This window comes from Spirosoma lituiforme (genome assembly GCF_054776635.1).
The window spans coordinates 1-57671 of the sequence record NZ_BAAHBO010000012.1; the positions used below are offsets into that span (position 1 = coordinate 1).

At 47.9% G+C, this 57671-nt stretch carries 51 protein-coding genes (1 of these 51 running past the window's edge); 30 read left to right on the plus strand and 21 right to left on the minus strand.

Annotated features, from left to right (window positions below; all coding sequences use genetic code 11):
* Window positions 1-691 precede the first annotated feature (691 nt).
* Window positions 692-1276 carry an outer membrane beta-barrel protein gene (locus tag ACYU87_RS25775; protein WP_461136883.1) on the plus strand — a complete coding sequence of 195 codons (585 nt, stop codon included), beginning with the start codon at window positions 692-694 and terminating at the stop codon, window positions 1274-1276.
* 586 nt (window positions 1277-1862) lie between these two features.
* On the opposite strand, the gene ACYU87_RS25780 is transcribed toward ACYU87_RS25775, so the two are convergent.
* A complete protein-coding gene (locus ACYU87_RS25780) occupies window positions 1863-2024 on the minus strand; it encodes a hypothetical protein (protein WP_461136884.1) in 162 nt (53 codons plus the stop codon).
* A gap of 261 nt (window positions 2025-2285) precedes the next feature.
* Here ACYU87_RS25780 and ACYU87_RS25785 point away from each other — a divergent pair, with 261 nt between their 5' ends.
* The 8 genes from ACYU87_RS25785 (at window position 2286) to ACYU87_RS25820 (ending at window position 13725) form a co-directional block, all read left to right on the plus strand.
* Window positions 2286-2708 carry a hypothetical protein gene (locus ACYU87_RS25785; protein ID WP_461136885.1) on the plus strand — a complete coding sequence of 141 codons (423 nt, stop codon included), beginning with the start codon at window positions 2286-2288 and terminating at the stop codon, window positions 2706-2708.
* A 132-nt stretch (window positions 2709-2840) separates the two neighbouring features.
* Entirely contained in the window at window positions 2841-3998 is a 1158-nt protein-coding gene (locus tag ACYU87_RS25790; protein WP_461136886.1) for an efflux RND transporter periplasmic adaptor subunit, read from the plus strand.
* A 36-nt stretch (window positions 3999-4034) separates the two neighbouring features.
* Complete coding sequence (locus tag ACYU87_RS25795) at window positions 4035-7235, plus strand: efflux RND transporter permease subunit (RefSeq protein ID WP_461136887.1); 3201 nt, start codon at window positions 4035-4037, stop codon at window positions 7233-7235.
* Complete coding sequence (locus ACYU87_RS25800; protein ID WP_461136888.1) at window positions 7222-8661, plus strand: efflux transporter outer membrane subunit; 1440 nt, start codon at window positions 7222-7224, stop codon at window positions 8659-8661. Before ACYU87_RS25795 ends, ACYU87_RS25800 begins: the two co-directional genes overlap by 14 nt.
* Window positions 8662-8732: 71 nt before the next feature.
* The gene (locus ACYU87_RS25805) at window positions 8733-10055 is read left to right on the plus strand and encodes a hemolysin family protein (protein WP_461136889.1); all 1323 of its coding nucleotides are present in this window, start codon (window positions 8733-8735) and stop codon (window positions 10053-10055) included.
* Window positions 10056-10463: 408 nt separating this feature from the next.
* A complete protein-coding gene (locus ACYU87_RS25810) occupies window positions 10464-11363 on the plus strand; it encodes a bestrophin family protein (RefSeq protein WP_461136890.1) in 900 nt (299 codons plus the stop codon).
* A gap of 67 nt (window positions 11364-11430) precedes the next feature.
* A complete protein-coding gene (locus ACYU87_RS25815) occupies window positions 11431-11988 on the plus strand; it encodes a helix-turn-helix domain-containing protein (RefSeq protein WP_461136891.1) in 558 nt (185 codons plus the stop codon).
* A gap of 474 nt (window positions 11989-12462) precedes the next feature.
* On the plus strand, window positions 12463-13725 hold the full coding sequence (locus ACYU87_RS25820) for a phosphoadenosine phosphosulfate reductase domain-containing protein (protein ID WP_461136892.1): 1263 nt from the start codon (window positions 12463-12465) through the stop codon (window positions 13723-13725).
* Window positions 13726-13819: 94 nt separating this feature from the next.
* On the opposite strand, the gene ACYU87_RS25825 is transcribed toward ACYU87_RS25820, so the two are convergent.
* From ACYU87_RS25825 to ACYU87_RS25850, 6 genes are all read right to left on the minus strand, one after another.
* Complete coding sequence (locus ACYU87_RS25825) at window positions 13820-14293, minus strand: hypothetical protein (protein ID WP_461136893.1); 474 nt, start codon at window positions 14291-14293, stop codon at window positions 13820-13822.
* A gap of 290 nt (window positions 14294-14583) precedes the next feature.
* On the minus strand, window positions 14584-17700 hold the full coding sequence (locus ACYU87_RS25830; protein ID WP_461136894.1) for a lantibiotic dehydratase: 3117 nt from the start codon (window positions 17698-17700) through the stop codon (window positions 14584-14586).
* Between the two features lie 80 nt (window positions 17701-17780).
* Window positions 17781-17921: a hypothetical protein gene (locus ACYU87_RS25835; protein WP_157627111.1), complete on the minus strand. Its 141-nt coding sequence runs from the start codon at window positions 17919-17921 to the stop codon at window positions 17781-17783.
* 148 nt (window positions 17922-18069) lie between these two features.
* On the minus strand, window positions 18070-18201 hold the full coding sequence (locus ACYU87_RS25840; protein ID WP_461136895.1) for a hypothetical protein: 132 nt from the start codon (window positions 18199-18201) through the stop codon (window positions 18070-18072).
* A gap of 104 nt (window positions 18202-18305) precedes the next feature.
* Entirely contained in the window at window positions 18306-19073 is a 768-nt protein-coding gene (locus ACYU87_RS25845) for a LytR/AlgR family response regulator transcription factor (protein ID WP_461136896.1), read from the minus strand.
* 4 nt (window positions 19074-19077) lie between these two features.
* Window positions 19078-20376, minus strand: a complete 1299-nt coding sequence (locus tag ACYU87_RS25850; protein ID WP_461136897.1) for a sensor histidine kinase — start codon at window positions 20374-20376, stop codon at window positions 19078-19080.
* An 8-nt stretch (window positions 20377-20384) separates the two neighbouring features.
* On the opposite strand from ACYU87_RS25850, the gene ACYU87_RS25855 reads away from it, so the two are divergent.
* Window positions 20385-22871, plus strand: coding sequence for an outer membrane beta-barrel protein (locus ACYU87_RS25855; RefSeq protein WP_461136898.1), 2487 nt, complete (start codon window positions 20385-20387; stop codon window positions 22869-22871).
* Window positions 22872-22954: 83 nt separating this feature from the next.
* Window positions 22955-24496 carry a serine hydrolase gene (locus tag ACYU87_RS25860; protein WP_461136899.1) on the plus strand — a complete coding sequence of 514 codons (1542 nt, stop codon included), beginning with the start codon at window positions 22955-22957 and terminating at the stop codon, window positions 24494-24496.
* Between the two features lie 190 nt (window positions 24497-24686).
* On the opposite strand, the gene ACYU87_RS25865 is transcribed toward ACYU87_RS25860, so the two are convergent.
* Together ACYU87_RS25865 and ACYU87_RS25870 are read right to left on the minus strand one after the other, a co-directional pair.
* On the minus strand, window positions 24687-25007 hold the full coding sequence (locus tag ACYU87_RS25865) for a hypothetical protein (RefSeq protein WP_461136900.1): 321 nt from the start codon (window positions 25005-25007) through the stop codon (window positions 24687-24689).
* 78 nt (window positions 25008-25085) lie between these two features.
* Window positions 25086-26237, minus strand: a complete 1152-nt coding sequence (locus ACYU87_RS25870) for an acyltransferase family protein (RefSeq protein ID WP_461136901.1) — start codon at window positions 26235-26237, stop codon at window positions 25086-25088.
* Window positions 26238-26456: 219 nt separating this feature from the next.
* Here ACYU87_RS25870 and ACYU87_RS25875 point away from each other — a divergent pair, with 219 nt between their 5' ends.
* From ACYU87_RS25875 to ACYU87_RS25890, 4 genes are all read left to right on the plus strand, one after another.
* The gene (locus tag ACYU87_RS25875; protein WP_461136902.1) at window positions 26457-26939 is read left to right on the plus strand and encodes a hypothetical protein; all 483 of its coding nucleotides are present in this window, start codon (window positions 26457-26459) and stop codon (window positions 26937-26939) included.
* A gap of 393 nt (window positions 26940-27332) precedes the next feature.
* A complete protein-coding gene (locus tag ACYU87_RS25880; RefSeq protein ID WP_461136903.1) occupies window positions 27333-27506 on the plus strand; it encodes a hypothetical protein in 174 nt (57 codons plus the stop codon).
* Between the two features lie 178 nt (window positions 27507-27684).
* Window positions 27685-28035: a DUF2306 domain-containing protein gene (locus tag ACYU87_RS25885; RefSeq protein ID WP_461136904.1), complete on the plus strand. Its 351-nt coding sequence runs from the start codon at window positions 27685-27687 to the stop codon at window positions 28033-28035.
* Between the two features lie 63 nt (window positions 28036-28098).
* The gene (locus ACYU87_RS25890) at window positions 28099-28329 is read left to right on the plus strand and encodes a hypothetical protein (protein WP_461136905.1); all 231 of its coding nucleotides are present in this window, start codon (window positions 28099-28101) and stop codon (window positions 28327-28329) included.
* Window positions 28330-28775: 446 nt separating this feature from the next.
* Here the strand turns inward: ACYU87_RS25890 and ACYU87_RS25895 are convergent, their stop codons facing one another.
* Both ACYU87_RS25895 and ACYU87_RS25900 read right to left on the minus strand, forming a co-directional pair.
* A complete protein-coding gene (locus ACYU87_RS25895) occupies window positions 28776-29549 on the minus strand; it encodes a Fic family protein (RefSeq protein ID WP_461136906.1) in 774 nt (257 codons plus the stop codon).
* A gap of 98 nt (window positions 29550-29647) precedes the next feature.
* Complete coding sequence (locus ACYU87_RS25900; RefSeq protein ID WP_461136907.1) at window positions 29648-29944, minus strand: type II toxin-antitoxin system Phd/YefM family antitoxin; 297 nt, start codon at window positions 29942-29944, stop codon at window positions 29648-29650.
* 261 nt (window positions 29945-30205) lie between these two features.
* Here ACYU87_RS25900 and ACYU87_RS25905 point away from each other — a divergent pair, with 261 nt between their 5' ends.
* Window positions 30206-30883: a recombinase family protein gene (locus tag ACYU87_RS25905; RefSeq protein ID WP_461136908.1), complete on the plus strand. Its 678-nt coding sequence runs from the start codon at window positions 30206-30208 to the stop codon at window positions 30881-30883.
* Between the two features lie 245 nt (window positions 30884-31128).
* Here ACYU87_RS25905 and ACYU87_RS25910 read toward each other — a convergent pair whose 3' ends face one another.
* On the minus strand, window positions 31129-32256 hold the full coding sequence (locus tag ACYU87_RS25910) for a RepB family plasmid replication initiator protein (RefSeq protein WP_461136909.1): 1128 nt from the start codon (window positions 32254-32256) through the stop codon (window positions 31129-31131).
* 1218 nt (window positions 32257-33474) lie between these two features.
* Here ACYU87_RS25910 and ACYU87_RS25915 point away from each other — a divergent pair.
* The 3 genes from ACYU87_RS25915 (at window position 33475) to ACYU87_RS25925 (ending at window position 35022) form a co-directional block, all read left to right on the plus strand.
* The gene (locus ACYU87_RS25915) at window positions 33475-33666 is read left to right on the plus strand and encodes a hypothetical protein (RefSeq protein ID WP_461136910.1); all 192 of its coding nucleotides are present in this window, start codon (window positions 33475-33477) and stop codon (window positions 33664-33666) included.
* A gap of 184 nt (window positions 33667-33850) precedes the next feature.
* Window positions 33851-34714 (plus strand): hypothetical protein, encoded by an 864-nt coding sequence (locus ACYU87_RS25920; protein WP_461136911.1) that lies wholly within the window; start codon window positions 33851-33853, stop codon window positions 34712-34714.
* Between the two features lie 101 nt (window positions 34715-34815).
* Entirely contained in the window at window positions 34816-35022 is a 207-nt protein-coding gene (locus tag ACYU87_RS25925; protein WP_461136912.1) for a hypothetical protein, read from the plus strand.
* 875 nt (window positions 35023-35897) lie between these two features.
* Here the strand turns inward: ACYU87_RS25925 and ACYU87_RS25930 are convergent.
* From ACYU87_RS25930 to ACYU87_RS25950, 5 genes are all read right to left on the minus strand, one after another.
* Entirely contained in the window at window positions 35898-37727 is a 1830-nt protein-coding gene (locus ACYU87_RS25930; protein WP_461136913.1) for a glycoside hydrolase family 2 protein, read from the minus strand.
* A gap of 211 nt (window positions 37728-37938) precedes the next feature.
* Window positions 37939-38409, minus strand: coding sequence for a recombinase family protein (locus tag ACYU87_RS25935; RefSeq protein WP_461136914.1), 471 nt, complete (start codon window positions 38407-38409; stop codon window positions 37939-37941).
* A gap of 9 nt (window positions 38410-38418) precedes the next feature.
* Window positions 38419-41502 carry a Tn3 family transposase gene (locus ACYU87_RS25940; RefSeq protein WP_461136915.1) on the minus strand — a complete coding sequence of 1028 codons (3084 nt, stop codon included), beginning with the start codon at window positions 41500-41502 and terminating at the stop codon, window positions 38419-38421.
* 470 nt (window positions 41503-41972) lie between these two features.
* On the minus strand, window positions 41973-43064 hold the full coding sequence (locus tag ACYU87_RS25945) for a response regulator (RefSeq protein ID WP_461136916.1): 1092 nt from the start codon (window positions 43062-43064) through the stop codon (window positions 41973-41975).
* Entirely contained in the window at window positions 43042-44691 is a 1650-nt protein-coding gene (locus tag ACYU87_RS25950) for a sensor histidine kinase (RefSeq protein ID WP_461136917.1), read from the minus strand. Before ACYU87_RS25950 ends, ACYU87_RS25945 begins: the two co-directional genes overlap by 23 nt.
* Window positions 44692-44850: 159 nt before the next feature.
* On the opposite strand from ACYU87_RS25950, the gene ACYU87_RS25955 reads away from it, so the two are divergent.
* The 5 genes from ACYU87_RS25955 to ACYU87_RS25975 all read left to right on the plus strand — a co-directional run bounded on the left by ACYU87_RS25955 (window position 44851) and on the right by ACYU87_RS25975 (window position 50717).
* Window positions 44851-45174 carry a thioredoxin domain-containing protein gene (locus ACYU87_RS25955; protein ID WP_461136918.1) on the plus strand — a complete coding sequence of 108 codons (324 nt, stop codon included), beginning with the start codon at window positions 44851-44853 and terminating at the stop codon, window positions 45172-45174.
* Window positions 45175-45539: 365 nt separating this feature from the next.
* Entirely contained in the window at window positions 45540-46565 is a 1026-nt protein-coding gene (gene adhP, locus ACYU87_RS25960; RefSeq protein WP_461136919.1) for an alcohol dehydrogenase AdhP, read from the plus strand.
* Between the two features lie 17 nt (window positions 46566-46582).
* Complete coding sequence (locus ACYU87_RS25965; protein WP_461136920.1) at window positions 46583-47416, plus strand: universal stress protein; 834 nt, start codon at window positions 46583-46585, stop codon at window positions 47414-47416.
* 20 nt (window positions 47417-47436) lie between these two features.
* Window positions 47437-50061, plus strand: coding sequence for a cation-translocating P-type ATPase (locus tag ACYU87_RS25970; RefSeq protein WP_461136921.1), 2625 nt, complete (start codon window positions 47437-47439; stop codon window positions 50059-50061).
* Between the two features lie 23 nt (window positions 50062-50084).
* On the plus strand, window positions 50085-50717 hold the full coding sequence (locus tag ACYU87_RS25975) for a DedA family protein (RefSeq protein ID WP_461136922.1): 633 nt from the start codon (window positions 50085-50087) through the stop codon (window positions 50715-50717).
* A gap of 126 nt (window positions 50718-50843) precedes the next feature.
* Here the strand turns inward: ACYU87_RS25975 and ACYU87_RS25980 are convergent, their stop codons facing one another.
* The 3 genes from ACYU87_RS25980 to ACYU87_RS25990 form a co-directional block, all read right to left on the minus strand.
* On the minus strand, window positions 50844-51980 hold the full coding sequence (locus ACYU87_RS25980; RefSeq protein ID WP_461136923.1) for a L,D-transpeptidase family protein: 1137 nt from the start codon (window positions 51978-51980) through the stop codon (window positions 50844-50846).
* 48 nt (window positions 51981-52028) lie between these two features.
* Window positions 52029-52577: a DUF1003 domain-containing protein gene (locus ACYU87_RS25985; protein ID WP_461136924.1), complete on the minus strand. Its 549-nt coding sequence runs from the start codon at window positions 52575-52577 to the stop codon at window positions 52029-52031.
* A 67-nt stretch (window positions 52578-52644) separates the two neighbouring features.
* On the minus strand, window positions 52645-53088 hold the full coding sequence (locus ACYU87_RS25990) for a hypothetical protein (protein ID WP_461136925.1): 444 nt from the start codon (window positions 53086-53088) through the stop codon (window positions 52645-52647).
* Between the two features lie 163 nt (window positions 53089-53251).
* Between ACYU87_RS25990 and ACYU87_RS25995 the strand changes: the two genes are divergently transcribed.
* On the plus strand, window positions 53252-53596 hold the full coding sequence (locus ACYU87_RS25995; protein ID WP_461136926.1) for a hypothetical protein: 345 nt from the start codon (window positions 53252-53254) through the stop codon (window positions 53594-53596).
* A 3-nt stretch (window positions 53597-53599) separates the two neighbouring features.
* On the opposite strand, the gene ACYU87_RS26000 is transcribed toward ACYU87_RS25995, so the two are convergent.
* A complete protein-coding gene (locus tag ACYU87_RS26000; protein WP_461136927.1) occupies window positions 53600-54427 on the minus strand; it encodes a DUF6544 family protein in 828 nt (275 codons plus the stop codon).
* Window positions 54428-55050: 623 nt separating this feature from the next.
* Between ACYU87_RS26000 and ACYU87_RS26005 the strand changes: the two genes are divergently transcribed.
* From ACYU87_RS26005 to ACYU87_RS26025, 5 genes are all read left to right on the plus strand, one after another.
* A complete protein-coding gene (locus ACYU87_RS26005) occupies window positions 55051-55860 on the plus strand; it encodes a universal stress protein (protein WP_461136928.1) in 810 nt (269 codons plus the stop codon).
* 35 nt (window positions 55861-55895) lie between these two features.
* Window positions 55896-56768: a universal stress protein gene (locus ACYU87_RS26010; RefSeq protein ID WP_461136929.1), complete on the plus strand. Its 873-nt coding sequence runs from the start codon at window positions 55896-55898 to the stop codon at window positions 56766-56768.
* A 31-nt stretch (window positions 56769-56799) separates the two neighbouring features.
* Window positions 56800-56982, plus strand: coding sequence for a hypothetical protein (locus ACYU87_RS26015; protein WP_461136930.1), 183 nt, complete (start codon window positions 56800-56802; stop codon window positions 56980-56982).
* Between the two features lie 229 nt (window positions 56983-57211).
* On the plus strand, window positions 57212-57355 hold the full coding sequence (locus ACYU87_RS26020; RefSeq protein WP_461136931.1) for a hypothetical protein: 144 nt from the start codon (window positions 57212-57214) through the stop codon (window positions 57353-57355).
* Between the two features lie 28 nt (window positions 57356-57383).
* On the plus strand, window positions 57384-57671 hold the start of the coding sequence (locus tag ACYU87_RS26025; protein ID WP_461136932.1) for an SDR family NAD(P)-dependent oxidoreductase. The gene runs 465 nt beyond the window's last position; the window shows 288 of its 753 coding nt (coding positions 1-288); the start codon lies at window positions 57384-57386; its stop codon lies off the right edge, out of view.

Consider the following 57671-nt stretch of genomic DNA (forward strand, 5'->3'; position numbering starts at 1 on the left):
TTCGGCCCGATAGGCTTCGACAACCTTCCATCGGAATAGGTGTCGAGTTTTCTTTTTCTTATAGCCTAACAAATCATTAAGATACGTATTCATACTGGATTTTGACTAGATTTTCCAGTAGCATACGTTTTGTTGTATAAGTGCCATTATGTAAAGTAGAGCCTCCTAAAAGCCTACCCTGAAAAGGTGGAAAGCCTGCCAGAAGCCTCCTTAAAGCCATCCGAAAGCCTATAGTACCCCTTTTGAATGGGATAAAAATAGTGCAAATCAACAGAGAGCCTTTAGTTGGCAAAATGACTTGTAAACTAGTTTACAAATCCCTGAGCGAAAACAGACCCCATTTTACTTTAGCAAGATGTGTTTTTGTCGGACAAAACCTTCCCGTAGCCTTCAGCTAACGGACTCAATTGGCCTTCGAAGTCGGCCAATTTCAACACAAAGCCAAAAAGCAAATCTAGTTTTTATCCCCTTTCCAACTCTTTTCTTATTTGGCCAGTTAGCCCATGCCGGGCTGGATTTTCTACCACAGCCCCCACTCAAAGAGGCAGGGCTGGGCACGCAAGATCTATCTTTCCCAAGACTCTTCAAGGGTAGATGAAAAATTAAATTGTGTTAAATATTTCCTTAGACACTAGCTCATCCACAACTCTTTAAGAGATTTGAGTGTCTTTGCTCAAAACTAAATCCAATTATGAAAACTATTCTCCTGTTTTTGATCTCAACAACTTCTCTATTCGCACAGGGTAAATTCTCAGTTGCGCCAAGCTACTGGTTCAACTATGGTAACTATTCTTACAAAGTACGTTCTGTTTACGATGGATCAGTGGCCAACCCATCCGGTCATAGTACAGCTTCATCAGTTGGATTGACAGCTCATTATAACTTTAATCAGAAATGGGACTTATCAGTAGGTGCACTCTACAACAAGACCATATCCCATCTAAAAACCTCTATAAATGAAGATGTTAGATTAACCACGGAATACATTCAGTTTCCTGTCTTGGTTAACTACAGGTTATCAGAACGCCGTCTATCACCTTATTTCTCGGCAGGGGCTATTTTTGAGAAGAACAAAACGGCTACTAGCGATCCGTTAAAAGCCAACGCAGCTATAGGAGTAGGGATAGACTATAAGATTAACTCTAGATTTTCTTGGCTCATTCAGCCAACTGCAAGCTATCTACTTAACAAGCCCGATAATACGACGCTTTTCCAATTTGATAACTATAATTCATACAGGATCGGCATACAGACTCAACTACTAATTCATTTTTAGAGGTGTCTGCGACGCTGCATAAGGGTTTTGGGCTGCCCCCTAAACCATCCGGGGTGGTCGTACGACTGTTCGTGCTATTGCCTATCCCTGGCAAGTTACATCCCTGCCTTGCTCGCGTTGTTTAAGCAGATATTTGAGCAAGTTCATTAAAACTTTCTAATGGATTCTATAGATATTCCATTAACATAACACTGCCCCTTCTTCTTCCCTTTCCAAAGGACAATCTGTGCTTGTTTTCAGGGCTCACATAGAGGGGTCAATCTTGGAATAATTGATTAACATAATCTCCCTTATGTAACTTGGCTTGGAAAAATACAACTTTTAGTAAATAAGAGCAATAGACTTTATCAAGTAAATCACGTTTATTTATTCTCTAAAAACGCTCTATTCGCGTTACATGGCCTCTAAAGACGCAAGTGACCGCAGCCCGCGGACGGTGGATTTTAAGGCCCGCCGCTGCGGTACGAAACGGCAAAGGCACACTAAGTAGATGGTAAAGGCTCAACGTTCACCGTCTATCTGCCGGGCTGATGGTGTCTTGTTCTAAAAAAGGATGTTTTCTGAACGATTTCCTGGGTGACCCGTCTTAAAAAAGTGTTAACCATTGTCCGATCCTGAAAATAAACGGTCCCGATCCGCTAAGCGTGGTTCCCCACAACAGCCGGTACCGGCTCCCCGGACGGGCCGGAACGGGACCGTTCCGGTACCAGCGGCTGAACCGGCCGTGGCGGTTGTCAATTTTATTCAAAATTCGTTGATCAAACTCTCCAGAATCTCCATCCTACTGTCGGATTTTCTAGCAGGACGTTTCCTGATAAATTTTCAATACAATAAGTATAAAAACTCTTTAAGGCATATATCACCCTGGCAATAAAGGCAAGAAAAGATCAGAGAATTTAACTATACAAGCATAAATTATCAGGATTCAAATAAATACTTCCAATTAAAAATGAATTAAAGCAATAGGCCTTACTTCGTGTTATATTTGTTACGATCCATTCCCGTGATCATGCAAAAGAAGCGTATACACAACCCAATCTGGCACCGACTGTTCTGCCTGCTGATGGCTTTTTATGTCATCAACGTCAGTATCGATGCGCCCGATGGGTATGTATCGCCGAACAGCCAAGGCGAATACCGGGAAGACTTGTCCTTCAATGAAATTGAAAGTTTTTTTGAACTGGTGCTTGAAGTCGGCTTTGGTCTAAACGACGCCGTTCCTGAACACGATGAGTCGGACGAAGAAGAAGATCAACTCACCAAAATCTTCATGGACTGGTCAATTCCTGGGCCGGTTATATTTTATCAGTTGAATCCCGTAGCGGGCTATCTGCCCCCTGTCCTGATGGCTTATATCGGTATTATCTACCTGTCTAACCCGTCAGAGATCAATACCCCACCCCCCCAACGGCGACCCGGCCAAATCGCGTAATAACGTAACGGCAGTCATGGTTACGCTGGTCAATCCGGGCCACGCGTAGGATGCCGTTTATCCGGGCGAATTCGGCTTGCCCATTCAGGCACGTCTTTCTTTTCAATCCATTTTTATTTTTTCCAAACGAACATGCTTGTTCAAGCAGTGGCCCGCATCAGCCGGGCCCGATTGACTACGCTTGTCCTGCCGTTTTGTGTGTCTATTTCATTACTGACAGCGTGCACAACCGAGAAAAAGCAGGAGACAGCGAAAACCGAAAAATACCCCGTCGTACAGCCCATCGTGACGGATACCCTCTACGCCAAAGATTACGTTGCTGACATTCAGGCAGTACAGAACGTAGAGATTCGATCCCGAATTGAAGGCTATCTGGACCACATCTACGTCGATGAAGGCGCTTTCGTCCACAAAGGTCAGCTGCTCTTTACGGTCAATAATCCCGAATACCGCGAAGAATTATTGCGGGCAACGGCTAGTCTCAACAATGCGACGGCGGAAGCTAAAACCGCCGAGGTCGAGGTGAAGAGCGTTTCATTATTAACGGCTAAAAAGGTTATTTCTGAGATTGAACTGGAAAAAGCCCAGGCGAAACTGTCGGCTTTACGAGCGAAAATCGATGAGGCTAAAACCGCCCAAACCGGTGCGCGACTCAAGTTGACGCTGACCCAGCTACGGGCGCCCTTTGACGGTGTTGTGGACCGGATTCCCAACAAGGTGGGCAGTCTGGTGGAAGGGGGAACCCTGCTGACGACGCTATCGGACAGTCGACAGGTGTTTGCTTACTTCAACGTGCCCGAAGGGGAATACCTGGATTTTGTTACGGCCAATGATGCGGTACAAAAACGGGATGTATCGTTGCTGTTGGCCAACAATCAACTTCACACCAGTAAGGGCAGTATTGAGAAAATCGATGGGCAGATCGACCGGAATACGGGCAACATCGCCTTCCGGGCCCGCTTCGCTAATCCTAAAAACTTGCTTAAACACGGGTCGAGCGGGAAGGTCAGGATGAATCAGGCCGTGACGGGCGCTATGCTTATTCCTCAGAAAGCAGCTTTTGAGTTGCAGGACAAGCTGTTTGTGTTTGTCGTGGGAACGGATAATAAAGTACATATGCAACGTTTCGTATCCAAACTTCGCCTGCCTCAGCTCTATGTCGTCCAATCGGGCCTGACCGCTACAGATCGTATCCTATATGAAGGAATTCAGACGGTGAAAGAAGGCGATCAGATCGAACCGCAATTGGTTTCAGCCCCCCAACTTAGGTCTCAACTGGCCAAGCAGTAATTCTCAACCGTTCAACGACCGCCATGGCGGACCACTATGTTTTCAAAATTCATTGAACGCCCGGTACTGGCTATTGTCATCTCGGTGATCATTACGCTATTGGGTTTGCTGGCCATGACGCAGCTGCCGATGACGCAATTCCCGTCGGTAGCCCCGCCGGAAGTTAACGTCACCACCGAATACACGGGCGCTAACGCCGAAACGTCGGTTAAAGCGGTTATCACCCCCCTCGAGCGGGCTATTAATGGCGTACCGGGTATGAAGTACATGTCATCCGACGCCACCAACGATGGCGTAAGCGTCGTACAGGTCATCTTCGATGTGGGTACTGACCCCGATGTAGCCGCCGTAAACGTACAGAATCGGGTTGCCGCCGTTATGGCCGAACTGCCCTCGGAGGTCATTAAAAACGGGGTCAAGATTGCCAAGGAAGAAAATTCGATGCTTATGTATCTGAACGTCTTCAGCAGCAATGATGCCCTGGATGAGAAGTTCCTCTACAACTTCGCCGATATCAACATACTGGTGGAGCTAAAACGCATAAAGGGCGTTGGGTATGCCGATATTATGGGGGCCCGCGAATATGCCATGCGCGTCTGGCTCAAACCGGATCGCATGATGGCCTACAACATATCGGCCGAAGAAGTGGTCGCACGGCTGCAGGAGCAGAACGTCGAAGCGGCTCCCGGTAAGCTGGGCGAAAGTTCCGATAAGCAGGGACAGGCCCTTCAGTACGTGCTTAAATACACGGGCAAATACACCACCGAGGAGCAGTACGGCAATATTCCCCTCAAAGCGAACGTCGATGGGGAACTGCTGCGGCTTAAAGACCTGGCTGACATTGAGTTCAGCACGACCTATTATGACGTTGTATCCAAGCACAATGGCCGGCCATCGGCAGCGATTATGCTTAAACAGCTGCCTGGTTCGAACGCTAGCGAGGTCATTGCCGGCATCAAAACCCGAATGGCGGAACTGAAACAGACCCGTTTTGCTCCCGGTATGGATTACGAAATTACCTACGACGTGTCACGCTTTCTGGATGCATCGGTGCACGAAGTAATCAAAACACTTATTGAAGCTTTCTTCCTGGTAGCCCTGGTCGTATTTCTGTTTTTGCAAGACTGGCGGTCGACACTCATTCCCGCCATTGCCGTGCCGGTAGCCCTGATTGGTACGTTCTTTTTCATGCAGCTCTTTGGCTTCTCCATCAACCTCATCACGCTCTTCGCCCTGGTGTTGGCTATCGGCGTAGTGGTCGATGACTCTATTGTAGTCGTCGAAGCGGTTCACGCCAAGATGGAACGGGATGGGTTAAGTCCCTGGGAAGCCGCCAAGGCAGCGATTAGCGAGATTGGTGGGGCGGTGATGGCCATTACCCTGGTGATGATTGCCGTGTTTGTGCCCGTCATGTTTTTGACGGGTCCCGTGGGGATTTTCTTTCGGCAGTTTGCCGTGACAATGACCGTTGCCATTCTGATCTCAGCAATCAACGCCCTTACTCTTAGCCCGGCGTTGTGCGCGCTCATTCTGAAAAATACACCGGGGCACGATGGGCATAATATACCTAAAACCGGCATTTTATCTGGCTTCTTTACCCGCTTTAACGCAGCGTACGACAACCTGGCTCACCGTTACGGATCGCTGTTGCGGGTTATTGTCAATCGGCGGGTGGTGACTTTTGGGCTATTGCTCGCTTTCTGCGCGGGCGTTTGGGGCACGAGTTCGCTTGTCGCACCCGGCTTTATTCCCAATGACGACCAGGGTACGTTCTACGCCAGCATTACAACGCCGGCGGGGGCCACCCTGGAACGTACTGGTCTGGTAGTTGATGAGATACAGCAACTAGCCAAAGGAATTCCAGCCATAAAGTCCGTTTCGACGCTGGCCGGGAACAATATCCTCTCCGATGGTACGGGGGCCACGTTCGGTACCTGCCTGATCAACCTGAAAACCTGGGATGAACGAACGGAATCGGTCGATGAGGTGATCGAATCGCTGGCCGAAAAGACGCACGGCATTAAAGGGGCTAAGATTGAATTTTTCCCACCCCCTGCCGTGCCGGGCTACGGGAATGCCAGTGGTTTGGAGCTACGGCTGCTCGATCAGACCGGTACGAGTGATTATAAGAAGATGGAAGGCGTGGTTCAGCAGTTTGTGAAGGATTTGGAAGATCGTCCCGAGATTGAGAATACGTTTACCATCTTCGATGCCAGCTTTCCGCAGTACATGCTCTACGTTGATCCCGACAAGGCGGCCCAAAAGGGGGTGTCGGTTGGCCGGGCGATGCAGACATTGCAAACCCTGATCGGTTCGGAGTACGCGACCAACTTTATTCGGTTCGGACAGATGTACAAAGTAATGGTGCAGGCGCTTCCCAGCTACCGGGCCCAACTGGACGATCTGCTGAAGTTGTATGTGAAAAATGAAAACGGCGAAATGGTCCCTTACTCGGCGTTTATGCGGGTGGAACGGGTGTATGGTCTGGAGCAGGCCACCCGGTACAATATGTACCCCTCCGCTGAAATCAATGGGCAGGCGGCCCCCGAATTTAGCAGCGGTAGTGCCATTCGGGCCGTGCAGGAAGTGGCGGCCACCAAGCTACCCAAAGGCTACAGCATCGACTGGGCCGGTATCTCGCGGGATGAAGTGCAGTCGGGTAATCAGGCGATCTATATTTTTGCGATCTGTCTGGTGTTTGTGTACCTGATTCTGGCCGCCCAGTACGAAAGCTTTCTGCTGCCACTGCCCGTGATTCTCTCGCTGCCGACGGGCGTTTTTGGGGCGTTTTTCTTTCTGTGGGTTACGGGCCTGGAAAACAACATCTACGCCCAGATCGCGATGGTCATGTTGATCGGACTACTCGGTAAAAATGCCATTCTGATCGTGGAGTTTGCCAATCAACGCCGGGCCGATGGACTGTCAATCATCCAGGCAACCATTGAAGGAGCATTAGCCCGGTTACGGCCTATCCTGATGACTTCCTTTGCCTTCATTGCGGGGCTGATTCCGCTTTGCATCGCTACGGGCGCGGGGGCAGTCGGTAACCGCACCATTGGCACCGCTGCCGCAGGGGGCATGCTGGTAGGAACTCTGTTCGGACTCCTCATTATACCGGGGCTGTACCTCGTGTTTGCCAGCCTGGCGAACCGGTTCAGTAAACCGCGGCCAGTGCCTAACCCGCCGTCAATTCCTACGAAATCCCATACCAACGCTACCCTACATGAAACAGTGTAAACGTAATTTGCTATTGATTGGCCTGGTGCTCGGTAGCCTTGGCGGGTGTCGGAGTCTCCATCAGCCCGCGTCCACGCCCGTGGTGTCAATCCCTCAATCCTTTGCGGGGAATGTCGATTCATCGGGCATTGGCGAGCAGCCGTTCCGATTGCTGTTTACCGACCCCAACCTGGTAGCCCTCATTGATACGGCATTGGTTAGTAACCTGGATCAGAAAATAGCGCTGCAGCGCATCAACGTAGCCCGCGCTACTTTCGGCATTAGTCAAGGGGCCCTGCTGCCACAGGTTGATGCGGTGGCAACGGCTGGCCTGGACCGCTTTGGCCGCTACACCATGAACGGGGTCGGGAACTTTGACACCAACCTATCCGATAATGTCAATGGGTCTCGCCTGATTCCCAATCCCACGCCCGACTTTTTCACGGGCTTTCGAGCCTCGTGGGAAGCGGACCTATGGGGTAAACTTCGCAACCGGCGACGAGCGGCCTACAACCGGGTACTGGCTTCCGTAGAAGGCCGCAATCTGGTTCTTACCGCCCTCACCGCTGAAATCGCCCGGCTGTATTATACCCTTTTAGCCGACGACGCCGAAGTGGAAATTATCCGCGACAACATCAAACTGCAACAGCAGGCGGTCACGCTGGTCGACGTACAGAAGCAGGCGGGTCGCGTGACCGAACTGGCCGTGCAGCAGTTCAAAGCACAATTACTGAACACACGCGGCCTGGAAGGGCAGGTACGCCAGCGACTCATTGAGACCGAAAATCAGATCAATGTGCTACTGGGTCGTTATCCTGGGCCTATCAAGCGGGGCCCTTCCATTCGGGAGCAGCCACTACCCGCGTCGGTGCTGGCCGGTATTCCCTCGCAGTTAGTCCGTCGCCGGCCCGACATCCGGCAGGCCGAGCGCGAACTGGAAGCCGCCAATGTGGACATAGCCGTGGCCCGTGCTGATTTTCTGCCAAGCCTGAATCTAACCCCTTACGTAGGTCTTAACGCGTTTCGACCCTCGGTACTGCTCAATCCCGCGTCGCTGGTCGCAGGCGTACTGGGCAGTCTGGCCGCACCGGTCTTTAACCGACGCTTGCTGAAAGGAAATCTGGCTATTTCGCAGGCCCAAAGCCGCGAAGCTTATTTTGCCTACCAACGAGCGATCTTGACCGGGGTGAGTGAAGTGGTCAGCAATATGAATGGGCTGGAGAACTACCGTGCCGTGGCTAATTTACAAACGCAGGAAGTAGCGGTACTCAGGCAGGCGGCTACCACGTCCAACGATCTATTTGCGGCTAATTACGCCACTTATCTGGAAGTGATCACGGCGCAACGGTCGGTGCTGGATGCGGAACGGGCGCTGATCAATACCAAACAATCCCAGTTTCTGTCCCTGGTTGACTTGTACCGAGCGCTGGGGGGCGGCCGGGAGTAACCAAATACCCTTATTAACCAGTAGCCTCACGCAGATAAAACGGTGTAAGGCTATTTTTCACTGACACACGAATGATTCTCAATTTCCTGTTTACCCTGCTGCTGGTAGCCCTGAATGGTTTTTTTGTGGCGGCCGAATTTGCCATTGTTAAGGTGCGGGCTTCCCAACTTGAACTGAAGGCTCAAGCGGGCAATGCGTCGGCCCGGCTGGCTACCCATATGCTTTCGCACCTAGACGGGTATTTGGCCGCTACTCAGTTTGGCATTACCCTGGCCAGCCTGGGACTAGGCTGGATTGGCGAACCGGTCGTGGGCGCACTATTGACGGCCGGGTTTGACCTGGTCGGCCTATCGCTGAGCGCGGAGATGGCCCACCAGATTTCGTTACCCATTGCGTTTGCCCTCATCACGATGCTGCATATTGTTTTTGGCGAACTAGCCCCGAAATCACTCGCCATTCAGCGTTCGGAAAGCACCACACTGCTCATCGCTTATCCGTTGCAGGGATTTTATCTGCTCTTTCGTCCCTTTATCTGGGTGTTGAACGGATTCGCCAACGCGGTTCTGAAAGGGTTTGGCATCCAGGCCACTCATGGGAATGAAGTGCATAGTCCGGACGAGTTAAAGTTTTTGGTGCGCCAGAGTCAGGAGGACGCCGAGGAATCGGATCACCCGATTCCGGCCTCCGATCTGACCATCGTAGGCCGGGCTTTTGATTTTTCGGATCGAACCGTTCGGCAAATTATGGTGCCCAGGACGCACATCTTTGGGGTCAACGTGAATGAGTTCGATCAGCTTGTGCTGGATCGGATCATGGCCGAAAAATACTCCCGAATCCTGTGTTACGATGACGACCTGGATCATGTGCTGGGAGTCATCCACCTGCGCGACCTGCTGATCACCCTGCGCCAGCATCCATCTGTCGATCTGCGTTCCCTGACTAAACCGTTGCTGGTGGTGCCCGAAAATAAATCGATTCGCCTGCTGCTGCGCGATTTGCAGCGGCAGCGTAAGGTCATGGCGTTAGTAATCAATGAATACGGGGGTACCGAGGGCCTGGTGACCATGGAAGATATTCTGGAGGAACTGGTAGGTGAAATTCAGGACGACTCCGATGAAGAACGCCCAATGGTGGAACAGATCAATGAGACGACTTATTCGGTGCTAGCCACCCAGTCGCTCGAAGATCTTAACGCACTATTGCCTCACCCGTTGCACCGACAGGGGGATTATGAATCGCTGGCCGGGCTCCTGCTGGGTCGATTTGGCCGGTTGCCCAGTGAAGGCGAAAAAACCCGGGTCGATGCTTACGAAGCGACCGTAACGGCGCGGATCGGCAACTCCATTGAACGGGTGCAATTGCGCGATTTGACCGCCGATCAGGCGGCTAACTAAGCATTTGTTCTTAACAACACCCCATATAACTTTATTGACTATGAGCTTAAGGGCATCAAAATTAGCCCGTTCCGGCACGGTCATGGTACGCCATCGCGGGCCGTTACGTTACCGGCTTTTACACGCACGTTAACCGCAAAATTATTTGCTCTCTGAAACGAACGTTAATAGTATAAACTTTCCAGCAATTTGCTAATGAACAGACTGTTAACTACCCTTAGTGGCGGGTATACCGCACCGGCACGGTTCGTCTTGGATCGGCATCCCGATTGCGGGCCCAGTCTGAATGTGTTAGCTATCCATATAACTGGCACAAGTTTACCTTAACTGTAGAACAAATGGATGATGTAAAGATCGTATGGTTGCGGAAGCATCGAACTAACTATTATATTTGAAAATTTCAACATTATGCTGCTCAATAAGCCAATTCCAATTCTTTTCTTCATTCGAGAAATACGCCGAGAAGCCTCGTTGGTTTTTTTGTTTGCTAATCTGGTTGTGGTCATTAAATTGGCTTTCAATCTGTGGTTTCTCACTGTCCCCGTGGCCATACCGGCCCTGTTAGGTACCTGTATATCCTTGTTACTGGCTTTTCGCACAAATCAATCGTATGAACGATGGTGGGAGGCCCGGATTGCTTGGGGAGCCATTGTCAATGACAGCCGCTCGTTTGTTCGTCAGCTTCAGATGTTTCTGCCAAATTCACCGGACCGGAATACTTTACTTCACGCGTTTGTAAATCGGCAATGCGCTTGGTGTTATGTGCTGGGTGATTCCCTACGGGGGGTAGATCCTACTGGAAGGCTTCGAGAATTTTTGCCCGGCTCAGAGATTGAGCTTATAGCAAAAGCCGATAATAAGGCCAATGTCCTGTTACTCAATCATGGCATTGCCATTCGTCAACTTTACCTATCGGGTCAGCTCACGGACTACCAGATGGTCCAACTCAGTAACTCGCTAACTTCATTTACTGATTCGATGGGCCGGTGCGAACGTATTAAAAACACGGTTTTTCCCCGTACTTACACCTTCAACATGCAAGTATTTATCTACTTATTTGCGGCTGTTTTGCCCTTCTGCTTTGACTACGATCTTTATTATCTGGATGTACCCATCGTAACCTTGATTGCATCAGCGTTTATTTTAATCGAAAAAAGTGGCATTCAATTGCAGGACCCCTTCGAGAACAAACCAACCGATACACCAATGACGACCATTGCCCGGACCATTGAGGTCAATTTGAAGACGATGACAGGTTTTGAGCTGATTCCAGAAAAACTGGCTACCAACGAGTATTACGCCCTATAAGCCATATTGCTGAACCTCATCGTTTGGATTAATAGTTGGCATCAACGCAGCCCCGCTAAGGCAACTCATGGGGCAACAAACCCAAAAGCCGCTGGTTCAAATCCTGCTGGGTGGTCGTCAATCGTACCTCTACGAAGAAATCGGGTCACTACTCGTTCAGCAGGTTGCGGCCGACATGTTAGCCCAACACTCCACCGACCCGCTGTTATCCTTTTACCTAACCGTAAAAGGGCAGGAGTTAATCTATCAGTTCATGAGCGATTTACTGAAGCGCGAGACTAAAGCGGTCTATCCACTTCGGGACGATGATGGCAAGACACTGTTTGTCGTGCGGGACCAGTTGGTGCAGGACCTAAGTCGGGCTCCGAGCATGCCCCATCTGGCCTTGGTGGCGGGGATGAGCGAAAGCAAACTCCGTAGATTATTTCGGCAGGTTTTCGGCATGAGCCTCTATGACTACTACCAGACGGTACGCATGCACGAAGCGGCCAGACTGTTGCGGGAGGCTAAACTATCCGTGTCCGAAACGGGCTATCAGCTGGGCTTTGCCAACCTAAGTCATTTTACTCGTGTCTTCAAGCAGCATCTGGGCCAAAAGCCCAAACAGTATGCAAAATCAATGTAGTGGCTGTGGGCTACTATTCGTAACCGTGGTGGAGTGGTATCGAAGTTTGGGAACAATTACAGACAGCGGCCATTCTATTGGCTGTCGGTAGGCCACTTACCGGATGACCTGAGTAATCGTTTGTTCCCTTAATCTCACAAATCGCTCAATTCCTGCTACAGCTTTCTTAAAGGCGGGTCGTGAATTATCCGCTAAAAAGGCAAAAAACCAAGTGACGAATCTATTGACTACCCTGGTTTTTGTAGATAAAACTCCTTATCCGTAACGGGCCAGGTAGCTGAACTGATTAGGCTTGACCGAACGCATAGCTGAAAACTCAGCACCCACACGGCACGTAACAGGCACTAAACACCACCAACACATTCAAAGCGATAAAGGGGAAAAGGCGGGGGCTATAGTGCTCATTAACATCAGCTAAAGCCAGAAAATTCGGGGGGTTATGCGCGTAAATTGATACAAGTAGCAAGCCCACTTATGAAAGTTAAATTACTTAGTTCAGGTCAGACCCAGCTATTTGAGAACTTTGAGTTTTCTTCATCCCAAATCGGTCCAAAAGGTGGTGATATATCGGGATATGTCTTTCCTGGTATTGCCTGCACTGACGAGGTTAGAGGGCTGATTACTCAGGATGCACCCGTTGCCATTGGCGTAAGCGGAGGAAAAGATTCAGGGGCGGCCGCACTTGCAACAGTTCAGTATCTGGATCAGATGGGACACAAAGGGCCCCGGCTGTTAATTCATTCGGATTTAGGCCGCGTGGAATGGGAACAGTCAATCCAAATCTGTGAAAAGCTGGCTCAGCAACTGGGCTTGGAGTTAGTGGTTGTGCAATGGAAACAGGGTGATATGGTTGATCGCTGGCAAAAACGTTGGCAGGATAATACACTCCGGTATGCGAATCTTGACTTAGTGAAGGTGCTACTACCCTGGTCCACTTCCGGAATGCGATTTTGTACAAGTGAGCTTAAAACATCAATAATCAGTCAGTACTTAACTACGCGTTTTCCGGGTCAGACCATCTTATCCGTAACGGGTATACGCCGTCAGGAGTCGAGAGAGCGACAAAAAAAACCAGTTGCCTCCTGGAGTAATGATTTAAGCCGTACCCCTCGAAATAGTCCGCCCACCGCTGGAATGAATTGGAATCCAATAATTGAGTGGAAGCATACGGACGTCTGGGCACTGCATCATTACTATAACCTCCCAATCCATGAGGCATACACGGAGTATAGTATGAGCCGGGTTTCCTGCGCTTTCTGTATTCTGGCGAGTCAGACGGATCTTCTCAACGCAGCGACGTATACCGGTAATCGGTTAGCTTACTCGTTACTGGTAGATTTAGAAATTGAATCGTCATTCAGTTTTAGAGAGGGGCACTGGCTTGCCGATATTAAACCCGCCTGGCTAACGGAGCCTCAAAGGGCTGGTTTGGTTGAAGCAAAACGGAAAAGTCGAGAGCGTCAACGAATCGAGGCGGCAATACCTGGTCATCTGCTTTACGAAAAAGGTTGGCCCGTGGTGATGCCCACGCCAGCTGAGGCCTGTTTATTAGCCTCAGTACGAAACCGGATAGCTGATCTACTGGAGTTAGCCATTCACTACAACGAGCAGGCTACCATTCTTGATCGATACCAATTTCTAATGGCGGAGAAAGAGCGTAAGAAGGTGCAACAAAATGTATCCGGTGAAGCAATCAGCCACCATGGGCCTGAACTGCTAACCCCTTACATTTTCTAATTTTAGTAAACTTGTTTGCCAGTAAAACCAAAAAATATACCCGCGCTCTAGTAGTGCGCGGGTATATTCAGTCTAGGGAATATTAATTAAGTTCTTATTGTTCCTGTACGCTACCAAGTCTACCATCTCCGAACTTTTCCAGTTGAGCACCTAGTAATTCTAAAGCACAAAGTAGTATTGTGACTTCGTAGCTAGCCAGTAGTTTTTCCTGGCCACACTGATTCACAATGTGTTTAGCGCTACTGATTTCAGTTGCTATTGTTTCCAGGACTAAATCATCGCAACATTCTAAATTGATTAAGTCATAGCCAGGAAGAGCCTCGCCAGAATCATCCTGGCTGGCCAGTTCCATCTCAATACGAAAAATCTGCAAGCCGCTTCGAAGCAGGATGGCATGAAGCGAACTCAACCGATTTGTTAGTCGTAACCCATTCAGACGTTCTTGCGCGTATTCAAACAGAATTTGCAGCTGTGAATCAGCAATGACAGAAGACAGGCGCTGATACGTCAAAAATTGTTCATGAAGCTGTGATTCACTTTTAGGGCTAACGGAAGGATAAAGAGACATGGCTCGGGTCATTTATAGGTTACCGAAAGTAAGTTTTACAGCCCTAAGTTGCTATGAAAAAAGAAATAGGAGAAATAAAGTGGGCCAACTACGATTAAAGTTGGCCGGGGGGTGAATTTCGGTTCAAAACGGGGTTTTGCGGGGGTGAAATTGATTCTGTCACGTACAAAATACTGGTAAAAGCCAAATGTTCTAGACTGAATAAGCTGATCTTTAGCCTATTTTAGATGACATGTGCAGACCACAATCAATTGATTGCCAATTCATTGACTACTAAATATGGCAATGAATTACTTCGCAAAAACCAATTTTTGTTTCGCTAACGTAGCGGCATAATACCGAGCTAAGAAATGATAGGTCACCATTTCATGCTGCCGGTTTTGACCCGTAAATATTCGGGTTAAACTCATGTGATTATGGTGCATTAACCAGTCCCACAGCGCATTAGGATTCGGTCGACTCTCAAAATAGGTCTGAACGTAAGTTACCTGATTGTGAATGCTGCCGCTCCGCGTATGAAACAGAGGTGCCAAATCGCGCATCCCCTCAATCAGCGAAGCTTCCCAGGATCGGTAGGTATCATTAAGCTTACGTTTAACTTCTTTGACTGAGCCGTGTTCCTGCCAAAATGCCTGTTGCAGTTTAGTGCTTAGAAATCCCCGAAGTTCCATCGACAGGCCAAAATCGGCGTACAACTGATCGATACTACTCATCGCCAACGTGTAGCGTTCGAGTTCATCGGGTTGTTCTGTTTGCTGCAGAAACTGGAACATCAGTTGACTATCTGCCGCAAAAATGGCCTCGCTGTAGGTTATCAAATCCGGGTTATACCGTTCAAGTTCTCGTTGATAGGTATCAATCTGGTACCGTTCAATTAGCCCAGAATCCAAAAAGGGTGAAAGACAGCCGGGGAGAAGCTTAAAGATCGCATCCGTCTTAGCCGGATCACATAAAAGCCGAATCCGGAGATGGTACCCAGGATCGGTATAGCGGATAAAAAACAATTGTGAACTCCAACCCTGCCGTTGAACCTGTTCCCAAAAGGGCAAGATCGCTTTCAAAAGCACTTCATCACTGGCTAGTTCCTGACAGTATACTTTGACATAGAACCATTCCTGCCCAGGAAAGTAAGTGCGTCTAATGGCCGTAAGCTGGGGTAATTTGCTAGAGTTGACAGGACTATTTGCCGTTCGAAAAGGAATAATAAATTCAGATTCATACCGGTTATTCCCCTCACTTACCCACTGTTCCAATTGATCACCCAGCCATTCGTAGAGAAGCACAATTCGTTTGTGTAATGCGTCGAGTAAAATGGTTTGAGCGGGTACAAACTCCAGATCGAGTAGCAGTTTATTATCGCCCTCAATCAATAGAACATAACGAGGTAGTTTATAAAGCGTTCGCAGATCATCAATAGTAGCGGATTGACCCTTCGAGGAGGCAATCCGGTCAAGCGTCCACTGAGCGGGAGCAATAATTAGATTTTTATACACTAGTCTGGGTAAAAAGGGCATCTGTTCAAAATGCCCCCAACTCCAGAAATGCACGTTACTTTCTGCCTGCTGCAGGTGAGCCATAAACTGGTAAACTTCATCACCGCGTAGGGAGTTATGAGCGGTACTATGGCGAGGACGTACGCGCTTTCCGGTCGGTTTGTGCGTCAGAATAACCTGATCATCAACCCCTACGCTTACGTACAAATCCGCTAGCAACAGGGTGTGCGGGCCATTCACCGAGGAAGGGTTAAGGTAGGGTATTTCATAAGGCCGAAGCACTGGCCGGATAATTAAATTACCCGTACTGGTTGATTTAGTCGGTAAATGGACAAATTCAGCCAGTATATCCTTCGGAAACTGCGCCTGTTCCCAGACGCACATACGGTGCACCTGGTCTGAGAGTTCGGGATCTCCCAAACAGAATCGACCCAGGAGCGAAGAAGGGCTATTGCCTATACTGGGATTGACCAGAAACGACCAATTGGACGATGGGTCCGCTTCGGCAGCTTTGATGGTTTTTTCCTTGCTCCGGTACATTTCACCGTGTACAAACCAGCAGGGTGGTAACGGCAACTGGGCTTTACGTTCCCGAAGCCGATCTATATCCGTCTCGGTAAGGCGTAGTTCATGGTTTTTCCCTAATAGATATCGTTTATACAGACTTTTTCTGAATTCATCCAGATCAGCAGGTAATGTGCTTACCAAAGTCGATTTCTTGTTAACATGCGCCAGTTCGGTTAGTAGAGGATACTTGGCTAATTCGTCAGAATTGTATCCGATGCCAATCTCGGGATCCAGGACTTCGAGCAACGCAACACTTTGGTGACCGTACCGTTCTTTAAACTGAGACTGAAATTGTTGAAAAGGTGGGTTTATAGTCGATTGAATTAAGGGAAGAACCTCGTTAAACTGGTGAGCAATCGATTGAACCAGTGACTTATCCAAGGATAATATCGCTGGTTTAAAATAAAGATCAGTCTGAATCAATGATTTTGGCGCTGTGGCGCCTGGATTCGTTTGAATCGCTAGCTGAGCCAACATATGCTGAGCGCTGAACAGGTTTTGAAGAGTCAGCGCCGGAGTAAGCCGCTGAAGGGCTGCCTGAAGCTGCTTGGTCCACTGGTCAACCTGTTCCAGGTGCTCTAATGGAATCAACTGCTCCAGAAGCGATTCATGCAGATTACGCCCCGTAACAGCCAACTGTAAATTACTAGTCAATACCTGGGCCTCGATCAACGCATCGATAATATCGGAAGATAGTTCTACACCTTGAGCCAGTTTAAGGAGTTGATCGTACGTATCAAATCGGGTTGGTGAGAGCTTGGTTAATAGGCCTTCCAACTGAGGACTGCTTTCGACGGAAGATAAAACAATCCTGGTATCATCTCCATCGTAAACAGCCTCCGCGTACCTGAAAGAATCGACCGCTTTATAAACACTATTGTTGAGTCGATAGGTCAGGTAGGGACGAAGTAGAGGTTGCACGTCTAAAGCGTGAACAATACCGATTAAAACCGATGCATCCGGCCGGCTGTAAGGTTGCCAGGGGGTCGGGCCAAAGCTGATCACTGATTCAGTAGTGAGCATGCCCACTGCAGTACCCGCAAATAAACCAAAGGGCGTTGATCGACTGAAGAGTCTAAATACGTACCGCCAAAGGGCTTGTGCTACCGCCTGCCCCGGTTGCTTACCTGATTCCAGGGCTGAGAACCAACTGGTGTATAAGTTAGGAGATGCCAAATATAAGGCTTTTTTAACCCAGGGTAGCTGCAAAATAGGCTCAAGCAGGACGTAGCTATCAGGCGTTGGTGACGTTGCCAGGAGTTCATCAATCTTCTCGCTTAGGTAGGTGATTGGCTTCTGAGCTACCCGCAGGCAAAAAAAGTCAAAGTGAGTAAATACAGGGTCCATAAGTAGCAAAAGGTCTACAAAAAATCCCGCTTAATCGAGGACTAAGCGGGATTTTTTGTAGGTAAAAAAGCTAAGCAAATTTAATCGTAGGTATTAACACTACCCGTTGAATTACCGCCAACTGCTTTTGGATTATTGCAGCCCTTAATGCGGGTCATCCTTGAATTAAGCTTCTTTTTACCAAGAAGTTGTTGAGCTGAAAAGGGCATTACTTTTTCCATAGGATCAATACGAATTAGGTTTCAACAGTAGTAAAAGTAATAAATTTCAAATTTTGTTACTAAACTATCTGCTGGTAATCATACGAAAAGTAATTATACCATCCTGAAACCCCATATTCCTCTGTTATCAGCCAACAACCTTACGTCCTCAGGCAATTGTGTTGACAATCGTTGAGCCTGAAATAATTCGCCCATCGCCTTTTCGCATGGTTTGGCGGCTGGCAATCTGACGCTTCATCAGTCTGAAGCCTACTTCCGGTTGAGTTTGACTTTTTTTCATAATCACTTTGCTTTTTTTGATTGCAAGTAGAAGAAAAATCATGCTGCACACCTTAAAATGTTGGCGAATTTGAAGAATAGTTGGTTAGTTGGCGAATTTAAGGTTCAAATCGAACTAGTCAGGTACGCAAAGAAATCTTTAATGTACGATTTGTAACTAGAACCTATTGGTAAATCATGACCTGAAGCCAATCTGACACTAGTTGAGGTAACTTTTTTAACTTGGTTGATTTTGACTACGTAACTACGATTGATTTGCACAAACTCTGTATTACCAAGCAAGGAGGCAAGCTCCTTCATCGTGACTTTAGTTATAAGGCTATTCTTGGCTGCATTCAGGAGGTGAATTTTTACGTAATTATCGGCTGATTCTAAATAAATGATCGATTCAATGGGAATGTCTTTATCAACCCGATCCACTTTGACGGTTAAAATCCGCGAAGACTTCTCAATGTGGGATTCCTGGATGCCGGTTTCAAAATCGGATCGTTTAACACCCAACTGCAGCTCTACCTTTTGAACCGCATCCGAAAACTCTTTGTAATCGAACGGTTTAGTTAGGTAATCGACAACGGCGAATTTAATGCCTTTGATTGCATACTCGTACTTTTTATAGGCCGTCGTTATAATTACCAGCGGAACGGGCTTGGGAAGCATTTCCAGTAAGTCAAAACCTGAAAACCGGGGCATTTGTACATCAAGCAGCAGTAAGTCAGGCTTCTTTGTCACGCATAACTGATTCGCTTCCTGAGCGTTCGACGCTACACCAACCAGCGTCAGGCTTGGCGTTGACTCAACAAAATCCAGCATCAATTCCTGGGCAGACGGCTCATTTTCTACTATCAGACATTTAATCTTAGGGACGATGTTCATATACTTAAGCCCGGTTTAAAGGGATACTTAATTGAAGATGATACTCATTTTGCGGCTCACTAACCAGTAATGTGTATTTATCCTTAAAAAGATAATCCATGCGCTTTCTGGCATTCTTCAAACCGAGCCCTCCTACTTTAGGTGGTTGTTTAACTGCCGGCAACCCATCCGCCGGCTCATCGCTGGCGACGTAATTTGTTACTTCCGCTTCAAGGCAATCCTTATTTTCGTTAATGCTTATCTTAATGCGCACCCAACCTTCCGAATAGCTGTTATCGATGCCGTGTTTAAACGCATTTTCAATAAAGGTGATCAACAACAGGGGGGGCACTAAATAATTGCTTGGATTGCCTTCGAGGGTAAGTTCTATGCGCTCTGGTGAGAAAATACGCGTTTTTTCAATATCTATGTAATTACTAATAAACGTTAACTCGCCTGAAAGGGGCACAAAAAGATCACTTGTTTCGTAGAGCGTATAGCGCATTAACTTCGATAAATTTCCTAGTAACGAAGCCGCACGCTTATTGGTTGAGTGAATCTGTGCGTATATATTATTAAAGACGTTAAACAGAAAATGAGGATTGATTTGCTCCTTGAGCGTTTTGAACTGATCTTCCAGCAATTGCTGATTGACCTCCAATACCTGTAGTTGGTCCGCGATCAGCATCTTATTTTTTTCTGTTGCTGAAATTCCATCATAGCCATAAGCTATGGATAAACGAATGATACGGAGCAACAGCGGTAACAACACGTAAGACACGTTAAAGCCCGAAACAAACGTATAAATAAAAAATTCGCCCTTGACGATTTCTGTCAGCCAGCCGATTGGTCCCGTCTTCTCCAAAAACGTCCATACACGCGTTACGTAGGGGGGAGGGGGCGTGAAATGATGAAAAGCGTAGTCAAATGACCAGTAATCTATTACGTTGAACAGGCATAGCATGGTAAACCAGCAACCTGCCACATAGACCACATTGGCGAGTAAAATTTCATTTTTCCACCGTAAAGCCAGCAAGGACCTCATAAATGACGGAACAACTCTATAACCCACTATGTAAAAAGCTAACAGCGTAGTAATCATGTGGACGCCCGCAACAAACACAAACAGGTTTGTCGATGCAGGCTCGTCCGGTGAAGGCTGTAACTGTTTTTTAAAGGCAAAAAAGGATGTTGAAAAATTGTAACCCCAGAAGATGATATGGCAGACAATTCGCAGCCAGTTCCAGGCTCTTCTGGGCAGATAAACCTGAGGCCCATCCGAAAATAACAATTTTGTAGTAGTTTTAAAGTTGAAATGCAGCATAAATTAATATGATAAATTTTAAATTAAGCCGAACACGCCAATTAGACCTCATCATCTTAATTCTGCTGATGAGTGTGTCGGTTTGTCGTGTTAATGCACAAAAAACAGGGGATGCAACGGATACTACTATTGTGCCAGTAAAGATACTATATGGCACTTTAAAAAGCATGCAGGGTGAGTTCGTATCGAATGCGTTAGTGACCCTTTTAAAAAAAGATTCCAGCCTGGTTAAAGCAACGTTCTCGGACGAGAGAGGGGCCTTTAGTATTCGTTACAGCACACGGGACACGCTCCAGCTCATCATTTCACACATCAGTTTTTTACCCCTGCAGCAACTCCTTATAAGGTCCGATTCGGTAGCCCCCGTTCCGATGAATGTAACGTTACAACCCAAATCTGTTTCGCTAAGTGAAGTTACCATCAAAGATAAAAAGCCACTATTTGAATTAAACGGAGACCGTATACTCGTAAATCTGGAAGATAATCCCGCTTATGCCGGTCGGAACACATTTGATGCGCTGGGAGCAGCTCCCCGTCTGACGATAGACCCTATTTCCAAGTCCATTAGCTTAGACGGCAAAACGGGATTAGTGCTGTATGTAAATGGAAAGCAACTCTATTCGACACCCAGCGAGATTATAGCTTACCTTCAAACGTTACCCGCGGCTAACGTAGTAAAAATTGAAATATTGACATCTCCACCGGCAAAGTACGACGCAGCTGGCGCTGGTGTTATCTTGATCCAAACCAAGAATATGATCAAGGAAGGATTAACGGGAGAACTTAGTGTGACCGGGGGAGCCGGCCGCTATGTAAAAAGTAACGCATCACTTTCCCTTGGTTTACAGACCAAAAAGCTTCAAGCCGCTTTATTTTTTGCCCCGAATTATCAACCGACCTATTACAGCTGGCAACGGCAGCAGACGCTGTTTAACGCCAGTAGAGCGGATGGCTATTCATCGGGCAGTCAGTTTAATTACGTGGATCGCTTTGGTCAACTACTACGTACCAGCCTGGATTGGACGGTTAGTAAAAATACGGTGATTGGCAGCGTGCTTCAAGGATCCCACAATAACGAAACGCAAAATCCGGTAGCATCGCTCGATTACCGGCTCTCCTCGCCAAACGCGCCCCTAATGCATATCGATGCACAGAACCAATTGCAGCAAAAAACTTGGAATCTGGCGGCTAACCTTAATTTTCGTACCAACTTTACCAGCACCAGGTTGCTGACGGGTGATATTGATATTGCCAGCTATGATGACAAGTACCGATCTACCGCTCTGTTTAATGAGCGGGAAAATAACGTACCGTCTACCGAATTATTTAATATAAACTATCCAAACCGGGTCACCATTAAAACGGCTAAAATCGACTATCAATCTTCCTTCATGAAAAAAGGCAGTTTTGAAACGGGCGTAAAATACAGCACGATTTTAATGAATAATCAACCGTTTGTAAATACCCTTACAGATGGTTTTTTGGATGTAAAAGCTAAACTTGCCAACGGGTTTCACTACCAGGAAAACACCAGCTCGGCTTACAGTAATCTGTCGTTCAGCGTAAAGAAAGTCAATGTTTCAGCCGGATTACGGCTTGAGCACACTAGTTATGAGGGTCGTTCAACAAGTAACGAAGCCGTTTCCCGAAATTATACCAACCTATTTCCCTCCTTATCTCTAAATTATCGAAGTAAGAGCGAATATGGTATAAGCGTATCCGCGAATCGTCGTATCGTCCGCCCGGCCTTTGACTTACTTAATCCTGCTTACCTCTATTTCGATCCCCTAACCCTTTATACGGGCAATCCACTGTTAATCCCGCAGTACACGACAACCGTTCAAACCACGCTGACAACTCCTAAACGCTTGAGTTTAACCCTACTGCACTATGAAACGCAAAACAGAATTACTGAAGTCGTTTATCGAATTGATTCAATCCAGGCCACTACATTAAATACGAACATAAACTTTGCCTGGGAGCGCCGCTGGTCAATGACGCTTACTTACCCATTTACTATCAAAACTGGTTGGCAGCTGCAAGCCGCAGTAACGGCGCATAACACGCGCTATTATTCTAATTACAATGATATTGATGTCTATACAGGTCAATCAACGGCCATTCTTAGGCTTTTTAATACATTTAAAACAAAGTATTTTACGGCAAATCTTAATTTCATTGGTCGAACCGGAGCCGTCATCGGGTATTTCCGATACGATCCCCTATGGAATATTGACGCCGGAGTACAAAGGTCAGTAGGGGAACGGGGTTCACTTAAGCTGGCCGCTACGGATATATTTCATACAGCGATCATAAAAAATCATGGCGTTTACCTAAACAACCGAATTGATTTTGCGCATCGATACGAAAGCCAGCAGATTTTGCTGACCTATACCTACCGTCTCGGAAATTTAAAAGCCAAAAGCGTGGAGGAACGCTCTTTTGGCTCCCAGACTGAACAGGACCGTTTGCAGGGAAACGGAACACGCAAATAGTTACCATCCCTCTTGCAGGGGGTATTTACGCTTAATAAAGGCATACCAAATACAACCTCTCTACTCATAAACTGACTTAACACATGAATAAAACAACTTACAGACTGATTCTTGCTTTATTACTCCATCAACTCAAAATCTTCGGCCAAACGCCTGCTTTTGTTACGGATAGCCTCGACACGTACATTAAACGGAATATGGCAGCGAGCAAAATTCCGGGGTTGGCCATTGCCATCGTTGAAAACGGTAAGGTGATTGTAGCCAAAGGGTACGGCCTCAGACAGGTTGGTAAACCTGATTCGGTTGATGCCAATACGCTCTTTTACATGGCTTCCAATACCAAGCTTTTTACAGCTACCGCCCTGGCCAGCTTAGCAGATCAAAAGAAATTATCCCTCGACGACAAGATACTAAAACACCTGCCCGATTTTGCCTTGTATGATACGCTGGCCACAAAAATGGCGACCATTCGTGATTTACTGGCGAACCGACTTGGCGTAAAATCGTACGAAGGAGATTTTGTCTACTGGAATTCAGATTATACCATGCAGGACGTCATGAAGAATCTGCGATTGGTAAAACCAGCGGGCCAGTTTCGACAGGATTATAGTTATTCCAATGCCGGCTTTGTAACAGCGGGGTTAGTCATTCCTAAGGTGACGGGGCAGTCCTGGAATTCATACGTTGACCAGACTATACTCAAACCGTTAGGAATGACTAATACTTACCTCTTAACGGCCAATTATGCCAAGCGGAAAAACATTGCTTACGGCTATACAAACTGCTGTACAAGTGGGGGGGAGCTAATGCAGGTAGCCTTTGACAATCTTGACAATCTGGGGCCCGCCGGCGGAATGGTCTCATCAGTCAACGATATCAGCAAGTGGTTAATCATGCAGCTGGACTCGGGTCGCTATGAAGGAAAACGTATCTTACCTTACTCCGTTCTTGAGACTACCCGCCGGGCCAGTACAATTATTACGTACAAAAAACACCCAATAGCGCCCTTTACCTATGAATTTTATTGCCTGGGTATTGGCTTGTTTGACTATCAGCATATGGACGTCTATTCTCATGCTGGAGGAGCCTTTGGCTTTCATACCAATACAACCTTTGTGCCATCCCGAAAACTGGGAATCGTCGTTTTAATAAATCAGGATAACAGTAATTTTCACGAATCACTACGCTTTCAAATCCTGGATGCTTATGCAAAAGCGCCCTATGAGGACAAGAATGCCTACTTCTATGAACGAAGCCTTCGTCGGGATAAAAAGCAAAGCCAGGATATAAAAGAACTGGAAACTAGAGTCGCTAAAAATAATCAACCCCCAATACCGATATCGGCTTATACTGGAACTTACCGAAATCCACTTTATGGAACGATAAGGATAGAAGTAGCCCCCGAAAGCAAATCGAAAAATAGCTTACTGATTCATTTTCAACATCATCCAGATTTAACGGCCAGACTGGATTACATGGATAAGGATGAATTCCGGATTACATTTTCTAACCCCCGTTTTGGCATAGCACCTGCTTTATTTAGTACCCAAAATGGTAAAGGCGTGAGCGTTGACGTGAAAGCAACTGATTTTGTCGATTTTGAACCTTACCGGTTCACGCGCTGATATAACCCGCTTCATTACTAAAAAAGGAAACCAGATCTGGTTTCCTTTTTTTATAGTACCTTAAATTGATACGTTGGTCGTCCGAACTACTCAGTTTCATACGTGTATAGTGGTAAGAAACAGAATAAAGAATAAAACAGATACCCATCAGGAAGCGATCAAGCGGGTGAACAATTTAACAAACAGTTGCCTATTTGGAACTGCATCCGGTTTGATTTCTGATCGGTAATGAACCAGGGAAGTATATAGACTGGTAAGCCAGCCAGAGAAAGCAGATCCCGATAAGGACAACCGCTCCAATCTCCGAAAGGATGACCAGGTTATTAACCAGCTGTTGAATCATACCCAATAGAGAGTGACCTTGCATCCAGCCCAGTTTGCCCCTGTAAGTAGTTTCGTTCACATGGGAAAGGAGCGTAAGGGGGGCTTTTAGTACGAGCCAAGACCAGCCATTGAAAGCGGTGGTTAGCAACATGAAACCAATAATTGGTTTTTCGCTTCGAGTCATCATAACAGCTAGCGTTTATAAGTTGATTTATGTGGAAACAACTTACTAAATAGAATTTAGATAGTGAACTGATTTTTATTGCTAAGAGGACAAAATAAGGGACGGTTTACGTTTTCTTGTATAACGATTAAGGAACGGCTTTTCTAAGGCATACCAAGATATACTGGCCAGACAGACAGTCAACAGAAAGTAAAAGGTTAGTTCAAGGGTAGGATGCAGGATAGTGGTCGTCGAATTACTGGAAAAAAGAAGCTGCTCAATTTCGCGCCAGGCGTAACGCGTCGGGTATGTTACGGGCATATGCGCGTTATAAATTAGATTGTGAACTATATAAAGTCCGTAGCTGATAGACCCCAAATATTGAAAAACTGGGTTTAATAACAGATATCCCCCCCAGCGACCTAAACTCTGATGACAGTACCCGATCAGGTAACCGCCGAAGAGCGCAACCGCCAGCCGCACACTCACTGCCGTGACGGGATTGCAATAAGCCCCAAATCCATGCACTTCCCAGTAAATTCCCAGCAGGAGCACCGTTAACCAGAGTATTAACAGAGTTCTGAGAACAAGCGCCGAGGAAAAAAACTGGCTTGCCCACTGTGGTTTGATTAGTTGTATATAAGCAACCAATAAGCCAATGCCGTAACAATCTAAACATCCCAGAACGGACTCGTAGCTAAATGGCCACCAACTGGGTTCACCTTTCCAGTAATAAGCGGCCCCCCGAAATACACAGCTGCAACTGATAAGGAGGAGGGCCAGTACTGGCAACCGATTGAGGGGACACAACCAGATTAAAAGTGGAATGAAAATATAAAGTTGTTCTTCAGCAGATAACGACCAGAAGTGGTCTAGGAGCGAATTAGGGTTGTTAATTAAGTAATAGTTTGCAGTAAACGTGAAAAAATAAACCCACTTCTGACGCACTACGTCATTTCCTGCTAACAACAGGATTAATAGAGTAAGAAAATAAAGCGGAAAAATTCGCTGAGCCCGTCGGCGGTAAAAGTGCAACAGATAATCGTTAAAGCTGGTATTAGTCAATTTTGACTCGATTAGGAGTCGACTGATTAAAAATCCGCTTAGTACCAGAAATAATGAAACGCCCCCGTTTCCAGCCATCAACACGTGGTGAAAAATAGGTACCCAGTGATCAAGCAGTACTAAACCAAAAGCCCAGGCTCGAAGACCGGTTAACGCAGGAATGTGCCTAAGGGTTAGGTGTTTATGCATAGGTAAAGCTGTTAGACTGCGAACGAAATACTAGGATGATAGGGTCGATAAAAAGTCAGTATAGTCCTAAAATTAAACTATGTTTTATTTAAATTTGCTAAATTGATGTGGAAATTATTTCGTTTTAACGAAAGTCAGCGAAATCTAAGTGCCTGCAATTCGTCAGAAGAAGTGAAGATTATTCAAAAAATATAGAATCATTTATACCTGAATATCCCTATGCAAGCAGCAACAATGAGTCTTGATCGTCCTTACACTGATCTTATGCCCAAGGACATATTTATCTTTTTATTATATGTCGCTTGTTTCACCATGCCTCCAGGAAGTGCATTTTTGAATTTTGTCATTGCCTCTTATTGGCTGTGGTATTCTCCAGTATCTCACACGGCCCGGCTACTGCCAGGATTATACATAAACGTGGAGAAGGAACTGTATTTTAAGATTATTATAGACCGTTATAAAGAACTTAAGTCGATAAAAAAGCAGGGACTAGCCACGCTGGAAGAGAAGAAAGAATTGAAGCAAATTGAGCAAACTATAGACGAAATAAGCCCTACACCTCGATTGTTATTAGCGAAATACTATCCAAATGTGCTGCTTGGGGCAGTTGTACTAGCTTTTGTAAATTACCGGTTGCACAGGATTTTTCCTGAGACGATGAAATTATTATTCGGTGAAAGCATCTGGCAACATTTTCAATAAAATTTTGAGAACTTAACTCAAATCATACGTATTAAAAACTGATTGTAACCGACAAAATCTAATCACATGAAGCTCTTTACACAAACCCGTTACTATCAATAGTTTTCCCCATTCATCTGCCAAATCATTCCGGCTCATCCAGCCCGAGATTTTTGGACCAGGATTTTACTGGCTTTTCTGTTAAGCCGTAGCCTGGAGAGTTTAATTGACCTAATAGAACCTGTACTGGGATCACCAATCGATAATACCTGGCAATACTATGCGTATCTGGGTCTGGAGACACTTAGGTATGGTTCATGGTTTTGGGGAATCTGGTACGGCCTGGTACAGACTATAGATTTTGCCTTTCACCCGCATCCGAAATCGCTATTTTCAGCCGCTAACTCAGCCTTTGTGCTGACCTGGATATTGGTGATGGGTGCTATTCAGTTTGTAAACCGTACCGTTGAGGCAACGTACGCGGAGGTCATAACCGTTTCGCTACTAATTGCCTTTCTGGTCAGTGTAATTATTCCCACTTGCTTCGGCCCCCGTCGGTCCTTCAGCCAGGGCGAGTCCGTAGATTAATTCACTAAATAAGAGAAGCCCAGCCGTGCGCTAGCCAAAACATAACGGCTAATTAATGGCCTGCCTAAGTCGAATTGGCGGCCCCCTTGATCACCATCTTAAATTGATTACTAAATGCCAGGTTCATCGACTGGAGTCTGGTAATCTGTCAGCTACCCAACAGGGGCCATTAACAACTATGCTTTACCAATCTTTTTTACTGGTTCATATTCTCGCCGGCAGTGTTGGCCTGCTGACGGGGCCCCTGGCCATAGCGGTCAAAAAAGGGGGGCTAGCTCACCGCCGCCTCGGTATCGTCTTCTATTATGCCATGCTCGTGGTGGCTAGTTCAGCCCTGGAACTGGCCATCCTGCATAACATCCCGTTTCTGTTTGCAGTGGGTATTTTCAGCGGCTACATGAACATTACCGGCTACGCCATCCTGCGCCAAAAACGGCAGGGATTTCTCAACCAAACGGGTCTACTAGAGCGGGTCACTTCCGTTTTAATGCTGCTGTTTAGCCTCTACTTCCTGGGCTACGGAATTTAAATTCTTTTTCAGCGCGATTATTTTGGGTTAGTCTTCATCTTTTTCGCCCAAAGTTCGTTTCGCATGTTGTGGCAGGACTGGCACTTATTCAAACAACAGGGAGTAGCACCATCCACCTGGTTACTGGTTCACCTAACGCGCATGATCGGTACGAGTATTGCCGCCTACACGGCGTTTCTGGTCGTCAACAGTTCATCCAGGGTGAGTCTGGTGGGCTGGTTTTTGCCCACCCTGCTGGGCGTACCCATTATCGTGTACTGGAGCCGGAAACTAAAGAAAAAAAGAGCCCTTTAATTAATTCGCATGGAGATGATTTTACTTCGTACGCTTCACTTCCCAGGCGACTCAAGCACGAAGTCGACGTTGCTTACGGTCATAAGCGAACCGTATGCGCGGGAGACTGCCCGGCGGCCCCCCGATACGGTTCATGCAGATCTAAGAAAATTCGCTCCATCAAGATATGTTCTAACTAAAACTACAGGTGTAGTTACCTACGATAACCCTTACTTATCGTAGGTAATCTTTTTTTCTGTAAATTGACTGTCAATTTTAGATTAACGGGCAAGTTGCCTTGTAATCGTCGCCCTAGTGGCGCGCTTATTGCCGCTTGCAAATAGGGCGTCAATAGTGGTCCTGTCGTTACGGTATCAATTTGCATTTTAATTGTCGCAATAGTGGCGCGCTTATTGCCGCAAACGACTCGGAACAGAGGTCACCTTATTTGATCGTTTACATACGTATCATCTAAGCTGACTGCATTCCAGTTGTAAAAAGGTAGTCAACTGGGCATACATAAAATCAAGCATCGGTTTTGGATAAGCTTGATATCGACTCTGCTCCAGCGCATGGATATAGGCCCGACGATCCTCCACATACACCAAACTCATCGGTAAGCCGTAGTAGTGCTGGACATAGTTCATCAACAAGCGAGCCGATCGCCCATTGCCATCCCCAAAGGGATGAATACCTGCAAGGTCATAATGGGCTTGAAAAGAAAGGTCGTACATCTGACGAATCGTTTTGGCAGCGGGTAGGGCGGTATTGATTTGCTTGACAAGTTTGTCGACGGCGGCAGACACTTTTTTGGCGTCAATAAACAGCCGACCACTGGCCATCGCAGGAACGGTGCGAAACTCGCCCTGGCTAGAATCGAAGCTTCCCAGAAGGGTATGGATCGGTCCACCGGTCTGGCGCATGATCATAGCGGCAATGGCCTGAAGCCGGGCGCGGTTCAACGGCTCACGTTCCGCGGCCCAACTCAACATCTGCTGTTGGGCAAGGTGATAGTCCATTAGCATCAGATGGTGATGCCAGGGCTTACTCGCTGCTGGCAACCCTGTTTCCAAAAATCGCTTCGTTTCTTCCAGAGAAAGCGTGCCTCCTTCAATGGCCACGGAGTGATAGGTATGCACCAACTGATTATATTCCTCATACGCCGGCTTATGACTGACCAGATCACGATAGTGATTCAATAAAATGGGTAAAGTCTGAACTGATTGATTCGATGGGGTCATCAGGGCTGAGATCAGAAAAAGCGTTGTAGCAGTGCCAAGAAAATATGATAAAGTTGCCCTAAATGTTGTCGTCTAGGCATGGTTGCCAATGCAAACGATTAGGCTTTTGGTCTTGGCCCAGATTGCGGCTCCTGGCCACCATCGCTTTGGGGTTCCTGATCAGCGATTACCCTATCTTCAATTGACAACGATGCAGCGTTGTCTAAAGGTATTGGCTCGGACTTTTGGGTTTGTTGGAAGGCCTGCCACTGATCAAAAGAAATTAGCACCGCAGCGGGTTTACCCTGCCGGGTAATGAGTGAAGGTTGCCGACCGTAAATGGCTTTGTTAATCAGGTCGGAGAGTTGTACCCTGGCCACCTGAGCTGACACTTTGTGCAATTCGTTTATTTCCATCAGTCAATACATTCAGTAACTATCATACATTTCTGCAAAAATACACTAAATATTCTTTCTGTATATATTGTAAAAAGTATACAAAAGCTACATTTCAATAGTAAATTATGTTCTGTACATATAATATAGGATGATTACTTATTTGTATATATACAGAACTTACAGAAGTTAAGTCGATAAATCTATTTTACATTTTTCAAACGGACGTTCAGAAAATGTAAAACTTGCCTATCTTTACAAAAAGTCAACCAATTTTGTGCCGTGGAACATCACTTTGGACACAAACAGTATTTTGCCTACTTTCGGGTATCTACTCAACGACAAGGTGCCAGTGGTTTGGGACTCTCGGCGCAGCGCACGAGTGTCAACGCCTATATCTATAACAGGGGGGAGATCGTGGCTGAGTTCACCGACATTGAATCGGGCAAGAAAAATAATCGACCCGAATTGCTAAAGGCTATCGCGCTTTGCAAGGAAAGGGGAGGGGTCTTACTAATTGCCAAACTCGACCGGCTGACTCGGAACGTGGCCTTTATTTTTACGCTACGAGATTCGGGTGTTGAGTTTGTCTGTGCCGATATGCCCGAAGCTAATACGCTCACTATTGGGGTAATGGCTACCATGGCTCAGCACGAACGGGAAGTGATTGGGGATCGTACCCGCAAAGCACTGGCCGAAAAAAAGCGGGCGGGCTACGTGTTGGGTAAACCAGAGAATTTGACTGTCCAGGCGATTCAAAAGGGATTGGCTGTTCGTCAGCAAAATGCGCGTGAGCATGAGAATAATCGTCGGGCCGCGGCCTTTGCCCGGTCGCTGCGTGGGGCGGGTGAAAGCTGGAGCGCCATTGCCAGTACACTAAATGAGCATGGGTTCAGTACCCGCAGGGGCAAACAATTTCAAGCGGTTCAAGTGCAACGCCTCATTGAGTTGTACAATTAATCGGACACTTTCTTCACCGATATATTAGAAGCAGAGTAAGTGCCTTATGAAATGTCTTTATTGTGAAGAGGACTGATGAAGAACATCTACTGTCGGCAAAGGTATGAAGAGGTTTACGCCCTTTCAAAAGTAATCAAACGGCCAGCTTACATACTATTGTTAATCAGAACCTTACCAATATTCGATTGAGTTTTACTGCTCTGGCGACCAGGTCGAAACTTGTTAGCGACCTGATAATGGGTCCATTATTTGACCCTTCCTGTGGGTTGAGCGTCGTACACCAACTCTTTGGATTTTCTGCCTTTATCCTTAAAATGAAAGACCGCTTCAGCCATGTACGCATCCGGATTGTTAACGTTGCCTGTCTGTACATATAAGTTAGCCCGTAGAAAAGACATTAACTTATCTCCACCAGCGAGAATCTGATTCTTCTGATCCTGCGTCAAACTGGAATAGTAAGAAAGTTCACGGGCAACGTATTCCGCAGCGGCCGTAGGTTCCATTCCCAGAATAACGTCAAGTTGCTGCGCAATATCTTCTTTGCTAACAACTTCTTCCGGCTCGGTTAACGTTGATGTGTAGCTGATTGAAAATTCTAGGCCAATAATGGCTCGACCTTGCAATTTTGTTTTCACCTTAACTTTGTAGTCCGTCATTGCATTGATTTGTGCTAGAGCAGGATCAATTACGTTCTGACGGAGATGGGCGAAGTTCTTGTATTTGTCCTCTGCGCGAACAATCCTACGGAATTCATCAATGCTTATTCGCCAAACTTTTGTTTTACGGAATCGAGCGATATACGGATAAATAACCTGGGCATAGTCTGATGTTAACGCGAGTGCCAGTTCAAGTTGGTAGGTGGAAAAACCACGGCTTAAATCTAGAAATAGCGGGATTACCTTATGGTACATGGTTAGCATAATCGTCCCCTTATTGCGTTGATACTCCGTTTCCGGAAAAATTACAACGCTTTTGTAGGTTTGATTATCATGATCAGTCCAGCTTATGTCCCGCATACGAATTTTATCAACCAGCGCTTTGATTGAGGCGTTTGTGTGACCATTGATGATTTCTGAATAATGAAACTGAAAACGTAACTCCGTCCAAGGCTGGATTTGCTCACGCTCAATTTTTTGAAGATTTTTCAGCTCACGCAGTACCAGAATATAAAGCCTACGTTCCAGCAGTGAGAAATTTTTGGTAATTTCCAGTAACAGTAACGGCTCCCGTACTAGAGTATTGGAGGAGTGTGGTACAGTTGCCGGAGTAGGTTTACCAGGCTTAGGGTAAGAAGAAACTGTAGTTGAAACAAAGTCTAAAGTTAACTGAGTACCACGCTCCTGAACTGCCGGGTCCTGTGAAATCTTAGCCATCTACTTAACGCTGTGTAACTTGACTTTATTAATCGGAACAAATCTACTGAAAATTGTAAGGCAACCAAAAAAAATTACTTACAATAATAACGTTGTTTGTTAAATGATATATAAATAAAAATTCACACTCTTCGTATAGAATAACGGTTAAAGGCTCAGCAAGGTGGAATACGTCTTACCATGCACAAAAGCTTGATTAGCTATATTTTGAATGACTATAATTTCTTACAATAGAATCTGAAAACGTCTTTATTTTACCGTATATCAAACTATTAAACATTTTTTTTTAGAAATTTCATTTAATTATCGCCGTACATCGCTTCATTTCGCTTGTCTTTCCACTGGAAGCGATGAATTCTTACGCATTTAAAGCGACTATAATTCCTTACAATAGATTACTAGATGACCTTACAATAGAGCCATAAACATTTGATAAACAGACGATTGATTACTACCTAAAGGGAAACTAATGTTTTATAATTTGTAGATCAGAAACGGCTATATGGACTCGTCTAACTCGTAAAGTTCTTACCAAGCTATGACTATAATTCCTTACAGTAAGGGTAGTATATATCTGATAATTAAATAGTTAGGATATATTATAGAAGTAAATACATTGTCATCGTTGCAAAGTAACGCTACAAAAAGGTACTGAAAATAACCGATTTTGAATACTAAACTTCTTAAAGTCAAACAGTTACTATGATTAAATTGATTGATTCATTACCTATACTTAACCTGTCCAGCGATAAAACGGACCAATTAAAAATCGCATTTTATTAATTTTACTACGACTACAATCCCTTACAGTAAGATACTATAATCCCTTACAGTAGAGCCAATTTGTGACTATAATCCCTTACTTTCAAAACTATAATTCCTTACAAACCGACTATAATCCCTTACCGAATCACTACAATTCCTTACAATAGCAGAGTTATCCACATTGTAAATACTTGATTATCAGGACTTGGTAAGGCCAGTTCTGAACCTATTATTATCATATCTAAATCATTATTTAAAGGATTTTTATTATTTTTTTTCCTCTATTATAAAAGATCAAAGGGTCTATAGGGTTAGAAACCTGAAAAAGAGCTATCTATTGGAGACAAAAAATAATAAAGTTCGAACGAAGGTTAGCAAAAAAATGATTAAGTTTCGTTTGAAACGAAACTTAATATAGAGATATTTGTCTTAGGAAATTGCCTTATACCCTTAATGGAATCAGTTAACAGTTCAAGCATCGAGCCAGATAAGCAGCAATTAGAGGAGCAGCGACGACTCGAATCGGCCAACGACTTCTTGGAAATTTGTGATCGACTCAACAACGGTTATGAAAGCGGCCTGTATTGGGAGGATGTACAACGCGCCTTACGTATCGCAGCTGGATTAGAGAAGTGGCCGGAATAATTCATCCGTAAAAGCCTATTTGGATTTTTTCAGCTCCTCTACTAAATAAATAAGTAATTAGGCCGTAGCTAAACAAACAGTCCGGGCCTACAACGGCGCGATCCATGACGTTGCAGGCAAAATTTCGATAATTGGTATGCCACAGGTGAAAAGAAAACAATATGACGCGGCCTGTTACGCGCTCATGCTTGAGGATCTAACCCAAGTCATGAATCAGGTTCCCAAATTACGGGCTGACCGGGATGGCTGGGACATTGAGGGCGACTGGGCGGATACTGGAACCATTCATTTTGTAGATGCGGCCTACCAGCCGTATTTCACCCGCTTTACGGATTTTGATTGCCGTTCCATTAAAATCGTCAATTTCGGCCGTCCCGCCGTCCGTATGAGCTTCTTTAAGGAGCATAAATTCTGGGTGCTTAAAGATAAGGACCTACCCAGAGATGAGAAAATTGCCCGGATCCAGTTATACCTCAATGATCTGGGTTCCAAAGAAGATCGGATGCTGAGCAAGCTTCATAAACTGTCAGGATCAGAACTGACCCAGGCCAAAGCCAATATCGCGCTGTGGCAATCGGAACAAACAGCTTGGAAGGAATTAATGGCTCAGGTTGATACGATTGAAATGGCCATCTCTAATTATGAAAGAGTTCATAAGTATGTTACGCTCAACTACAAGTTTATCTTGAATGAGGAGGGGGATTTTGCCAATGAGCAGGAACACATGCTCAATCCGCAGAAAGATAGAACCGGTACTATCAATCAACCACGGTATAACATCATTTTTGTTGACACGGACCATATTAGACGGGATCATCCGTATCAAAGCAAACAAATCGATAAGTACTTGGGCAGATTCGGGCTCAAATCACAGGCCGGTCTATACACTCTTTATGCTCGATTAAGGCCTGAAGGAGATAGTACAGCGTCGTTCGAAGCATCGACATCGACCTTAAATGGTCAGCCCAATATTGAACCGCTGAGCGCGGTTTCCCGGAAACGGTCCAAGCCAAAGCCTACTCCATTATTTGATCAATCAGTCGGGTAAACTGTATAAGTGGTACAATACTTTCAGACTACTGGACATTTTAAGAAAGTGAGTGAGTAGCCAGTAACTTAGGAGTGGCTAAACTTCTACTTGTTACGATCATGGACCACTCACTCTACCAGCAATTTAGTAGCTATTTCCCCCAATTCAGTCGGGGTATTGTTAAAAAATTCTTGCTCTTGGCCCAGGCGATACTGGTCAGCCGAAGCACCAATCTCAATACCGTTAAAGACCGCGTGGGTATACTACTGGGCAAGGCTGATCGCCAACCTTCCAGTCATTACAAACGCCTGATTCGGTTCTTCTGATGTCCACAAGCTACTCAACTGACTGAGTGTATTCTTAGATTCACCTTTCGTTTGTTGAGCGGCCGGGTACAATACCTCATTCTTGATTCCACCAATTGGGCCATTGGTCAGAAATGGGTACACCTACAAGTATTGTGTATGATTTACCATAACGTTGCCATCCCTATTTTCTGGCGCGACTTGGATACTGACTAGTCCAGCTCAGTCCTTCTTCAAGCGTGGCATTCAGGAATTAAATGCCCGATTAATTGATTTTGAACGATTTCTGAAACGGGTTAAAGGTTGGTTTGACTCTCGGCCAAAGTTAAAATGGCATTTTGTCCAGTAGTCTGCTAAAAATACACTTGTTGAAAGTTACTGCTTGACAATCAAATTCATTATGTAAATCCACTTCTAGGCATTCAATTGAGAAAGCAGTTAAGGGCTGAAATAAGGTAGCGTGTGTTAAATCCATGGTGCGGCATTGCCTATTCAGTCCCTATAGTTATGGCTATTAGACAAGCCAATCTACGGATATTTCATTAACATAATACCGGCTTTCTCTCTCCCCTTTCCAATATACAATTAGTACTGTTTTCGCTGCTTGTGTAGGTCGAATGAACTTAGAAATTTCACATAACATAAGATTAGTGGCTGTTGCAAAAGTCGAAACCCGCTTATGAAGGCTTCGTAAACTGATAACGTTTAGCCTTTTAACAGCCTGAAAATGGCTGTCTCAACAGGCCTTTTGACTACCCTAAAGACTTTTGCAACAGCCACATTACTTATATAACTTGACTTAGAATAATACAAATATCACAGAGCTACATAATGGAAATAATCAATGTCTAATGGGCCCATTTTGAGCCTCAAACCTCGATGACGCTCCAAGCAAACTAGTCCTTTTTTGTCGCCAGCTGGTAACCCGCTTGTAAGACCGATTCATTGACGGCCCGAATACGATCCGTCTCCATTTTTTCGACCGCCCGATCATACGTCAGCAACCCATTGACTTCGTGTTCCACATCCGTCGTTTGGGTGTAGATTGCTACGCTCAACCCCCGGTAACGCATCAGTTGCTCAACCTGGTCAAGCAGAAAAATATAGCGGTCGGTCAGGGCCGCTTTTGTCGGCTCATAAGCGTAGGCATTGTTTTCGACCGGCCACATATGACCCCGCACAAACAGACCAACTCCCCCAAATTCGCCCAGCGAAGCCGCCCGCTTTTCATCGGGCTCCGAGGCCTGGGTAGGGCCCACGTAGATGTGCGTGTCCACAAAATCACCGTTTTTGGGATCGCCGTACGCAGATTGGTACGATGGATTATTGTTGAAACCTGATTTGCCATTGACCAGGCGGGACGGATCATAGCGCTTAACCCAGTCCGTAATACTCGCCACATCGAAAGCGCCCCAGTTTTCATTGAAGGGCACCCAGGCAATGATGGACGGGGAATTATAGTGGTCATCCAGGATGGCTTTCAGCTCGTTCCGAAAGGTGGTCCGGGTGGCCAGGGTATCTTCGTTGGGATACCAGATGGCAGGCATATCCTGCCACACCAGCAAGCCCAGCTTATCGGCCCAGTAATAGAACCGCTGGGGCTCGGTTTTCATGTGCTTGCGGATGAGGTTGTAGCCCGCTTTTTTGGTGTACTCGATGTCGAATTTAAGGGCCTCTTCGGTGGGTGCGGTCAAAATGCCATCGGGCCAGTAGCCCTGATCGAGCAGGCCCAGCTGCATGACAAACTGCCCATTCAGCAAGGGACGGACCACGCCATTGACCTTACCCAGCTGAACGTCCCGCATACCCACACAACTCGTCACCTCATCCATTATGCGCCCGTTGGCCGCCGTCAGGGTCAGTTTGACATCATACAGGAAAGGCGAGTCCGGCGACCAAGGTTTGGGGTTGGCAATGGGTAGGTAGAAAGCGGTTCCGGCCATGCCCTCGGCCCGTACAACTTCCTTTTTACCCTCCAGCACGATGGCCGTAATGCGGGCCGCCCCACTGGCCTTGACGTCAAGTTTCAGCCGCTGGCCCGCCAGGTCGGGTAGCAGCCGTAGGGTTTTGATGTAGTCAGGGTTGACCGGTTCGAGCCAGACCGTTTGCCAGATACCCGACGAGAAAGTGTAATCCCCCCGGGGGCCGTTTTTGCCTGAAGGCGTGCGTCCGTCGTTGGCATCATAAGCGGCTACCACCAGGCTATTAGGCCCTTTTACCAGCAAGGCGGTGATATCAAACGAAAAGGCATCATACCCACCCGCGTGGCTACCCGCTTTCTGGCCGTTGACAAAAACGGTGGCCTGGTGATCAACGGCCTCAAAGTGCAGCAGGATGTGTTTACCCACCCAGGCGGCCGGCAGGGTAAAGCTCCGCTGATACCACATGTTTATTTCCTGGTTCCGCTTAATGCCCGACAGCACCGATTCAGGACAATAGGGCACCCGTATTTTTTCGGTTGTCGTCGGGAAAGGGAGTACGCTGGTGGGATTATTGGCTGAGGAGACCGTTTTCCCACCCTGGTAATTCCAGGTGCCATTGAGGCAGAGCCACTGGCTACGCTGCAACTGGGGTCGGGGATATTCCCCCAGGGGAAGAGGGGCCGCCAAGGCTGCTTTTGTCCAACGGGTTGGCAAGTCGGCGACCTGAGCATAAGCGGTTTGAGAAATACCAAAAAGGCTGGTTAGCAGCAGAGAGACAGCAAGGAAGAGAAGGTGTTTTAGCATAGCAGGCCTAGCCCAAAGGGAATGTGGGTCTATTGTTCGCCAAAAGTAGAAAGCCAACGCTGAAAACAGAAAAGGGAATAAATCGAATCATTTCAGCGATCCTGATTACCCAATTTGGTTTCGTTTGTCATCAACACCTAGTGTGACAGCCCTGAGGATACGATATTGGGGGGCCGCCCACATTCGTACGAAATGTTCCATCAAGGATCAATCATTTGTTAATCACTTCCTGACTTGCCCGCACATAGGCATACAAAGTTGGTTTACTGATGCCCAGCATTTCGCAGATTTTCTTGATTGAGGTTTTCTTGGCTTCATACAGGTCAACAGCCAACTGTTGCTTATCAGCAGTCAGTAGTTTGGGCCTGCCTCCCAGTCGGCCACGAGCACGAGCCGCCGACAGTCCTATCATCGTCCGCTCCTGGATTAGATTGCGCTCGAATTCCGCCAGCGCGCCAAACAGATGGAACACTAACTTACCTGTCGATGTCGAGGTGTCAATCGACTCGTGCAGACTTTTCAGGGCCACCCCCTGGCTATCCAGGTAAGCGACCCAGTCAATGAGGTCTTTCAACGAGCGACCTAACCGATCCAACCGCCAGACCACTAGTGTGTCGCCAGACCGCAAGAGTTTCTTAACCTGGGTAAATCTAAAAAAAGGGACCAAATTCGTCACTTTCATTTTACGGATCTATTTTACCTTTCTGGCACTAAGTATCTCATGCAGTTTGAAGATAGTCGATAAGGGGCTATCGTCGCTAAAATCATACTCGCCTTGCAGATTAATATGATGCCAGGTGTGGGTGTTGGTTTGCAAAATGACTTCCAATAAGACCTTACGTTCTGCCGAAGTCGTACAGCGCTTGAGCTGTTCACTTAAATACAAGAGATTCCAGTAATTGATGGCGTTCATGATTAAACGCTTACAGCCCTCGGCAATTAATTGTTCCTGATAAGTAGCCCAGGAAAACTCGCCATTATTGCCCAGATTGACCGCTTTGGCAAACCGATTGGCATGTTCCACGCGGGTTAGAATTCCCTCAACGGTTTTCCTCAACTGGGGATCGTTGATATAACCCAGAATGTATTCCGTCTTGAACAAACGCCCTAAATCCCGTAATGCCCGGTAGAGGGGATGTTGGCGGTCGTACGAATTAAGCCGCTTAAAAAGCAATGATGCTTTAGCGTAGCCTAATTTGATCGTGGCCACCAAGCGCAGAATCTCATCCCATTGACTGACAATATGCTCATAATCGATACGAGCATCCGGCGCAATACGATACCCCTGCTCTTTATAAATTGATACGGCATCAATGCTGTAAAGCCGCTGTCGATGGATCGAGGCAAAGCGAGGGCGAAACTCAACGCCAATCAGGCCGGTGATGCCAAAGATCGGTTCCGAAAAGCCGTGCTGGTCGGTGGCGTGGGCGTCAGGCGTGATGACTTCATTGTAGGTGATGGCATCCAACATGTAAGGGGCTTCCCGATCAGCGGCACTAAACGCTGTAGAATAAATTAACTGTCCGGCTTCGTCCAGATGGGAGTAAATCGTAATGCCCTGACCATTGCCAAAATACTTATAAGAGGCTGAAGCTCGTAAGAGGGGAATTGACACATCATATTTCTGACCATCCGAGCCGGTTTGAATAAAATTTGCTCGTCGCCGAAACTGTTCGGTCAGGGGTAATTCGTTGCTTTTCGTTAGAATCAGATCGTTGGCCTTTAATACGTTTTCAGGCGAAAAATAGTGAGTCGCCACGGTTTCCAGACTGTTGATCGGAATGTTCTTTGAAATCATGGCCATCTTGCGAATGCCAATATTCTCCCCATAACCAAATAGGGCGGCTAACAGCAGGCTCTTATCGGGTCGAGAGGGTTTGTGAGCGAAGCCCTGATGTTCAAAGGCGGACAAAAAGTCTGTTAGCTCATCCACGTCCAATAGCACATCTCGTAGCGAAATGACCCGGCTGGTTGGATAGAGATTGGTTTGAGTAGGTGGCTGTTCTGATTCACGCCCCCGGTAACGATGTAAATGCCAATCCCCGGCCTTGTCGAAATAAACCTGGGCATTGGTGTTGAGGTGCTGGTTAGTCAGCCTAAACTGGGCGTTGAGTCGCTCATTGAGCTTGGCTAACGTTGGTTCGGCTTTTTCATAGCGAAGTAGATTAGCTTTTTGCAAATACTTCTGACGATGGATCTGCCACTGGCGACGGGGTATCAAGTATTCATCAAAAGCACGATGTTCATAGGAGGACAACACATTTAGACTACCATCTCGCAGATGATCACGGATCTTCCAAAACAACAGAGCTTTGTAGAGGGATACCCGCAATTTGCCCGTTGCGGTGAAAATGCGTTGCCGGTCCGCCATATCCAGAAAGTCGAGAGGAAGGCTATTACTTTGAGTGAGTTCGCCCCTTGTGGCTTGAAACAAGCGAAGGGCAGCTACCAGGGAGGGGGGTGAGCTTTGCTCATCGAAAACTAAGGCTTGGACCACTCCTGCCACACGGGTTTGAAGCTTCAGCGAAGCTCGTTCCAAAGCGTCATAGAAGTCATCCCGGTCATGAATGGACTGATTGACCGTTTTCAGATCGATCAATCGCGCTTTATCGGTTTTCAAATCGATACTCGACAGGCGATGACGTTGAAATAGGTCCCGAATCTGGTCAATCTTATGGGCAGCCTCCAGGTCCGGCAAATCGACGATTTCTTCGATCTGAACCAACGCCTGAATATGGATGTCGCTCCGCCGGGTGACCCGGTGGACCAACTGCGCGTTAGCGTACCGGCTTTCGAACTGCTCATTCTTGAGGGTTTGTTCACATTCATTGAGAATGGTGGTTACCGCCTGTCGCAGGGTGAGCACTAATGCGTCCCCCACACTCAAGTACTGATGAATAATAAATGCAATCAGTCGTAAGTAGCGTTCGCTGGTGCGTTGAACGCTCTGTTTGGACTGGGTGTCTAATACGTATTGCGCATAGTAGCGGATCGCATCATCCGATAAATTTAATCGGACAATCAAGGGAGCCAACTGAGAAAAGAGCAGTTTTAATTCCCGGAATAACTCGACCCGCTGCTTAATTTGACCTGGCTGCATCGACTGACTGATTCGTTTGAAATGAGTCAGTCGATACGGAAATAATTGAGTAGCTGAACCGGCTGGTCTACTCTGCCGCCCCAACAGCGTGTCCAATAATTGGCTGTCGTTTTCCTGGAGGTAGCGGTCAATAATTTGCTCCAGATTCGCTTGAAAGGATTGCAACGCTTCAATTAGAATAAGCCGCAACGTGTTGTAGGGCGGTATTTCAATCCGGCGTTCCTGCAAATAGCCGGTTAACGCATCCAACACTAGAGCAGGGCGGGTCTGAAGATGGGCCAATCGCTGGGCTTCTACCAGCAATTCCTGCTCATGGGTCTGATTAAAAGCTTGATAGCCTAAATGAGCTAAAATGGTTTCTCGGTGGCGGAAGGCTGACCGGCTGCGGGTATATTTAGTTAAATCGATTTGGTTGGGATCAACCTGCATTCTTGCACAGACCCAGTTGATGATGTCGGTCTCAAATCGATCGGCCACGAAGAAACGGGTAGCGATTCGGAAATAGCCAAGTTGAAGTAAAAAGCCGATTTTATTGGTTGAGGATTGGATTTTCCCAATATAGGTCGTAGCCCAGGTTGGCAAGTCCAGCAAGATATTTCGGTGCTGGTGAGTTAATACAGGCGGGGAATCAAATCGAATTCGCTCTTCAGCAGAGATAAAAGATCGACGTGGCATTCAACAGAAGATTGACAGTAAGCATTGCTTATGGAGAAAATAAACGATTAGGAATAACTGAGCAATGAATCGACCTACTGTGTGGCAAATAGGATCATTCTATCTTCAACTGCGTACTACGACTAGGTGATATCAAAATAAATGGACGTTTTAATGGACGGTTTAGATTGAAGTTACTATCAATCTAAAATATTCATCTGTAGGGTATTACATAGGGTAAGAGGTAACTCTATATACCCTTTCATTGAACGGAAACCTTGATAATCCCAAAAGCGATTATTTATTTTTTGCAACATTATTATAATAAGACATCACAAGAATGGAGCGTTTGTTGCGATTTATTCAAGGTGCTCAAACACTTTTGACACCTCAATGGATGTATGTCCAGTAATCTGAAACTTTTGTACCACTTATACAAGATACCCCATAATTACGATCTGTTGGGTGATCTGATAATTTGTTGGGATGATTCATCGAGTGGCTCGGCGTAAATTGTCAGGCTCCATCACCCGTATTCCTCCTGAGTCGGTTATCTCTAGCAATCCATCCCGTCGGAATTCACTCAGTGTGCGGATCAACGACTCAGTAGCGGTGCCAATCACAGCAGCTAGATCATCCCGAGCGAGTTGAATAAGGACATTGGGCTGTAGGCTATGCAGGCGTAGAAGCGTATCAGCCACCCGTCGGCGGAGAGTATCGTACGCCATGCCCAACAACTGTGTTTCGCGGTCACCCACCTGACCAGCCAGTAACCGAATAAATTGGCTGCTCACCACTGGATTTACCAGTAGCAACTGCATGAAATCCTCCTGGGGAATGTAAATCAATTCCGCATCGTCAAGCACCACGGCTGAGTCAGCCTGGTCGCTCTGTAGCATCAGTGCAAAGTAGCCAAAAAAGTCGCCGGGATTATATAGTTCAGTAATGAGTTCTTTGCCATCTGACGTGGTTCGAATGGTCTTGACTTTGCCCGATTTTAAATAGTAAAGGCGGGTCGCTACATCACCTTCCGAGTAAATATACTGCTTCTTGCGAAGGACGTGAATCTTACGATCAGTCGACAGGATTAACTTGTTACCTAACCGCAAGGCGTCGTCCAGAAACTGACCCAGACCATCCTGCCGCAGATCATACTCAGATTTCGCGCGGCTATCGACCTGGGAAATTGTTTCCGATTCGGGTAGGTCGATGTGCCGGAATCGGTTTAACCGCCCTTCAATGGCACTAAGCAAATCCGAGACCTCGTAGGGCTTGGTTAAATAGTCATCAGCCCCCAGATCCATGCCTTTGCGAAGGTCGCCAGGCTCGTTTTTGGCACTTAGAAAAATAAAGGGGATACCCGAGAGCTGCGGTTTTTTGTTGAAGATGTGCAGCACCGCGTAGCCATCCAGCGCGGGCATCATAATGTCGCAGATAACCAGATCGGGCCGGTTTTCAAGGGCTTTTTCGATCCCGACCCGACCATTTTCGGCCGTCAGCACTGCGTAGCCGGTTAGGGTCAGAATCTCAGCGGTATTGTTGCGGATAACATCGTTGTCTTCAATCAGCAGAATGGTCATCATGACAGGGAAGAGTTAGGGTAACCGTGGTGCCCTGATTCAACACACTTTGCAGAGAGATCTGGCCCCCCATTAACGCCACGTATTGACCGACAATGTGTAGCCCCAGTCCTGTACCAGCAATGTGGGTGACATTGCTGGCCCGAAAAAAACGCTCGAACAAATGGGGCTGATCATCAGGCGGAATACCCACCCCCTGATCCTGTACGATCAACGTCAACAGCCGGTCAGTACTCGTGCCCCGGATACTCACCACCGACTCTGGCCCGGAATATTTAACCGCATTGGTCAGCAAGTTGAGAAGGATTTTTCGGAACAGAGAGGGATCGAGCCAAGCGTGGCGTGGCCAGGCGTGGCTCGGCCACGCCGTTTCTGAGCCGGACAGCGTCATTTCTACCCGTTGGCCCGGTTTCAGAACTCCCTGCACATCGGCCACCGTTACGCCCAAAAATTTCTCCACATCCACCGACACGGGATGCGCTTCGATTTTACCGGCTTCGATCTGCCCGACGGAGAGAAACTCTTCGAGAATATCGTTGAGGTGGCGGGTTGAGGCCCGAATATGGTCCAGGTGGGTTTGACAGTTATCCGGCTGTTTAAGTGCCAAATATTTTTCGATTAATGTGGCCGAGGTCTGCACGACGGTCAGTGGGGTGCGAAATTCGTGGGAGGCCATTGAGACGAAACGCGATTTTAACTCGCCCAATTGTTGCTCGGCGGTTAATGCCTTGGTGAGTTCATCTTTGGCCTCTACCAACTGACCGAGGGTATTCATCAGGGCGTTGGTGCGGTCCGCCACTTTCTGCTCCAGGTCAGCATTAAGACGCTGAATAGCATCGCGCTGGGCAAGGAGCTGCCCTTGGGCCGCTTCCTTGACGCTGGTGTCGATGATGTACGCGACGACAAAGTGTTCTTCTTCGAGTTGAAAATAACTCAGGCTGATCTCGACGGGAAATACCGAACCGTCTTTCCGGCGGGCCTGTAAATCGCGGTTACGGGCCATCTCCTGCACCGGCGGTTGCTGGTTAAAAAACTGTCGGAGCGTCTGGTGGAAGTGGCTTACCTCCGTGGGAACCAGCTGCTCAATAGGGATACTGATTAATTCACCGGTTTGGTAGCCAAATAATTCATTCGCTAAATGATTGGCCGAGGTAATGCGGCCTTGCTGGTCACACACGACAATACCGATGGATGCGTAAGAAAAAACGGCTTCATACCGCCGGACACTGTGATCGCGCTCGCGCTCGGTTTGGTGCAGCTGTCGTTGGTCAATAAGCCGGACGAGGGCGTACCCATCAGCCCCATCGAGGAGAGCGGTTATGACGAGCCTTCCCCAAAACACCGACCCGTTCAATCGCTCAATCTGCGTGTTTTCTTCGTGTCGTCCGGTTCGGCTGATTTTTTCAATCAGTGCAGCACGGTCTTCATCGGCCAGGGGTGAAATTTGCAGGGTGCGCAACCGGATGGGGTCGTTCAGCAGGGTCACTTCTGAGGCAAAGCCAAGCAGTCGCACCCCTGCTGAATTGACCCGCACAAACTGCTCGTTTTTCAGGTCATAAATCCCCATAAACTCATCGCTCTTTTCAAACAGCAGGTCGGTGAGGGGATTGGAGAGCAGGTCTCTGAGCATATAGCCTATGAACTAACTTAGGCCTAGACCGGCCATGACTATAGGCAAAATGATCGATAATTTGAGAAAACGGGTATGGGGTCTCAATCAGACAAGTATATGACGAGCATCAGGGTAGCCTTCGAACGACTACACTACATTTGTTTAAAACGCAACGTTATGAAACCCGACGATCCCCATCCGGTGCTACTGTCGGCCCAGTCAGCCGTACTGCTGATCTTTTTTATGCCATCAGACTCGATCAATCTCCCCCAGCGGGCCTTGCTCACGACTTTAGCCGATTCGCTTCAGGCACAGTTGGGGAGCCTGGTACGCGTGTTACGCATCGAAGAAGCTGACCACCCTGATGTGGTGCAGAGTTTTGCCATTACCCTGATGCCCGCCTTTGTGCTGGTTCATCGGGGAATCGAACTTTGGCGACAGCAGGGACTGGCCGACGAGAGGACGCTGGTTGATCTAATTCGTCGGCTGCTTACAGAATAAACTCAGCAGGAATCGACTTCCGAGCTAACAAACAGCTAGGTCGGCTAATTACCCTGGCGTTGTGCCCGTTGTTGATTGTCCTGATACCCGTCTGCTCGTTTGTCCCGGTAACATGTTCGTTGACATGTCTGACTAGTTTGCTAAGGACGGGTACGAATCAATCAAACGACTGACCTGCGTCATACCAGCGCCAAAAGGATACCCTCACCTTTACAGGATCACCAGGTAGACCGGATTAAGGTGTTTTCCAAACAGCCTAGCCGACTGCGTCTCTGGCGGATGAAGTCTGCACCGGCAAATGGGTAAGCCGCTTTACCGGTGCAGACTATCGATTCAACCCACGAACTCAACGAATTCACTATATTATGGAAACGACCATGAAAGCCGCCGTTGCCCGCGTATATGGGCAGCCGTTATCAATCGAACAAGTACCCGTGCCGAAGGTAGTACCAGGTCGAATTCTGGTGAACGTAGCGGCCTGTGGAGTTTGTCACACCGACCTCCACGCCATCAACGGTGACTGGCCCGTGAAAGCCATGCTCCCCCTGATTCCAGGGCACGAAGGCGTCGGTACGGTGGTGGCGGTTGGGGCCGGTGTACAGCACATTAAAGAAGGGGACCGGGTGGGCGTTCCCTGGCTGTTCACGGCCTGCGGCCACTGCCAATACTGCCTCTCGGGCTGGGAAACGCTGTGCGAAGTCCAGCAAAACACCGGCTATTCAGTGCCCGGTAGCTTCGCCGAATACGTGCTGGCCGATCCCAATTACGTAGGTGTTCTCCCTGACAACCTGTCGTTTCACGAAGCCGCGCCGATTATATGCGCCGGGGTGACGGTCTACAAAGGATTGAAGGAAACCGAAGTCAGACCCGGCGAATGGGTCGTCATTTCGGGCATTGGCGGCCTAGGACATCTGGCCGTGCAGTACGCGAAAGCCATGGGGATGCATGTAGCCGCCGTGGACATCAGCCCGGACAAACTCACGCTGGCTCAATCGGTCGGGGCCGATTTGGTGGTCAACGCGGCCATTGACGATCCAATTGTCGCCATTCAGAAAGCCATTGGCGGGGCGCAGGGTGTATTGGTCACGGCTCCTTCACAACCGGCGTTTGCGCAGGGCGTTGGGATGTTACGCCGGGGTGGAACGTTGTCGCTGGTTGGGTTACCACCGGGCGAGTTCGGATTGAACATTTTCGACGTGGTGCTGAGCCGAAAAACCGTTCGGGGTTCCATTGTTGGAACCCGGCTCGATTTGTCCGAGAGCTTGTCGTTTGCCGCTGAAGGACGGGTGAAGGTTCATCACCACCGTGAACCGCTGGAAAATATCAACCAGGTCCTGACCGCTATGCAAGCCGGACAAATCAACGGCCGCGTTGTTCTCGACATCAATTAATCACGATCTCGCTGTTTATGAAAAAAATACTGGTCACCACGGATTTCTCCGCTAACTCGAAGGCGGCTATGCGTTTCGCGATCCAACTCGCGTCACAAGGCGATGCTAGCCTAACGTTTCTGCACGTTCAACATATCCAGCGCCTGACAAGCTGGAACGAGGCAACCTACGCGGCTTACGAGAAAGAAGAAGTAGATAAAGCTCGTAAGACGCTGGAGCGATTTGTCGGATCGGTGTATAAATCACTAAAAATTACGCCAACAAATCAGCTGTGCGTTATCGAAAATTCGCCCTTTGTCGATAGCACCATCATGCGCTACGCGAGTGAGCATGATTTCGACTTTATTTGTATCAGTGCACGGGGAGCCGGAATGGTGGAAAAAATGCTCGGCACCACCACCGCCAACCTCGTCGGTCAGTCGTCAGTGCCGGTGATTGCAGTGCCGGGTGCGTACCGGGCCACTAAACTAACAACATTACTGTATACCAGTGATTTGGCGAATCTCGAACCGCAGTTAACCCGCGTGGTTGAATTGGCAAAACCCCTCGGCGTGAGCGTTGAGTTACTGCATTTGAGCACCCAATCCGAGGTAGTTACCGACCCGGAAATTATCCGCATGGCCGTGCAAAAATATACCGACTATCCCGTCACGGTGCATTTGAAACCCCGCGACGTGAAGACGACACTGATTGCGGATATTGAACGGGTTATCAAGGCCCAAAAGCCGTCCCTGCTGATCATGTTCACCACCCAGCGGGAGGGCTTTTTTGACCGCTTGCTTCTGTCAAGCAACGCCGTTGACTACTCGTTTCTAACCACCGTGCCCCTGCTGGTTTTCAGCAAAGCCTGAACCAAGCCCAAATGACCCGAATGGATTATCACATCACCCCCATTGCCGACGTCGCCAGCTCGCTCAACACAACGCCTGCGGGGCTGAAAAGTGACACCGCCCAGGAGCGGCTGGCCAAATCAGGTAAAAACCAGATTGCCGACGCGAAACAGAAAACCGTCTGGCTGATGCTGCTGCATCAGTTTACGGATGTCATGATCCTGGTGCTGATCGTAGCGGCCATCATATCGGGTTTGGTGGGTGAGCTAAACTCGACGTACGTCATTCTGGCCATTGTCGTGTTGAATGCCCTGATCGGGTTTGTGCAGGAATACCAGGCATCAAAAGCAGTCGAAGCCCTCAAAAAGATGGCCGCTAATCAGGCGCGGGTGCTACGGAACGGGCAGACCATGGACATTAATGCTTCCGATCTGGTACCGGGCGACGTGACGTTGCTCGACGCGGGTAACATCATCCCGGCCGATGTCCGGTTTATCGAAACGCACGCCCTGAAAGTGGATGAATCGTCGCTGACGGGCGAGTCAGACAATGTGGAGAAGAACGCTGACGTACTGCCCGCCGGGGAGTATCCACTGGGCGACCGGCTCAACATCGGCTACAAAGGCACGTTTGTGACCAACGGACGGGCAACGGCTTACGTGGTCGCTACGGGCATGAACACCGAACTGGGCAGGATTGCCAAGCTCGTTCAGACCGACGAGGCGGAAACACCCCTGCAAAAGCGGCTGGGTACGTTCGGCAAGCAATTAGCGGCAGCGGCCCTGGTTATCTGCCTGATTTTCTTTGCCGTGGGCTGGCTGCGGGGCGAACCCTGGCTGAATCTGCTGCTGGTGTCGATCTCACTGGCCGTTGCCGCCATTCCCGAAGCGTTGCCCGCCGTGGTGACCGTTGCGCTGGCACTCGGCGCGAAACGATTAGTAAAAAGTCAGGCCCTGGTCCGAAAACTGTCGGCGGTCGAAACACTCGGTTCGGTCACCTACATCTGCACCGACAAGACGGGAACGCTGACCATCAATAAAATGACGGTGGATGAAACGGAGGCCTCGCCGGAATTTTCGTTGCCGGGGCTGGCCAATGGCGACGCGTTGCTGACGGCGATGGCCCTCAATAACGACGTAACCAAAACCGATGAGGATGTCTGGCTGGGCGATTCGACGGAGGTGGGGCTAGTGCAGTATGCCGCCGACCGGGATTACGACCGAATAAAGCTCGAAAGCCGGTTTCCACGCATTGCCGAGTTACCCTTCGACTCGGATCGTAAGTGCATGACGACCCTGCATCAGACCGATCAGGGCGTACTGGTCATCACCAAAGGGGCCGTTGGTGCCTTGTTCAACCAACTGGATGCGGGACAGCAACCTAACGTACCGGCGCTGCGGTCGCGCGTTGATGCGCTGGCCGAACGAGGCTTCCGCACGATGGGCTACGCGGGCAAACTACTGCCCGAGTTGCCCAACACCATTGACCCCGCTACCATTGAGACCGGTCTGGGTTTCATCGGGTTTGTGGGCCTGATGGACCCGCCCCGCCACGAAGCCCGGCAAGCCGTTGCGGAATGTAAGGAAGCAGGGATTATCACGGTCATGATTACCGGAGATCATAAGCTGACCGCCAAAGCCATCGCCGAAAGCCTTGGTATTGTTACTTCGGACGAAGACAAAGTGCTCACTGGTCCCGAATTAAGCAAGCTGGATGACGATGCGTTTGATGCCATCGTGGAAAAAGTACGCGTGTATGCCCGCGTTGATCCGGCCCAAAAACTACGCATTATCAGCGCGTTACAGGACCGCCACCAGTTTGTGGCCATGACCGGGGACGGCGTCAATGACGCGCCTGCCCTCAAAAACGCGGACATCGGCGTAGCAATGGGCATTACGGGCACTGAAGTCGCCAAAGAAGCCGCGCATATGATTTTGCTGGACGACAATTTCGCCACCATCGTAAAAGCGGTGAAGCACGGGCGACGCATTTTCGATAACATCCTCAAGTTTATCCGCTATATTCTCTCGGGCAATTCGGGGGAAATCTGGGCTATTTTTCTGGCTCCGTTTTTCGGATTACCCATCCCCCTGCTGGCGATTCATATTCTGTGGATCAACCTGATCACCGACGGGCTACCGGGCCTGGCCTTAGCTTACGAACCCGCCGAAGCCGATACCATGAAGCGCCCGCCGATTGACCCCAAACAGACGATCTTTGCTGATGGCCTGGGCTGGTTCATTCTCTGGGTTGGGTTACTTATCGGAGCCGTCACCATCGGTATACAGGCCTGGGCCATTCAACGCGGGCTGGCGCACTGGCAAACGATGACCTTTACGGTGTTGTGTTTTGCTCAGTTAGGTAACGCCATTGCTATCCGCTCGCACCGGGAGTCGGTGTTCAGCATGAACCTGTTGGCCAATAAACCCATGCTGGGAGCCATTCTGCTGACGGTTGCCCTGCAAGGGATGGTTATTTACGTTCCTTTTTTCAATGACCTCTTCAACACGCAACCGCTGAGTTGGGGTGAGCTGGGCATCACAGTAGCCGTATCGAGCCTGGTATTCTGGGCCGTAGAAATTCAGAAACTGGTACTACGTCATCGAGACGCAGGCCGCGAGCCAAGCCACAAAAAATCGGCAGTTGCCATACCGGTTGCCAACTAGCCGTCTTGGTATCGTAGTACGTTATGGAAAATTTCCTGATTTCTTTCCTTTTGTTAGATACTGCCTGGTTAGAGTGGGGAGGAACGACTATGATTGCCGCGATGGTATTTGTGGAAACGGGTTTTTTGCTGGGTTTGATCGTTCCCGGCGGAGAAACCCTATTGTTTACGGCGGGCCTGCTTTGCGGAATCAATACGTTCCCGCTGCCAGTCGGACTATTGATCGGGCTGCTCATCCTGGCCGCCATTGCTGGTGACATGACCGGGTTCTGGATCGGAGGCAAGATAGGCAGTCGGCTGCGTCAACAACCCGACACGTTTCTTTTTAAGCGACGCTACTGGGATCAATCCGAGGATTTTTACCGGAGGCACCCCCGGTGGGCGCTGCTGGCCGGACGTTTTCTGCCAATCATTCGAACGTTTAATCCTCTTCTGGCGGCCAGCAGCGGTATGCCCTGGCCACGATTTTTATTGTTGACCGCTACTGGCTGCGTAGCTTATATAACGGTTTTGGTCATGGCGGGTTACTGGCTCGGACAACTGTTTCCCGGTTTAGGTCGGCACATCGAATACATTTTCATTGGCGTGGTCACCCTGGTAATCGGTGCGTTGGCCGCGAAAGCATGGCAGCAGACGCGGAAGTCGAGAAAGCAATAATGTTTCTATATGATGCCGCTACTTTTTTTGGCAAAACATAACCAAGAATAGGCATCAGGTTCGCCGTGTCAAGTTTATTTTCTGAGCCTCTATATATTCACAAGCTAGTAATCTGGCAATCAACCGTTAAAGTAGATAGCTGTCTCGATAGACCCGTATAGCACCGGCATCGTCAATATCCAGTATGTTATAGAGGATGATGACGGGTATTTTCTTTGGTAAGAGCACCGTTTGGGGTTTAGCTTTTTTAGTACATTTTGTCAGGTAATCGGCCTCGAAATGGGCATATCCTAGTAATACATTGGCCAGTCGGTCGGGCTTCTCTACCCGAATGCACCCGTGACTTAGCTGGCGGTTGGGTTTTGCGAATGCCTGCCGGGCATTTGTATCGTGCAGGTAAATGTCATAAGGACTACTGATGTTAAATTTTAACACGCCCAGGGCATTATCGCAGCCGGTCGATTGCCGCAGTCGATAGGGGAAGGAATTAGCCGCTGTAGTCCAATTTATTGATTTAGGGTTGACTTCTTGCCCTTTTGCATCGATGACCTGTAAATTCATGGCATTCAGTGTGGCCACTGGGCTCTTACGAATCTTGGGCAGTAGTTCATTGACCGTAATTGAACGAGGTACATTCCAGTATGGGTAAATGACCATGCTAGGCATATAGGCCGTAAAAAGGGGAGTTGGTGTGCTGGGTTTGCCGACGACAACCCGACTACTAAACATTGTTTTGCCCTGGGAATCGCTAACCCGCAGTGTTGCCGATGGAATGTTGACAATGACGCGAGTTTGTGCAGGAAAGCGGTTTAGCCAACGGTATGTATTGAGCGTTTCCTGTACCTGTTCAATGGTCAATGAATCGCCCATATAATCATCAATTAAGCAACGCATGCAATAAGCGACCAACTGCCGGTAATGTCGGTCGTGGGATTCAAGCGAATCCAGCAGCGGGCACCAATCAATTGAGGCTACTCCTGATAGGGTCTCGCTTGATCCTATTAAAAACTGTCGGGTAAGCCGCTCTATGCGTATTGAGTCGATGAACGCCGGTACGCCTTGGTAACTCATCCGACGAGGTGTACGACCATAAACAATCTCTGTAATGTAGCGGGTTAGACAAGCCGAGTCGGGGCGGTCGCACAAACTATCCACGCCGATGTCCTGGCCGTACTGCCGCAAACGCGACCAGTCATCTGCTAGTTGGGCATAGGTAAATTGAGTACTTAGCAATAGAAAAGCGGCTAGCATTGTACGGATCATAATATAGTCTGGAAATAAGTGTATTAGTAATGCTCCGTAGATTTTTTTCTAGCTTGAAAGGGAATCAAGTTGCTGTTTTATCTCCTGAAGCAGCACAAACTGTTTTTGTTGGGTGTCGAAAAGTGTTTTGATCTGCTCTTCCAGCAATACATCTATTTTTTGATTCATACTACGGATCTGAATCTCTGCCTTCAGATTGATTAGGTAGTCATTTTCGCTCCGCATCCGGTCTTTTTCTTCCTGTCGATTCTGGCTCATCATAATAATTGGTGCCTGCAAAGCGGCAATACAGGACAGGATCAGGTTCATTAAAATAAACGGGTAAGGGTCGAATTTGTAGATACCAATGGCTAGTACGTTGAGAATGATCCAACCCGTCAGGATGATGCCAAAAAGAAGAATAAACCGCCAGCTTCCACCGAATTGCGCGACCTTGTCAGAGAGTTGCTGTCCCTGCGTCAGTATTTCCAGCGGAGGATTTACTAGGTTATGAATGATAAGTTCCTCATCCACGAGCGTTTCCCGAACAATCCGATGTAGTTTTTCAAGGTGTTCATTTTCATCAGCTAGAAGCTGATCGATTTCGGTGTTGTTCATTTTCGTGTTTTAGGGAATTCAGCCAGCAGACTAATACAGCTACGAATAGCGTGTCGAATCGGCTTAATTAGTTCTTGTACAGGCTTCTGACGGTTGGAAGCAAAGCGACAAACAGGATGGCTATGGCCAGAACCATATAGACCGTGTGTAGCCAATTTACAGCTTGTAGAAAAATCATTTCGACCTGTATCCAGATGATGAGCGCAAAAGCCACATAAATACTGCCCGTCCATGCCCAGTGCATGTCAGGATAAAAATTGAATCGCTCGGCCAATTCACTCTTCGATTTTCTCAACAGCGCAACTACCAACCCACAGGGAACAAGTCCGAGTACAATGAACAGAATAATTCCTGGTATCAAAAAGTTGGTAAACGGGGATTGCGCTAACATGGATAGAGGCATACCAAACAAAGCACCGCTGGGAGAAATGATGAATACCCCACCGCCCCCAATAGCACCTAAGCCAAGAAATGCCAGCAAAATCAGAAGGATCATTCGGGTTATTTTCATAAAGTGGCCGTGTGGTTATTCATTTTGGATGGCGTTTGCCCCTTATTTAGTAAGGCAAAGCTAGCCCCCTACTAACTGACCTACCCTGACTTGTGTCACGCAGCGGTATGATTCCCATCAGGGCCATTCGGGATTGATCTTGGTAGATTGCCTCAAAAACAATATGACTACCGCCCTTAAATTAATAGCGATAAAATTGATCCACACAGCCATATGGGTCTTTTTCGTTACGCTTATCGGCTATATTTTGTATTGCGGGATTGCCGATAACGTAAGCCAGTATACCTGGATTGCCGCCGGGCTTATAATCTTGGAAGGGCTGGTGCTACTGCTGTTTAATGGCCGATGCCCCCTAACGCTTATTGCCCGGAACTACTCCGATTCGAACCGGGACAACTTTGACATCTTTTTGCCCAACTGGGTGGCTCGTTACAATAAGCCTATTTTTACGTCGCTGTACATAGCGGGGCTTATTCTGGTGGGATACAGACTGTTCCACCGGAGTTAGTAATCAGTAGGCACGGGGTTGATCATAATCCATTTCACGCACTGTGAAACGGGCATACGGTTTTTCTTGACCATCGATCACCCAGGCGGCTCCGGCTCGGGTTGGTACGCGCAGGTTGTGGATCTCATGGTAGTCTGAAAAATGGCACACCCAGGTCTGGATATGCGTCTGGTCGCTGAATCGCTGCGCCTGACACCGCACAATTTCTCCTTTCTCGTTAAATTCCATGCGACACGATACGGACAGGCCGTTGTCCGTGATCGTTAGCAGGGCCGAATTCTCATCTAACGGCGACCAAACGGCTGGTCCGCCGGGTAATAAGCTGGTCGGAAACCAGGGTGTTTCGGCCAGCCAGCGTAATAATTCCCCCTGATCATAGCTGGGGCCACTTCCGCGCTGAATGGTAAACACACCCAATAAACGAATGGTCAGGCTTCCCCGCCCGGTCTTGTACTGATCGCAGGCACTGAACCAGGTTGTTGTGCCGATCCACATATAATTTGGGCTATCAGCCAGGAAATACTCGTCGCCGGTAATCGAAATCCAGCTTTTTTCGAGGTCGGTTTTAAACTCCCCATCGTGACGAAGCCGGGCGGTTCGCAAATACGGTTGGCCGGGTTTTAGTACGTGTCGGAAGTAGCGTTGAACGGGCGGGGGCAGGTTAGTTAGTTGAGCAGGGTTGTAGGTGTCAACCGGCCTGGTACTGGCTTGCGCGAACAAATTGGCTACGTCACGGCGTAACTGCCGGGCCACTAACCACCGACCTGCCAACAGTGCGGCAACCGGAACGACGACCCCTGACAGAATGAGCAGCGTAGTCTTGATCTTCATAGGAATTTTGTTGGTTACATTCGATACCGGCAACGGACTAGTTGACCTGGCTCCAAAGGTCAGCACGACTTCTGGTGTATCCACTGAGCCGCGTTAGGCCGACGACTGAGGCGAATCATACGAGCGACTGATCTGCATCAGGTTATACTGAAGAGGAGAAAGGTAGCTTTGTGTAGTAGTAAACAACTCAAGGGTCAACGCCTATGAAACCAAATGAAGTCTTTCAAAAAGGCGTGTTGAATGCGATCAAACGGCAACCCTACTGAAGGCAGCCTCACGGGGTGTTCCTGCTATAGTAAACGACCTAGTCAATACCATCGGCGAGTCTTTTAGTTAACCATTAACGTCGGCAAATCGCCAGCCCTCCCTGAGATAAAGGCGAATTCTTACTGGGGGATTGGAATAAGTAAGCATACCATTGAGGCTTATCTCAATTCCCGACTTCACGCCAAAGCCAGCCGCCACCCCTACACATCTCACGATACCGGTACCCTCTACTAGCCTCCTCATCGAGTGTTGTAGAGGTTACAAACTTGACACGGCAACAGGCAGTCGCTCTGATCGACCCGTATTTATAATGGCGCACTAATCTGGTACGCACTCACGCTTAACAATTTCTTTGAATGAAAACGATTTTAGTCGCTACTGATTTTTCGGCGAGTGCCCACTGGGCTACTGATTATGCCCTTGAACTAGCCTGTCAGTTACGGCTCCGTTTAATCATTATTCACGCCTATAACGTGGATTTAAGCAACTCACCCGACCGAATGACCCCAACGGATAATGGCGAGTACGAGCAGGCATTGGGCCAGCTAACTCAATTAAGAAACCAGATGCTTAAGGCCACGAATCACGTAATCGAAATAGCTATTGTGGCCCGGTCTGGCACCCCTGTGACCAGTCTGATTGACGAAGCGGCAGATCAAAAAGCGGATCTACTGGTAATGGGTTTGGTTGGCGATGAACCCTTAAAAGCCCATCAGTTAGGCAGTTTTGCGACCGACATGATCCCATACACCCAGGTGCCCTTGCTCCTGGTACCACCCGGTGCGGTTTTTCAAAAACCCCAGAACATGGTATTGGCTATTGATTTGTCGGATCCTGTTGATGCCGTATCCATAGACATGGCCCTGGGTTTCGCTCAACGGCTACAAGCATCGGTAGACGTTGTTTGCATTGAGGATGAACCCGACGAGTTGCAGCAAAGAGCCGCCCTCCATATTCGGCATTTGCTCCGAAATCAGCCACACACCTTCAGCTTTTTGCCTGGCTACGACGTGGCCCTGGCCCTGGAGGACTATTTAGATCAGCACAAAGCCGACCTGATCATTCTGCTGCCCAAACCCCACAGTCGGCTCCGTACGTGGCTGCTCGAATCCAATACTCAGGAAGTAGCCCGTTTGACCACGATACCCGTGCTGGCCGCTGTTTAATGCCTTTATTCCTTGTTTTAACGGCTCAAACGTATATGAAAAAGATTCTCCTGCTTACTGACCTGTCAGAAGCCTCCCGCCACGCACTGGCGTACGCCCGCTCGTTCTTTCGGGATACTGTGGTCGACTTTCACCTGCTCTGTGTCCACCCGATAGCGTCCAGCAGTCATCATAATCCCCTTCTTGTTATTAAAACTCCCCCATCCGTTCAGAGTGTGGAGCTTACTAAGGTGGTAGCCCAGTTGCGCCGGGAGTCCACCAACGACTGGCATACGTTCCGCTCGTTGGCCGTTCCGGGTCAGTTGCTCGACGTGGTTGAACAGTTGCTCGCTGCTGAGTCCTATGACTTTGTGGTTATTGGCCCTCAACCGGAGGAAACCGATACGCTGTTTGGCAATAGTGCTATTGCCCTGGTACATCAACTTAAAGCGAATATTCTGATAGTGCCCCACCAGGCGGCTGTCGAGCAACCGGTTCACCAGGTTGTGCTGGCGGCTGATTTCTCCCTGTTGAAGAACGCCAAACTGCTCAGCCCCCTTAAAGAATTAGTGACCCTAAAAGGGGCGACGCTTACCTTACTGACGATCGACACGCCGAGCAAGAACGCTATTAATGCAGAGCTAGAGACCCACATTCGGCAGTTTTTAATGCCTTTTGAACCAGCCACGGATCGAATAAGGGCTGACTTCGCCAGACAGGGAATCAATGCCTATTTAGCTGCGCATCCAGTCGATCTTTTAGTGACGATCCCTAAATACAAAGATCATACGCAGACGCTGACCAGTAGCCGGGTTACCCGCTTACAGGCCTTTACACCAGCCGTACCCCTACTGACGCTCTACGATGATAACAGCAATGATCAACCCAGGCCGGTCAACGAGTTGTCAGCAGCGACGACTGCCTTATAAAAGATCTGTCATCCACGATAAAGACCTCCCCATGGAATCACCCGACACCCTTTCTCAGATTATTGATCAGCTTCGCCAGCAGGGCTACACCAAGGATCTGAACCGGCACGAAGACAACCCGCTCTGGCTCGACCCGGATGCGTACACTATTGACAATGTGTACCGATTTGAAACGGTCCCGCACCGGCGTACCGGCCGTAGCGGGACCAACTAACCCCGACGACGACCGGGTCGCCGTCGGACCGCCGAAGCGGTGCGATCTATTCTGTACGCGCTTTCATCGGTGAAATGCGGTAGTAAAGGGGTGTTAGTCAATGGCTACGGGCTTTCTGCCAATGCGTTTACAACCGGAATTGAACAAAGATTGCACCGCTTCGGCGGTCCGACGGTGGCCCGCTGAGTAACAACTATACATTTATTTAAAATTTAACCAAATTTTCGACATGGCAAACGACCCTAAAACTGGTAAGAAAGCAGCAACGAAGGCTGCTAAAGTAGCTGGCGTACACAAAGTACCTAAATATGCTAAAAACGAGTCGGATGCCGCTCCGAATCCAATCAAGATAGCACAAAAGGGGGGCAAGTAACACAAATCGACTCAACGTTTACTGATTTATGAATAAGGACTTACAAGGAAAAACCGCATTGGTAACCGGTGCTGCTTCCGGTATTGGGAAAGCAATCGCCCTGCTGTATGGTCAGTACGGAGCGAACGTCATGGTGTCTGATGTCGACGAAGTACAGGGTCATCAAGTAGCTCAACAAGTGGAAGCTGCCGGGGCGACGGCCCGGTTCTTCAAGGCTGATGTCGGTGATCCGGCCCAGTGTCAGCAGCTGGTCCAGGAAACCGTCTCGGCGTTTGGCTCGCTCGACATTGCCTGTAACAATGCGGGTATTGGGGGG

Excerpts from the sequence above, each read along its gene's own strand:
- ACYU87_RS25870 (WP_461136901.1), bottom strand. The coding sequence starts at position 26,237 with ATGCATAAACACCTAACCCTTAGGCACATTCCTGCGTTAACCGGTCTT.
- ACYU87_RS25825 (WP_461136893.1), bottom strand. The coding sequence starts at position 14,293 with ATGTCTCTTTATCCTTCCGTTAGCCCTAAAAGTGAATCACAGCTTCAT.
- ACYU87_RS25805 (WP_461136889.1), top strand. The coding sequence starts at position 8,733 with ATGATTCTCAATTTCCTGTTTACCCTGCTGCTGGTAGCCCTGAATGGT.
- ACYU87_RS25810 (WP_461136890.1), top strand. The coding sequence starts at position 10,464 with ATGCTGCTCAATAAGCCAATTCCAATTCTTTTCTTCATTCGAGAAATA.
- ACYU87_RS26000 (WP_461136927.1), bottom strand. The coding sequence starts at position 54,427 with ATGAAGATCAAGACTACGCTGCTCATTCTGTCAGGGGTCGTCGTTCCG.
- ACYU87_RS25975 (WP_461136922.1), top strand. The coding sequence starts at position 50,085 with ATGGAAAATTTCCTGATTTCTTTCCTTTTGTTAGATACTGCCTGGTTA.
- ACYU87_RS25910 (WP_461136909.1), bottom strand. The coding sequence starts at position 32,256 with ATGGCTAAGATTTCACAGGACCCGGCAGTTCAGGAGCGTGGTACTCAG.
- ACYU87_RS26015 (WP_461136930.1), top strand. The coding sequence starts at position 56,800 with ATGGAATCACCCGACACCCTTTCTCAGATTATTGATCAGCTTCGCCAG.
- ACYU87_RS25835 (WP_157627111.1), bottom strand. The coding sequence starts at position 17,921 with ATGGAAAAAGTAATGCCCTTTTCAGCTCAACAACTTCTTGGTAAAAAG.
- ACYU87_RS25970 (WP_461136921.1), top strand. The coding sequence starts at position 47,437 with ATGGATTATCACATCACCCCCATTGCCGACGTCGCCAGCTCGCTCAAC.
- ACYU87_RS25940 (WP_461136915.1), bottom strand. The coding sequence starts at position 41,502 with ATGCCACGTCGATCTTTTATCTCTGCTGAAGAGCGAATTCGATTTGAT.
- ACYU87_RS26010 (WP_461136929.1), top strand. The coding sequence starts at position 55,896 with ATGAAAAAGATTCTCCTGCTTACTGACCTGTCAGAAGCCTCCCGCCAC.
- ACYU87_RS25955 (WP_461136918.1), top strand. The coding sequence starts at position 44,851 with ATGAAACCCGACGATCCCCATCCGGTGCTACTGTCGGCCCAGTCAGCC.
- ACYU87_RS25920 (WP_461136911.1), top strand. The coding sequence starts at position 33,851 with ATGCTTGAGGATCTAACCCAAGTCATGAATCAGGTTCCCAAATTACGG.
- ACYU87_RS25980 (WP_461136923.1), bottom strand. The coding sequence starts at position 51,980 with ATGATCCGTACAATGCTAGCCGCTTTTCTATTGCTAAGTACTCAATTT.
- ACYU87_RS25790 (WP_461136886.1), top strand. The coding sequence starts at position 2,841 with ATGCTTGTTCAAGCAGTGGCCCGCATCAGCCGGGCCCGATTGACTACG.
- ACYU87_RS25890 (WP_461136905.1), top strand. The coding sequence starts at position 28,099 with ATGTTGTGGCAGGACTGGCACTTATTCAAACAACAGGGAGTAGCACCA.
- ACYU87_RS25900 (WP_461136907.1), bottom strand. The coding sequence starts at position 29,944 with ATGGAAATAAACGAATTGCACAAAGTGTCAGCTCAGGTGGCCAGGGTA.
- ACYU87_RS25895 (WP_461136906.1), bottom strand. The coding sequence starts at position 29,549 with ATGACCCCATCGAATCAATCAGTTCAGACTTTACCCATTTTATTGAAT.
- ACYU87_RS25840 (WP_461136895.1), bottom strand. The coding sequence starts at position 18,201 with ATGAAAAAAAGTCAAACTCAACCGGAAGTAGGCTTCAGACTGATGAAG.
- ACYU87_RS25820 (WP_461136892.1), top strand. The coding sequence starts at position 12,463 with ATGAAAGTTAAATTACTTAGTTCAGGTCAGACCCAGCTATTTGAGAAC.
- ACYU87_RS25995 (WP_461136926.1), top strand. The coding sequence starts at position 53,252 with ATGACTACCGCCCTTAAATTAATAGCGATAAAATTGATCCACACAGCC.
- ACYU87_RS25860 (WP_461136899.1), top strand. The coding sequence starts at position 22,955 with ATGAATAAAACAACTTACAGACTGATTCTTGCTTTATTACTCCATCAA.
- ACYU87_RS25885 (WP_461136904.1), top strand. The coding sequence starts at position 27,685 with ATGCTTTACCAATCTTTTTTACTGGTTCATATTCTCGCCGGCAGTGTT.
- ACYU87_RS25875 (WP_461136902.1), top strand. The coding sequence starts at position 26,457 with ATGCAAGCAGCAACAATGAGTCTTGATCGTCCTTACACTGATCTTATG.
- ACYU87_RS25855 (WP_461136898.1), top strand. The coding sequence starts at position 20,385 with ATGATAAATTTTAAATTAAGCCGAACACGCCAATTAGACCTCATCATC.
- ACYU87_RS25845 (WP_461136896.1), bottom strand. The coding sequence starts at position 19,073 with ATGAACATCGTCCCTAAGATTAAATGTCTGATAGTAGAAAATGAGCCG.
- ACYU87_RS25950 (WP_461136917.1), bottom strand. The coding sequence starts at position 44,691 with ATGCTCAGAGACCTGCTCTCCAATCCCCTCACCGACCTGCTGTTTGAA.
- ACYU87_RS25915 (WP_461136910.1), top strand. The coding sequence starts at position 33,475 with ATGGAATCAGTTAACAGTTCAAGCATCGAGCCAGATAAGCAGCAATTA.
- ACYU87_RS25800 (WP_461136888.1), top strand. The coding sequence starts at position 7,222 with ATGAAACAGTGTAAACGTAATTTGCTATTGATTGGCCTGGTGCTCGGT.
- adhP (WP_461136919.1), top strand. The coding sequence starts at position 45,540 with ATGGAAACGACCATGAAAGCCGCCGTTGCCCGCGTATATGGGCAGCCG.
- ACYU87_RS25830 (WP_461136894.1), bottom strand. The coding sequence starts at position 17,700 with ATGGACCCTGTATTTACTCACTTTGACTTTTTTTGCCTGCGGGTAGCT.
- ACYU87_RS25795 (WP_461136887.1), top strand. The coding sequence starts at position 4,035 with ATGTTTTCAAAATTCATTGAACGCCCGGTACTGGCTATTGTCATCTCG.
- ACYU87_RS25815 (WP_461136891.1), top strand. The coding sequence starts at position 11,431 with ATGGGGCAACAAACCCAAAAGCCGCTGGTTCAAATCCTGCTGGGTGGT.
- ACYU87_RS26020 (WP_461136931.1), top strand. The coding sequence starts at position 57,212 with ATGGCAAACGACCCTAAAACTGGTAAGAAAGCAGCAACGAAGGCTGCT.
- ACYU87_RS25990 (WP_461136925.1), bottom strand. The coding sequence starts at position 53,088 with ATGAAAATAACCCGAATGATCCTTCTGATTTTGCTGGCATTTCTTGGC.
- ACYU87_RS25925 (WP_461136912.1), top strand. The coding sequence starts at position 34,816 with ATGGACCACTCACTCTACCAGCAATTTAGTAGCTATTTCCCCCAATTC.
- ACYU87_RS25935 (WP_461136914.1), bottom strand. The coding sequence starts at position 38,409 with ATGAAAGTGACGAATTTGGTCCCTTTTTTTAGATTTACCCAGGTTAAG.
- ACYU87_RS25965 (WP_461136920.1), top strand. The coding sequence starts at position 46,583 with ATGAAAAAAATACTGGTCACCACGGATTTCTCCGCTAACTCGAAGGCG.
- ACYU87_RS25930 (WP_461136913.1), bottom strand. The coding sequence starts at position 37,727 with ATGCTAAAACACCTTCTCTTCCTTGCTGTCTCTCTGCTGCTAACCAGC.
- ACYU87_RS25985 (WP_461136924.1), bottom strand. The coding sequence starts at position 52,577 with ATGAACAACACCGAAATCGATCAGCTTCTAGCTGATGAAAATGAACAC.
- ACYU87_RS25850 (WP_461136897.1), bottom strand. The coding sequence starts at position 20,376 with ATGCTGCATTTCAACTTTAAAACTACTACAAAATTGTTATTTTCGGAT.
- ACYU87_RS25785 (WP_461136885.1), top strand. The coding sequence starts at position 2,286 with ATGCAAAAGAAGCGTATACACAACCCAATCTGGCACCGACTGTTCTGC.
- ACYU87_RS25945 (WP_461136916.1), bottom strand. The coding sequence starts at position 43,064 with ATGATGACCATTCTGCTGATTGAAGACAACGATGTTATCCGCAACAAT.
- ACYU87_RS25865 (WP_461136900.1), bottom strand. The coding sequence starts at position 25,007 with ATGATGACTCGAAGCGAAAAACCAATTATTGGTTTCATGTTGCTAACC.
- ACYU87_RS25775 (WP_461136883.1), top strand. The coding sequence starts at position 692 with ATGAAAACTATTCTCCTGTTTTTGATCTCAACAACTTCTCTATTCGCA.
- ACYU87_RS26005 (WP_461136928.1), top strand. The coding sequence starts at position 55,051 with ATGAAAACGATTTTAGTCGCTACTGATTTTTCGGCGAGTGCCCACTGG.